Annotated in this window: 46 protein-coding genes; 31 read left to right on the forward strand and 15 right to left on the reverse strand. The window is 69.7% G+C overall.

Features of this window, described 5'->3' with window-relative positions:
* Window positions 1–331 precede the first annotated feature (331 nt).
* Complete coding sequence (locus tag QR77_RS37350; protein WP_040029322.1) at window positions 332–820, forward strand: nucleotidase; 489 nt, start codon at window positions 332–334, stop codon at window positions 818–820.
* Between the two features lie 69 nt (window positions 821–889).
* On the opposite strand, the gene QR77_RS37355 is transcribed toward QR77_RS37350, so the two are convergent.
* Window positions 890–1,108: a dodecin gene (locus tag QR77_RS37355; protein WP_040026421.1), complete on the reverse strand. Its 219-nt coding sequence runs from the start codon at window positions 1,106–1,108 to the stop codon at window positions 890–892.
* A 213-nt stretch (window positions 1,109–1,321) separates the two neighbouring features.
* Between QR77_RS37355 and QR77_RS37360 the strand changes: the two genes are divergently transcribed.
* The 15 genes from QR77_RS37360 to QR77_RS37430 all read left to right on the forward strand — a co-directional run bounded on the left by QR77_RS37360 (window position 1,322) and on the right by QR77_RS37430 (window position 11,550).
* Window positions 1,322–1,591: a glutaredoxin domain-containing protein gene (locus tag QR77_RS37360; RefSeq protein WP_040026423.1), complete on the forward strand. Its 270-nt coding sequence runs from the start codon at window positions 1,322–1,324 to the stop codon at window positions 1,589–1,591.
* Window positions 1,592–1,722: 131 nt separating this feature from the next.
* Entirely contained in the window at window positions 1,723–2,976 is a 1,254-nt protein-coding gene (locus QR77_RS37365; protein WP_040029323.1) for an extracellular solute-binding protein, read from the forward strand.
* A gap of 442 nt (window positions 2,977–3,418) precedes the next feature.
* Window positions 3,419–3,751 (forward strand): gas vesicle protein, encoded by a 333-nt coding sequence (locus QR77_RS37370; RefSeq protein ID WP_078877938.1) that lies wholly within the window; start codon window positions 3,419–3,421, stop codon window positions 3,749–3,751.
* Between the two features lie 71 nt (window positions 3,752–3,822).
* A complete protein-coding gene (locus QR77_RS37375) occupies window positions 3,823–4,269 on the forward strand; it encodes a gas vesicle structural protein GvpA (protein WP_040026425.1) in 447 nt (148 codons plus the stop codon).
* A 3-nt stretch (window positions 4,270–4,272) separates the two neighbouring features.
* On the forward strand, window positions 4,273–4,986 hold the full coding sequence (locus tag QR77_RS37380) for a GvpL/GvpF family gas vesicle protein (protein WP_040026426.1): 714 nt from the start codon (window positions 4,273–4,275) through the stop codon (window positions 4,984–4,986).
* A gap of 47 nt (window positions 4,987–5,033) precedes the next feature.
* Entirely contained in the window at window positions 5,034–5,291 is a 258-nt protein-coding gene (locus QR77_RS37385) for a gas vesicle protein GvpG (protein WP_040029324.1), read from the forward strand.
* Between the two features lie 28 nt (window positions 5,292–5,319).
* Window positions 5,320–5,901: a hypothetical protein gene (locus tag QR77_RS47170; protein WP_052489814.1), complete on the forward strand. Its 582-nt coding sequence runs from the start codon at window positions 5,320–5,322 to the stop codon at window positions 5,899–5,901.
* Window positions 5,894–7,045: an SRPBCC family protein gene (locus QR77_RS37395; RefSeq protein WP_040026427.1), complete on the forward strand. Its 1,152-nt coding sequence runs from the start codon at window positions 5,894–5,896 to the stop codon at window positions 7,043–7,045. The genes QR77_RS47170 and QR77_RS37395 overlap by 8 nt, the downstream gene beginning before the upstream one ends.
* Window positions 7,046–7,077: 32 nt before the next feature.
* A complete protein-coding gene (locus tag QR77_RS37400; RefSeq protein ID WP_040026429.1) occupies window positions 7,078–7,545 on the forward strand; it encodes a gas vesicle protein in 468 nt (155 codons plus the stop codon).
* Window positions 7,542–8,375 carry a GvpL/GvpF family gas vesicle protein gene (locus tag QR77_RS37405; protein ID WP_052489353.1) on the forward strand — a complete coding sequence of 278 codons (834 nt, stop codon included), beginning with the start codon at window positions 7,542–7,544 and terminating at the stop codon, window positions 8,373–8,375. The genes QR77_RS37400 and QR77_RS37405 overlap by 4 nt, the downstream gene beginning before the upstream one ends.
* Window positions 8,372–8,584, forward strand: a complete 213-nt coding sequence (locus tag QR77_RS37410; protein WP_040026430.1) for a gas vesicle protein — start codon at window positions 8,372–8,374, stop codon at window positions 8,582–8,584. Before QR77_RS37405 ends, QR77_RS37410 begins: the two co-directional genes overlap by 4 nt.
* Before the next feature lie 7 nt (window positions 8,585–8,591).
* Window positions 8,592–8,996: a gas vesicle protein K gene (locus QR77_RS37415; RefSeq protein WP_107069030.1), complete on the forward strand. Its 405-nt coding sequence runs from the start codon at window positions 8,592–8,594 to the stop codon at window positions 8,994–8,996.
* Between the two features lie 48 nt (window positions 8,997–9,044).
* Complete coding sequence (locus QR77_RS37420; RefSeq protein WP_052489354.1) at window positions 9,045–9,539, forward strand: hypothetical protein; 495 nt, start codon at window positions 9,045–9,047, stop codon at window positions 9,537–9,539.
* Window positions 9,540–9,874: 335 nt separating this feature from the next.
* Complete coding sequence (locus QR77_RS37425) at window positions 9,875–10,675, forward strand: GNAT family N-acyltransferase (protein WP_052489355.1); 801 nt, start codon at window positions 9,875–9,877, stop codon at window positions 10,673–10,675.
* Window positions 10,672–11,550 (forward strand): lysophospholipid acyltransferase family protein, encoded by an 879-nt coding sequence (locus tag QR77_RS37430; protein ID WP_040026431.1) that lies wholly within the window; start codon window positions 10,672–10,674, stop codon window positions 11,548–11,550. The genes QR77_RS37425 and QR77_RS37430 overlap by 4 nt, the downstream gene beginning before the upstream one ends.
* On the opposite strand, the gene egtD is transcribed toward QR77_RS37430, so the two are convergent.
* The 4 genes from egtD to egtA are packed head-to-tail and all read right to left on the reverse strand — an operon-like array spanning window position 11,445 to window position 15,812.
* Entirely contained in the window at window positions 11,445–12,407 is a 963-nt protein-coding gene (egtD, locus tag QR77_RS37435; protein ID WP_040026432.1) for an L-histidine N(alpha)-methyltransferase, read from the reverse strand. The genes QR77_RS37430 and egtD overlap by 106 nt on opposite strands.
* On the reverse strand, window positions 12,404–13,159 hold the full coding sequence (gene egtC, locus QR77_RS37440; RefSeq protein ID WP_040026434.1) for an ergothioneine biosynthesis protein EgtC: 756 nt from the start codon (window positions 13,157–13,159) through the stop codon (window positions 12,404–12,406). The genes egtD and egtC overlap by 4 nt, the downstream gene beginning before the upstream one ends.
* Window positions 13,159–14,538, reverse strand: coding sequence for an ergothioneine biosynthesis protein EgtB (egtB, locus tag QR77_RS37445; protein ID WP_078877629.1), 1,380 nt, complete (start codon window positions 14,536–14,538; stop codon window positions 13,159–13,161). The genes egtC and egtB overlap by 1 nt, the downstream gene beginning before the upstream one ends.
* A complete protein-coding gene (gene egtA, locus QR77_RS37450; RefSeq protein WP_040026436.1) occupies window positions 14,535–15,812 on the reverse strand; it encodes an ergothioneine biosynthesis glutamate--cysteine ligase EgtA in 1,278 nt (425 codons plus the stop codon). The genes egtB and egtA overlap by 4 nt, the downstream gene beginning before the upstream one ends.
* Window positions 15,813–16,296: 484 nt before the next feature.
* On the opposite strand from egtA, the gene QR77_RS37455 reads away from it, so the two are divergent.
* Window positions 16,297–19,218 carry a glycosyl hydrolase gene (locus tag QR77_RS37455; RefSeq protein ID WP_040026437.1) on the forward strand — a complete coding sequence of 974 codons (2,922 nt, stop codon included), beginning with the start codon at window positions 16,297–16,299 and terminating at the stop codon, window positions 19,216–19,218.
* A gap of 145 nt (window positions 19,219–19,363) precedes the next feature.
* Here QR77_RS37455 and QR77_RS37460 read toward each other — a convergent pair whose 3' ends face one another.
* A complete protein-coding gene (locus tag QR77_RS37460; RefSeq protein WP_052489356.1) occupies window positions 19,364–19,828 on the reverse strand; it encodes a type II toxin-antitoxin system PemK/MazF family toxin in 465 nt (154 codons plus the stop codon).
* A gap of 141 nt (window positions 19,829–19,969) precedes the next feature.
* On the opposite strand from QR77_RS37460, the gene QR77_RS37465 reads away from it, so the two are divergent.
* On the forward strand, window positions 19,970–20,242 hold the full coding sequence (locus QR77_RS37465; RefSeq protein ID WP_052489357.1) for a hypothetical protein: 273 nt from the start codon (window positions 19,970–19,972) through the stop codon (window positions 20,240–20,242).
* 208 nt (window positions 20,243–20,450) lie between these two features.
* Window positions 20,451–21,887 carry an aldehyde dehydrogenase family protein gene (locus QR77_RS37470; RefSeq protein ID WP_040029333.1) on the forward strand — a complete coding sequence of 479 codons (1,437 nt, stop codon included), beginning with the start codon at window positions 20,451–20,453 and terminating at the stop codon, window positions 21,885–21,887.
* 41 nt (window positions 21,888–21,928) lie between these two features.
* On the opposite strand, the gene trxA is transcribed toward QR77_RS37470, so the two are convergent.
* Window positions 21,929–22,318 carry a thioredoxin gene (trxA, locus tag QR77_RS37475; RefSeq protein WP_040026439.1) on the reverse strand — a complete coding sequence of 130 codons (390 nt, stop codon included), beginning with the start codon at window positions 22,316–22,318 and terminating at the stop codon, window positions 21,929–21,931.
* 142 nt (window positions 22,319–22,460) lie between these two features.
* On the opposite strand from trxA, the gene QR77_RS37480 reads away from it, so the two are divergent.
* Both QR77_RS37480 and QR77_RS37485 read left to right on the forward strand, forming a co-directional pair.
* On the forward strand, window positions 22,461–23,891 hold the full coding sequence (locus QR77_RS37480; RefSeq protein ID WP_173476403.1) for an NAD(P)/FAD-dependent oxidoreductase: 1,431 nt from the start codon (window positions 22,461–22,463) through the stop codon (window positions 23,889–23,891).
* Window positions 23,892–24,112: 221 nt separating this feature from the next.
* Window positions 24,113–26,932, forward strand: coding sequence for a BTAD domain-containing putative transcriptional regulator (locus QR77_RS37485; RefSeq protein WP_236710967.1), 2,820 nt, complete (start codon window positions 24,113–24,115; stop codon window positions 26,930–26,932).
* 505 nt (window positions 26,933–27,437) lie between these two features.
* On the opposite strand, the gene QR77_RS37490 is transcribed toward QR77_RS37485, so the two are convergent.
* Together QR77_RS37490 and QR77_RS37495 are read right to left on the reverse strand one after the other, a co-directional pair.
* Complete coding sequence (locus QR77_RS37490) at window positions 27,438–27,686, reverse strand: hypothetical protein (protein WP_040026441.1); 249 nt, start codon at window positions 27,684–27,686, stop codon at window positions 27,438–27,440.
* 123 nt (window positions 27,687–27,809) lie between these two features.
* Entirely contained in the window at window positions 27,810–28,025 is a 216-nt protein-coding gene (locus tag QR77_RS37495; RefSeq protein WP_040026443.1) for a hypothetical protein, read from the reverse strand.
* Window positions 28,026–28,336: 311 nt separating this feature from the next.
* On the opposite strand from QR77_RS37495, the gene QR77_RS37500 reads away from it, so the two are divergent.
* The 6 genes from QR77_RS37500 to QR77_RS44420 all read left to right on the forward strand — a co-directional run bounded on the left by QR77_RS37500 (window position 28,337) and on the right by QR77_RS44420 (window position 38,574).
* Entirely contained in the window at window positions 28,337–29,305 is a 969-nt protein-coding gene (locus QR77_RS37500; protein ID WP_040026444.1) for a threonine/serine dehydratase, read from the forward strand.
* Between the two features lie 71 nt (window positions 29,306–29,376).
* Complete coding sequence (locus QR77_RS37505; RefSeq protein ID WP_040026445.1) at window positions 29,377–30,351, forward strand: ornithine cyclodeaminase family protein; 975 nt, start codon at window positions 29,377–29,379, stop codon at window positions 30,349–30,351.
* 579 nt (window positions 30,352–30,930) lie between these two features.
* A complete protein-coding gene (locus tag QR77_RS37510) occupies window positions 30,931–32,517 on the forward strand; it encodes a gamma-glutamyltransferase (protein ID WP_063798127.1) in 1,587 nt (528 codons plus the stop codon).
* A gap of 205 nt (window positions 32,518–32,722) precedes the next feature.
* Window positions 32,723–35,428: an aconitate hydratase AcnA gene (acnA, locus tag QR77_RS37515; RefSeq protein ID WP_040029336.1), complete on the forward strand. Its 2,706-nt coding sequence runs from the start codon at window positions 32,723–32,725 to the stop codon at window positions 35,426–35,428.
* The gene (locus tag QR77_RS37520) at window positions 35,421–36,209 is read left to right on the forward strand and encodes an MBL fold metallo-hydrolase (RefSeq protein ID WP_160310995.1); all 789 of its coding nucleotides are present in this window, start codon (window positions 35,421–35,423) and stop codon (window positions 36,207–36,209) included. The genes acnA and QR77_RS37520 overlap by 8 nt, the downstream gene beginning before the upstream one ends.
* A gap of 40 nt (window positions 36,210–36,249) precedes the next feature.
* The gene (locus tag QR77_RS44420) at window positions 36,250–38,574 is read left to right on the forward strand and encodes an aminotransferase class III-fold pyridoxal phosphate-dependent enzyme (RefSeq protein WP_052489358.1); all 2,325 of its coding nucleotides are present in this window, start codon (window positions 36,250–36,252) and stop codon (window positions 38,572–38,574) included.
* Between the two features lie 183 nt (window positions 38,575–38,757).
* Here QR77_RS44420 and QR77_RS37530 read toward each other — a convergent pair whose 3' ends face one another.
* Together QR77_RS37530 and QR77_RS37535 are read right to left on the reverse strand one after the other, a co-directional pair.
* Window positions 38,758–39,546, reverse strand: a complete 789-nt coding sequence (locus QR77_RS37530) for an amino acid ABC transporter ATP-binding protein (RefSeq protein ID WP_052489359.1) — start codon at window positions 39,544–39,546, stop codon at window positions 38,758–38,760.
* A 2-nt stretch (window positions 39,547–39,548) separates the two neighbouring features.
* Window positions 39,549–40,319, reverse strand: coding sequence for an amino acid ABC transporter permease (locus QR77_RS37535; protein ID WP_040026447.1), 771 nt, complete (start codon window positions 40,317–40,319; stop codon window positions 39,549–39,551).
* A gap of 468 nt (window positions 40,320–40,787) precedes the next feature.
* On the opposite strand from QR77_RS37535, the gene QR77_RS37540 reads away from it, so the two are divergent.
* Entirely contained in the window at window positions 40,788–41,456 is a 669-nt protein-coding gene (locus QR77_RS37540) for a GntR family transcriptional regulator (protein WP_040026448.1), read from the forward strand.
* 11 nt (window positions 41,457–41,467) lie between these two features.
* On the opposite strand, the gene QR77_RS37545 is transcribed toward QR77_RS37540, so the two are convergent.
* Genes QR77_RS37545 through QR77_RS37560 form a run of 4 tightly spaced genes read right to left on the reverse strand, consistent with a single transcriptional unit; the run spans window position 41,468 to window position 45,645 of the window.
* Complete coding sequence (locus QR77_RS37545; RefSeq protein WP_040026450.1) at window positions 41,468–42,391, reverse strand: cyclase family protein; 924 nt, start codon at window positions 42,389–42,391, stop codon at window positions 41,468–41,470.
* Between the two features lie 23 nt (window positions 42,392–42,414).
* Complete coding sequence (locus tag QR77_RS49540) at window positions 42,415–43,149, reverse strand: cupin domain-containing protein (protein WP_063798128.1); 735 nt, start codon at window positions 43,147–43,149, stop codon at window positions 42,415–42,417.
* On the reverse strand, window positions 43,146–44,522 hold the full coding sequence (locus QR77_RS37555) for an NAD-dependent succinate-semialdehyde dehydrogenase (RefSeq protein WP_040026451.1): 1,377 nt from the start codon (window positions 44,520–44,522) through the stop codon (window positions 43,146–43,148). The genes QR77_RS49540 and QR77_RS37555 overlap by 4 nt, the downstream gene beginning before the upstream one ends.
* Before the next feature lie 34 nt (window positions 44,523–44,556).
* Entirely contained in the window at window positions 44,557–45,645 is a 1,089-nt protein-coding gene (locus QR77_RS37560) for an isocitrate/isopropylmalate family dehydrogenase (protein ID WP_040026452.1), read from the reverse strand.
* Window positions 45,646–46,083: 438 nt separating this feature from the next.
* Here QR77_RS37560 and QR77_RS37565 point away from each other — a divergent pair, with 438 nt between their 5' ends.
* The 3 genes from QR77_RS37565 to QR77_RS37575 form a co-directional block, all read left to right on the forward strand.
* A complete protein-coding gene (locus QR77_RS37565) occupies window positions 46,084–46,626 on the forward strand; it encodes an SGNH/GDSL hydrolase family protein (RefSeq protein ID WP_040026454.1) in 543 nt (180 codons plus the stop codon).
* A 139-nt stretch (window positions 46,627–46,765) separates the two neighbouring features.
* Entirely contained in the window at window positions 46,766–47,632 is an 867-nt protein-coding gene (locus QR77_RS37570; protein WP_040026455.1) for an ABC transporter substrate-binding protein, read from the forward strand.
* Window positions 47,633–48,192: 560 nt separating this feature from the next.
* On the forward strand, window positions 48,193–48,932 hold a 740-nt coding region (locus QR77_RS37575), incomplete at its 3' end, for an aminotransferase class III-fold pyridoxal phosphate-dependent enzyme (RefSeq protein ID WP_040029340.1).

Here is a 48,932-nt window from a genome sequence, read left to right on the forward strand (position 1 = left end):
GCCCGAACCCCCGAAGGCCGGGGCGCCGGGGAGTGCCAGTGCGGCGAGCGTGGTGTTCGCGAGCCATCTCGGCCGCGACGACCGGCGGTTCGGGGTGAGAGTCTCGTGCGGTCCGCTGTTTTCGGAGCAGTCAGTTTTTCTCTGATAGGGACCGGCACGCACGCGCGCCGACATCCGACCGGCAGGTGGGTGGCCACGCCAATCTACCGACGCCCGCCTCCCAGTTGTACGGCTGGACCGGCCGCGCGCCAAGCGGTATTCCGCACGCACAACCTAGGCTGATGGTGTGACGGACAAGGGCGGGACCAACAAGCGCGGGGCCGACAAAGGCGTGCCGGGCGGCAGCAGGCCGCTGGCAATTTTCGACCTCGACGGGACTCTCGCCGAGACGGGGCACCGGCAGCACTTCCTGGAGCGCAAGCCCCGCGACTGGAACGGCTTCTTCGGCGCCGCCCACCGTGACACACCGCTCGCCGAGGGCGTACGGATGGCCGTCGAGGCCGCCGAGGAGTGCGAGGTCCTCTACCTCACGGGCCGCCCGGAACGCTGCCGCAACGACACGCTGGCCTGGCTGTCCGCGCACGGGCTGCCCGAGGGGCGGCTGCGGATGCGCGCCGACAGCGACCGGCGTCCCGCGCGCACCACCAAGCTGGAGGTCCTGCGGGAGCTGGCGGCCACGCGTGAGGTGCGGATGCTCGTCGATGACGACGAACTGGTCTGCGACGCGGCCCGGCGGGCCGGTTTCCGGGTCGTACGGGCCCACTGGGCCAGTACGTCGGCGGCTCTCAAGGACGCCCAGGAGCGCGAGGGCCGCACCTGAGCCCTACCTGAGGGCCCGGGGGCTTGGAGGGCCCGTCCGTTCACGCCTGGGCCCCGGAGGGCCCGTCGTTCACGCCTCGGCGGTGTCCAGGCGGAATCCGACCTTCAGCCCGACCTGGAAGTGCTCGATGTCGCCGTCCTCGATATGCCCCCTGACCTCCGTCACCTCGAACCAGTCGAGGCCCCGCAGCGTCTCCCCGGCGCGCGCCACGCCGTTGCGGATGGCATCGTCGACGCCCACGTGTGACGTGCCGACGATCTCGGTGACCCGGTACGTGTGATTCGTCATCGGACGGCTCTCCTTCTCCGGTGTGCTTGGACGGTCCCGCGTACCCACTCCACGGTGCCCTACGCCCCGCCGGCGCGCGACAGATCGGCCCGCGTACGAGCGCGACGGGCCCGGGGACGCCCGGAGACCTGTCGTCTACGCTCAGTCGCACACGTACGCGCACAGCGGACGCGCGGACGCATGGACGCAGCACGGACAACAGGGGGAAGAACCATGAGCGAGAACCAGGACGGTGTGGTCGTCTACTGGCGGCCCGGCTGCGTGTACTGCATGAAGCTTCGGCTGCGGCTGCTCTTCACACGACTGCCCCGCACCAAGATCAACATCTGGCGGGACCCGGCGGCCGCCGCGTTCGTACGGACGGTCGCCGACGGGAACGAGACGGTGCCGACCGTCACCGTGGCCGGCCGGCCGATGGTGAATCCGTCGAAGCGTCAAGTGCTGGAAGCGGTCCGGTCGTACGCCCCGCATCTGCTGTCCTGAACAGAAGGTATGGGCCAAGGGGTTGACCGACTCATTGGTACATACCAAACTTCCAGGCACCCGTGCGAACGAACTGTTCGCGTCCCCCACGTCGGGCCTTCTCGTGTCCCCCGCACCAGAAAGTGACCTACGTGAAGAACCGTCACCTTGTCTGCATCGTGGCCCTCGCGTCCTCCTTCGCGCTCACAGGCTGCGGCATGCTGCCAGGCGGGGACGAGGGCAAGCAGACGATCACCGTCTGGCTGATGAAGGACAGTGTGTCGGACGACTTCCTGCACAGATTCGTCAGCACGTACGAGAAGCAGAACCCCTCGGTCACGCTCGACGTCAAGATCCAGGAGTGGACCGGCATCGGCGAGAAGGTGACGGCCGCGCTCGCCGGCGACAACGCGCCGGACATCATCGAGGTCGGCAACACCCAGGTCGCGCAGTACGCGGAGAGCGGGAACCTGCGCGATCTGACCCTGGAGTCGGTACGGGACCTCGGCAGCGAGGAGTGGCTGCCCGGCCTCGCCCAGCCGGGCAGTGTCGACGGCGCGCAGTTCGGCATCCCCTGGTACGCGGCCAACCGGGTCGTGATCTACAACAAGGACCTGTTCGCGCTCCAGGGGATCAAGCAGACACCGAAGAACCGCGAGCAGTGGCTCGCCGACACCGAAGCCCTCAACCACGGTGATAACCAAGGCATTTATCTCTCCGGTCAGGACTGGTACAGCCTCGCGGGCTTCATCTGGGACGAGGGCGGCGACCTGGCCGTCGAGAACGGCGCCGACTGGCAGGGCGAACTCGACTCACCCGCCGCGCTCAGGGGCATGGCCTTCTACAAGCAGCTCCAGTCACTCGGCAATGGCCCGAAGGACTCCGACGAGGCCAAGCCGCCGCAGGCCGACGTCTTCGCCAAGGGCGATGTCGCCCAGATCATCTCCACCCCCAGCTCGGCGAAGATCATCGAGCAGGAGAACCCCGATCTGAAGGGCCGGCTCGGCTTCTTCCCGGTGCCCGGCAAGACCGCCGACAAGCCTGGTGCGGTCTTCACCGGCGGCTCCGACCTCATCGTCCCTGAGAACTCCGACCACCACTCGGCGGCGGTGGCTGTGGTCGAGGCGCTGGCCGGCAAGAAATGGCAGACGGACCTCGCCAGGACCATGAGTTACGTGCCCAACAAGGCATCCCTCGCCGGAGTCGTCGAGCGCGAGGCGAGCACGGCGGCGATGGCGAAGGGCGCGGCGCGGGGCCGTGCCACCCCCAACTCCCCACAGTGGGCCGAGGTCGAGGCGAAGAACCCGATCAAGCCCTACATGACGGCTGTCCTTGAGGGACAGGACCCGAAGCCGGCCGCCAAGGCGGCTTCCGAGAGCATCACTGCCGCGCTGACCGACGGCTGACACCGGCCGGCCTGACCCGGCCCGCCTGCCCGACCCGACCTCACCCCCTCACCGGGAAGCCGACCCCCGCGCGGTCCCCGGGGCGCCATCGGCGCGCCCGCTGCCAGGACGCACTCGCTCCTTACGTATCCCCTCCTCGCGCATCCCGTGCGGCCGCGACATCGCGCGGCCGCACCGTGGTGTGCCCGCGACGTGATGCACCCGGGCCGTGATGTGACGGAGCTGACAGAAGCCGCCCTCCCAGGTCGCTGATACAGCCGCGACCTGGCTATGCGCCGTGCCCCGGAGTTGTCCGCCAATAGGGCTTCCGGCATCCGGCATAAGAGCTGCCAAGAGCGTGATGCATACGTTCGCATCCGAGGGGAACGCGCCCTTCAGCCGCGAACGAGCGGCTGAACAGACTTCGCCCGACATGTACTTACGACGCGCGACAGGCGGGATCATGGCAGCGACCAACAGCGGTAACAGCGACGGCAGTACGAGCGGTAACAGTGGCGAGAGCACAAAGAGCGGCCACAAGCGTATTGACGCCCCTACGGCAATGCGCCGCGCGGCCGGTCAGTTGGCGGAACTGCTGCGCCTGGAGCCCAGTTCCGTATCGGCCCTGAAGGCGACGGGCGAAGGCTGGTCCGCGCACGTGGAAGTCGTGGAGGTCGAGAAAGTCCCGGACACCGCGAGCGTCATGGCTTCGTACAGCGTCTCGCTCGACGGACAGGGCCAACTCATCGGGTACGAGCGGATTCGCCGATACGCGAGGGGGCAGATCGACAGCTGACCGAAAAGAAATCGGTATCTGCGAGCAGACACCGATCACGAAAAATCTCCCATCGGAGAGGAAGCTAGATCATGAGTGTTGTCCAGCAGACCAGTTCTTCCGGCAACGGAAGCGGCTCGGGAAACCTCTACGACGTTCTGGAGCTCATTCTGGATCGAGGCCTCGTCATCGACGCCTTCGTCCGGGTCTCCCTTGTCGGTATCGAGATACTCAAGATCGACGTTCGTGTCGTGGTGGCCAGCGTCGACACCTATCTGCGATTCGCCGAAGCCTGCAACCGACTGGACCTGGAGTCCGGCCGCAAGGCTCCGAGCAAGCTCACCGACCTCGTCGGTGAGATGACCGAGAACGGCTCCAAGGGAAAGTCGAAAGGAGCGCTGACGGGTGCCGTCGAGGCGTTCAGCGATTCCTTCCAGCGAGGCCGTGAGGAGCCGGAGGAGAAGGAGAAGGAGGAGCGCCCCGCGCGCAAGTCCACCTCCAGCAGCAGCCGTCGTAGCTCCAGCCGCCGAGAGGACTAGCCCATGTCCACGTACATCTACGCCATCACAGCGGCCGACCACCCGCTCCGCCTGGACGGCATCAGCGGGATCGGCGACCCGGCCTCGAAACTCCGCGTCGTCAAGACCAAGACGCTCAGCGCCGTCGTCAGTGACGCGCCGCCGGACCTCAGGGCCAAACGCCGGGACCTGGTGGCTCACCAGAGTGTGCTGGAGGGGCTGTTGACGGACGGCGCGGCACTGCCGATGCGGTTCGGCCTGGTGGGTCCGGACGACGACCAGGTGGTCGCCGTACTGGAACAGCAGCACGACACCTACCTCGACCGCCTCCAGGAGATCGACGGGTGTCTGGAGTACAACCTCAAGGTCGCCCGCGACGAGCAGGACCTCCTGATGGAGATCGTCACCGAGTCCGACCAGGTACGGGAGCTGAACGAGCGCACCCGCCAGGACTCGGGCGCCCACGACCAGAAGGTGGCGCTCGGCGAGCTGATCTCGAACGAGGTGCGGGCCCGTCAGGAGAACGACAGCAGGGACCTGGTGGCCACGCTCACGCCGGCCGCTGTCCGCGTCGCGGTCGGTGAGCCGACCAAGACGCACTTCCTGAACGTTTCCTTCCTGGTGGAGCGCGACAAGACAGCGGCCTTCTCACAGGCCGTCGACGAAGAGGCCGAGCGACGGGGCGACACCTACACGCTGGCACTCAACGGGCCGCTGCCGCCCTACAGCTTCGTCTGAGCCCACCGACGGATCTGAGCCCACCCGACGGAGTGGAGGACCCGGTCATGGGTCTCATCACAGGCATCCTGACCGTCCCGCTGGCCCCGCTGCGCGGCACGGCCTGGGTCATCGAGCAGGTGCTGGACACGGCGGAGCGGGAGTACTACGACCCGGAGCCCGTACGCGCGGAGCTGGCCGAGTTGGAGAAAGACCTCCTCGGCGGCCGTATCGGCGAAGAGGAATTCGACCGCCGTGAGAACGATCTGCTGGACAGGCTGGAATGGCTTGAGGCACATCAGCGGCGGTTGCGGAACAATTCATGATTCTCAAGGAGATTGAGGTGTGCTGGAGATGACGGACAACGGAAAGATAGCAGCGGCCGTGGTAGGCGGCTATCTGTTGGGACGTACGAAGAAAGCGAAAATGGCGATCGGCCTCGGTATGTTCCTGGCCGGCAAGAAACTGAGTCTGGACCCGGCGAAGCTGGGCAAGCTCGTCGCCAATTCGCCGGTCATCGGCTCCCTCAACACGCAGGTGCGCAAGGAACTGGTGGAGGCCACGAAGTCCGCCGCCACCTCGGCGCTGAGCAAGCGGGCGAGCGGCCTGGCCGACTCCCTGCATGAGCGCAGCGCGTTCCTCGACGACCCGGACAGCCGCGGCACACGCGACGAGGACGTGGACGACGAGGACGCGGAGGACGACGACCGGGACGCCGAGGACCGGGACGCCGAGGACAGCGAGAGTACGGACGAGGAGCCGCAGCGGCGCCGTAAGCCGGCTGCGAAGAAGTCCGGCGGCACCGGACGCCCCGCTGCCCGCCGGAGCGCTTCGGGCACTGCCCGTAAGACGACCTCCGCGGCGCGCAAGACCACCTCCGGCGCGCGCAAGAACACCACGCGCGGCACCAAGAACAGCGGAGGCAGCGATGCCTGACTCCACTTTCGGCAAGCTGAAGGACGAGGTCGTGAACAATCCGGCCACCGACCGGCTCAAGGAAGAGCTGCAGAACTACCTCCGGGCCCGTGCCCAGCACACCGTCTCCAGCCTGGGACAGAAGCTGGGCGAAGGCGTCACCAAGCTCGGCGACCCCGGCCAGGCCGGCGGCCTCGCGAAGAGCCTCGCCAAGGGCGGCCAGGCACTGGGAGAAGGCAAGTCGCCCGCGCAGGCCGCGCTCTCCGCGGGTACCTCGCATCTCAAGGACACCCTCAAGGAGAAGGTCAAGGGCATGTTCGGCAAGGGCCGTAAGGGCGGCGGGGGCAAGTCCAAGAGCGTGACCATCGTCGAGGACATCGACGTGGGTGTCCCGGTGCGTGAGGCGTACGACCAGTGGACGCAGTTCCAGGAGTTCAGCACCTTCGCCAAGGGCGTCGTCAGCGTCGACAAGGCGGACGACACCAGCAGCAACTGGAAGGTGAAGGTGGCCAAGTCCACCCGGAGCTGGAAGGCGAACGTCACCGAGCAGGTGCCCGACGAGCGGATCACCTGGACCACGGAGGGCGCGAAGGGCACGGTCAAGGGTGTGGTGACGTTCCACCGCATCACCGACAACTTGACGCGGGTGCTGCTGGTACTCGAGTACTTCCCCAAGGGGCTGTTCGAGAAGACCGGCAACATCTGGCGCGCACAGGGTCGCAGGGCCCGGCTCGACCTCAAGCTGTACCGCAAATTCATCATGATGCGCGGTGAGGCGACCGACGGGTGGCGCGGCGAGATCCGGGACGGCGAGGTCGTGGTGGAACACGACGACGCGGTCGCCGAGGAGGAAGAGGCGCAGGCCGACGACGGGCCGGAAGGCTCGGACTCGGAGGACTCCGAGGACGACCCGGAGGCGCAGGCCGACGACCCCGACGACCTCGAAGAGGACGTCGAGGACGACGAACCCCGGGACGAGGACGAAGAGCTCGAAGACGCCGAGGACACCGAAGCGCCCGCCGACGAGTGGGACGAGGAGGACGCGGAGCCCGAGCCCGCCGACGACGAGGACGTCCGCTACGAGGACGACGTCGACGGCGAGGAAGAGGAAGAAGAGCAGCCGGCCCGCCGTTCGCGGCGCCGTACCGCCTCGGCCAGTCACTGACGCAGGCCGACAGCACAGACAAGGCTGAACACGTGTCCGATTCACTCGCCGGCCGTATGGGCGGCTCCGCAGCGGCGTCCCCGTACGGCCAGCAAGGGTCCTCCGCCAACCTGGCCGACATCCTTGAACGCGTCCTGGACAAGGGCATCGTCATCGCGGGCGACATCAAGATCAACCTTCTTGACATCGAGCTGCTGACGATCAAGCTGCGGCTGCTGGTCGCCTCTGTGGACAAGGCGAAGGAAATGGGCATCGACTGGTGGGAGCACGACCCCTCCCTCTCCTCCCGGGCCCGGACACCCCAACAGGGCGCCTCCGGGGCACATGTCCCGCACCAGGTGGACGGCGATGACCGGCTGGCCGTGGAGAACGCCCAGTTGCGCGCCGAACTGGCCGAACTGCGGGCGGCGGCGGGTCTCCCCGTGGGGTCCGCCCAGGAGGACGCCGACGGCCAGGCGACGACCGGCCAGAAAAAGACCGGCGAGGGGAAGGCACGGTGATCGCCCATCCGCCCGCCGCCGCGCCCGGCATCTCGTACGTCTACGCCATCGGCAGCGCAGGTACGCCGCTCGAAGCGGCGGCGCCCGGGCTGACGGGCCTCGAAGAGGGGCCGCTGCGCACGGTCAGCGGCGACGGTCTGCTCGCCCTGGTGTCCTCGGTGTCGCACGACGCCTTCAGCTCCGAGGGGATGAAGGCGCAGATGGAGGACATCGAGCGGCTGGAAACGCTCGCTCGCACGCACCACTCGGTGGTCGAAGCCGCCTATGGCAGCGCCACAGTCCTGCCGATGCGGCTGGCGACGGTCTATCTGGACGACGCCCGCGTGCGGGACATGCTGCGTGAACGCCGGCGGGACTTCGGCGAACTGCTCTCGTGGCTCGAAGGCCATGTGGAGCTGGGCGTCAAGGTGTACGCCGACCCGCGCGAGGTGACGCAGCCGGAGCGGCAGGGCACGGAGGCCGAAGCGACCCCGGTCAGCCCGGGCCGCGCCTACCTGCGGCAGCGGCGGACCCAGCGGCGCAGCCATCAGGACGCCTACCGGGCTGCCGGGGCCGTCGCCGCGCAGGTGCCGGACCGGGTGGCCGCGCTGGCCCGTGCGCGAGTGGCGCACCGGCCGCAACAGGGTGAACTGGCCGCGTCGGCCGGTGAGAACATCGCCAACGAGGCCTATCTGGTGCCCGCCGCCCGGGTCGCTGATTTCCACGCGGCGGTGGGCGCGCTGGCCGACGACGTGCCGGGTGTACGTATCGAGCTGACCGGCCCCTGGGCGCCGTACTCCTTCGCGACGCCGCAGGCCGAGCCGGCCGAGCCGGGCGGGGAGGCACGGTGAACGGGGCGGGCCCGGCCGAAGAGCCCGACGGCGGCGGCGCCCTGGCCGGACGACAGGTCGCCCTCATCGACCTGCTCGACCGGCTGCTGAACGGTGGCGCGGTGCTCACCGGGGACCTTGTTCTCTCCGTGGCCGATGTGGACCTGGTGCACATCAATCTGCGGGCCGTCATCCGCTCGATCACATCCGACGAACCGGCGCCGTGGTGAGGAGGTCATGATGCTGTCCGAAGAATCCGGGAATACCTCTGGCGAAGGCGGCCTCGACGCGGTGGCACAGGCGGCGGCACGGGCTTTTGACCTCGTGCCGGCCGGAATCAGCGAGGGCGGTCCGCGTGATACCGCACAGCGCCTCGTGACAGATCCGGAAACCGTGGAGCGGGACCTGATCAAATTGGTCCTGACGATTGTCGAGTTGCTGCGTCAGCTCATGGAACGCACCGCGCTGCACCGGGTGGACCAAGGAGATCTGAGTGAGGATCAGGAGGAGCGCATAGGACTCACCCTCATGATTCTCCAGGACCGTATGTCCGAACTCTGCGACCGCTACGGACTGACCATGGACGATCTCAACCTGGATCTCGGTCCGTTGGGTTCTCTGCTGCCCAGGAACGACGGCTGACGAATGAATGCGGGGTTTCGTGAAGCGGGGAGCGGAAACACGAACCGCATGACTGAAGAGAGCAAGAAATCCGAATCGTCCGAGGGCAGTGGAAAGCCGCGTCGGAACGTCAAGTCGACGGCCTCCAAGGCGCGGCAGCCGGCCAAACGTGCCGCTGGCGCCGCCCAGAAGAAGACCGCGGGGACCGGCGACAAGGCGCGGAGCGCCACGTCGGGCGCGGCGGCGAAGGCGGCATCGTCCGTACCCGCGGTACGGGACAAGGCGGATGCCGCGACCGGAGCCGCGGCGGGAGCCGCCAGAAAGGCGGGCACCCGGACGGCGAGCGCTGCCGCGCACGGCGTCGACAGCGGCCGACAGGTCCTGAGTTCCACCGCGGACAAGGCCGTCTCCACCGCAGGCAGCGCCGCGACGGCCGCCACCACCACGTGGAACGTCATCAAGCACCGGAAGGCCATCGCCGCCGGCGCGACAGCGGGAGTGGTGAGCGTCGCGGGAGCGGCGTTCGCGCTGGGCCGGCGCACCGTCCGGCCGAAGGGTCACTGATATCCTGCGCCGTCCGCTTACGGCACCCGCGTACGCCTGACGCACGTAGGCCTGATCCGCGTACGCCGGGCCCCGCCGGACCGGAGCACGCCGGGCGGCCGTTCGCACTACGGGCGCCGGCTGTCCAGCGTGGTGCGGGGGAGTGCGAAGCGGGTCCCCGGGAGCCGTCCGCGCCGGGCCTCCGGGCACCGGCCCCGGGCATTCAGCCGTCCCACATCCACTCTCCGCGCTGTGGTCATGTCAAATCCAGCCGGCCACGGAAGAAACAAGGTGCCGAGCCGCCGCTTCAGCGTCGGGCCGGTCGCCTGCCTTCCCTACCGGCACTGGAGACAGTCATGTCCACCGTCGTCCCCGCCCCGCTCCCCATAACTCTCCCGGCCCCTCTCCCGGTTCCCGCTCCCAGCTATGTGATCTCCCTCGCCGCCTGCGAGACGGACGTACGAGCCGCCCAGCGGCTGCGCCACCAGGTGTTCGCCGGTGAACTCGGCGCCAGGCTTCCGGGTTTCGAAGGGTCCGAGCCCGGCCTCGACGTGGACGCCTTCGACGCGTACTGCGACCACCTGCTGGTACGGGAGGAGAGCTCCGGCGAGGTCGTCGGCACCTACCGGCTGCTGCCGCCCGAGCGCGCCCGGGCCATCGGACGGCTCTACTCCGACAGCGAGTTCGACCTCTCCCGCCTCGCTCCGATCAGGGACGACCTCGTCGAGGTCGGCCGCTCCTGCGTCCACCCCCGGCACCGTACGGGCGCCGTCATCAGTCTGATCTGGGCCGGGCTCGCCCGCTACATGGCCGACGGCGGCTACAACTGGCTGGCCGGCTGCTGCTCGGTCCAGCTCTCCGACGGCGGCGCGCTGGCCGGCTCGACCTGGCGGACCGTGAAGGACAAGCACCTGGCGCCCGAGGAGTACTGGGTCACCCCGCACCGGCTCTGGACCCCCGACAACAACGCCGTCGCCGCCAGCAGGTCCGAACTCCCCCCGCTGCTGCGCGGCTATCTGCGGCTCGGCGCCTGGGTCTGTGGCGCGCCCGCGCACGACCCGGACTTCGACTGCGCCGACCTCTACGTCCTGCTGTCGATGCGCCGCGCCAACCCCCGCTACCTCCGCCACTTCCTCTCCCTCGCACCGGCACGATGAGCATCTGGCTGCCCATCGCGCCCTGCACACCACGCAATTGCGGCACCCACGCCGGACCGGTGGCGGGAGCGGCCGCCGCCTGGGCGCGGCTGCTCGCGGGAATCGGCGTGCTGCTGGCGGGAGTTGTGCTCTCGCCGATCGTCTCGCTCCTGGGCGGCGGCCTCAGGGACCGGCTGACCCGCCGCTGGGCGCGCACCCTGCTGCGCGCCTTCGGCCTGCGTGTACGGGTCGTGGGAGCTCCCGTCCCCCGGCGGAGGAGCGGGGTGCTGGTCGTCGCCAACCACGTCTCGTGGCTCGACATTCCGCTGATCGCCGCCGTCTTTCCGGGCCGGGTGCTCGCCAAGAGCGAGATTCGGAACTGGCCGGTGCTGGGCGGCGTGGCCGCTCGGGGCGGCACACTGTTCGTGGAGCGCGAGCGGCTGCGCGCGCTGCCGGAGACGGTACGTACCCTCGCCTCGGCGCTCACCGAGGGCTCCCGGGTGGTCGTCTTCCCGGAGGGCTGCACCTGGTGCGGGCGCGAGCAGGGCCGCTTCACCTCGGCCGTGTTCCAGGCGGCGCTGAACGCGGAGGCCGACGTCAGGCCCGTACGGATCACCTACCGCACGGCGGCCGGTGTGCTCTCGGGCGCTCCGGCGTTCGTGGGGGAGGACACACTGCGCACATCCCTGTGGCGGGTCGCGACGGCCGGCGGGCTCACGGCGGAGATCACGGTACTGCCGCTGATCCCAGGCGGGCGCCACACCGACCGTCGCTCCCTTGCTCTCGAAGCTCAGACCGCCGTCGCGAGGGAGAGGGCGAACCGGTTGGCCTCATCGGTCCACCAGTGCGTCAACTCCATCCCGGCGGCTGCCAGTTCGGACCGTACGCCGTCCTGACGGAACTTCGCCGAGACTTCCGTACGCACCTCTTCACCGGCCGCGAAGTGCACCACCAGATCGAGTTCGGGGATCTTCGCGGTGAGGGCCCTGCGGGCCCGCAGCCGCATCTCGATCCATTCCTGTTCCGCGTTCCAGAGCGCCACATGCCCGAAGTCGGCGGGGTCGAAGTCGGCGCCGAGTTCCCTGTTGATGACCGACAGAACGTTCTTGTTGAACTCGGCCGTCACACCGGCCTCGTCGTCGTACGCCCTGACCAGGACGGCTTCGTCCTTCACCAGGTCCGTGCCGAGCAGCAGCGCGTCCCCGGGCGCCAGCAGCGCCCGTACCGAAGTGAGGAAGGCCGACCGCTCATCGGGCAGCAGATTGCCGACGGTGCCGCCCAGAAAGACCACCAGGCGAGGGCCCGGTGTGTCGGGCAGCACGAGACCTGCGGTGAAGTCGGCGATCAGCGCGTGGATCCGCAGGTCCGGGCGTTCACCGAGCAGCGCTTCGGCGGCGCCGGTCAGCGCGCTCCCGCTGACGTCGACCGGCACGTAACTGTGCAGCCCCGGCAGCGCGTCGAGCAGATGACGGGTCTTGTCCGAGGAGCCCGAACCAAGTTCGACCAGGGTCGAGGCCCGGGTGGCGGCCGCGATCATCGGGGCACGTGCGATCAGGATCTCCCGCTCGGCTCGGGTGGGGTAGTACTCGTCCAGTCTGGTGATCTCCTCGAACAACTCGCTGCCGCGCGCGTCGTAGAACCACTTCGGCGGCAGGATCTTGGGCGTTCGGGTGAGCCCGTGGAGCACATCGGCGCGCAGCGCGGCGCCGGTGGCGTCCTCGGGCAGGGTACGGGTCAGCTCGAACTGGCTCACGCGAGTGGCTCCTTGAGGGGGGTGAGCGATACGCCCGCGCGATCCGCCACGACCAGGGTGTGGTCGGGCACCTCGCGCCAGCGTGGATCGTCGTCGTACGGTTCCGAGGCCAGCACGGCGTGCAGGCCCGGTTCCGCGAGGTACCAGAACGTGTCCCCCCAAGCGGTCCCCGCGATGCTCCCCCCGTCGGTCAGCAGCAGATTGAGCCTGGACCCGGGAGCGGCGGCTGCGACCTCGGTGACGGTGTCGGCCAGCGCCTGCCCGAGCCCGTCGCCGTCCCGCAGCCGGTGCAGCACCAGGGCCCACACCAGAGCGGAATCGTTGCGGGCCGACAGCGAGAGCAGCTCTTCGGCGGGAAGTGACTGGGCCAGCGGGGCGAGAGTGCCGGGCCAGCCCTTGACGGCGCCGTTGTGACTGAACAGCCAGGGCCCGTCGGCGAACGGCGCCGCCGCCGCCTCCCCGTCGGCCCCCGGCTCCGTCGCGTCGCGTACGGCGGCGAGCAGCGCCTCCGTACGGATCACCCGCGCCAGATCGGTGAAGCCGAGGTCACCCCAGATGGGCCCGGCCCGCCGGTAGCGCGCCGGCACGGGGTCGCCGTCCGCGTACCAACCCACCCCGAAACCATCGGCGTTGACGGTGCCGTAGCGCTGCCGGCGCGGTTCCCACGACTGCCGGAAGAGCGAGTGCTCCGGAGCCGACAGAGCCTCGCCGAGGGCCAACGGCGGTCCCACACGGGCGATATGACGGCACATCAGGCATCCCTGGCCGTACGGAACCCGGAGAAGATCTGGCGCCTGACCGGCAGGTCCCAGTTCCGGAACGTGCCGCGGCAGGCCACCGCGTCCACCGCGAAGGAACCACCCCGCAGCACCTTGTGCGCGCTCCCGAAGAACACCTCTGAGTACTCGCGGTACGGGAAGGCGACAAAGCCCGGGTAGGGCAGGAAGTCGCTCGACGTCCACTCCCAGACGTCCCCGATCAACTGCCGTACGCCCAGCGGCGAGGCGCCGCGCGGATAGCTGCCGACGGGCGCCGGACGCAGATGGCGCTGGCCGAGGTTCGCGTGGACCGGGGTGGGGTCCTCGTCGCCCCACGGGTGGCGCAGCGAGCGCCCCGACACCGGGTCGTGCCGGGCGGTCTTCTCCCACTCCTCCTCGGTCGGCAGCCGCCGTCCCGCCCAGCGGGCGTACGCGTCCGCCTCGTACCAGCTCACATGGAGCACCGGCTCGTCGGCGGGGACGGCCTCGACCGTTCCGAAGCGCCGGCGCAGCCACTGGCCGCCCTCGCGCCGCCAGAACAGCGGGGCCTCGATCCCGTGCTCGCGGATCTGGGCCCAGCCCTCCGGGGCCCACCACCGCTCGTCCGTGTAGCCGCCGTCCTCGATGAACCGCTGGTAGGCGCCGTTGGTCACCGGCACGGTGTCGATGTGGAACGCGGGCAGGATCCGCTGGTGCGCCGGGCGTTCGTTGTCCAGCGACCAGGGCTCGGCCGAGGTGCCCATCGTGAAACGGCCCGCCGGTATCAGGGTCTCGGCGGGGAGCCCCGTCATGTCCCCGGCGGGCGGCTCGGGAGCGGTCAGCGCGGCGGGGCCCCGCCGCAACTGGTGTGTGATGAGCATCGTCTCGTCGTGCTGCTGCTCATGCTGGGCGATCATCCCGAAGGCGAAGCCCGCGTCGAGCAGCGGCCCGCCGCCGTCCAGCGGGGTCCGCTCGATGATGTCGAGCACCCGGCCCCGTACGTCGGCGGCGTACGTACGCGCCTCGGCGGGCGGGAGCAGCGGCAGCGTGGGCCGCGCCGACCTGGGGTGTTCGAAGGCGTCGTAGATCGAGTCGATCTCGGGCCTGATCGCGTCGCGGCCCCCGACGGCGCGCAGCAGCCACTGCTCCTCCTGATTGCCTATGTGGGCCAGGTCCCAGACCAGCGGGGACATCAGGGGGGAGTGCTGCGCCGTCAGGTCGTGGTCGTCGACACAGGAGGTGAGCAGGGCGGTGCGATCGCGCGCTGTCGTCAGTGTCTCGACGGCCCGGCGCCGGAGATCCTCGGTGCCGGACTCCTGAATTGATGGAAGCGATTGAATCGATATGTCGACACTGTCGCCGTTGTCGGCAGTCTCGGTGGGGCGGTCGGTCATGACTGGAGATCCTTCTCAGGTTCCGGGACACACATGTCGTCGGCGGGACATCGGCCTCGCAGGACGTAGCGGTCGTTGAAGGCGGCGACGGCGTCCTGGACGGCGTCGGTCGCGCCGATACGCGGGAGCGCCTCCAGAGCGGTGGCGAAACAGGCCTCCGCCGCCGAGCGGAGCTCGGGGTCGGCCAGGCCGTACCGCGCGGCGTTGTCCCACAGGGGGTTGCCGGGTGCCGGCAGCGCGCCCGCCGTCTCGGCGAGCGGCTTGACCGCTCGGTAGACGGTCTCGGCGGCCTCCGGATCGTCGAACAGCGCGGTGGTGACAGCGAGCGGTACCACCCAGCCGTCGTCCCCGGACTGTGCGTCGATCATCCGGAATTCCAGATGGCCGCGCGGCCGTACGGGTGGGAAGAGGGTCGTCAGGTGGTAGTCGAGGTCGGCCCTGACCGGTGGTCTCGGCAGCCCCGTGCGGATCCAGTCGCGGAAGCTGAACCCCTCGGCCGGAATGGCCCAGGGCCCTTCCGGAGCCCGTACGCACATCACCGGCGCGTCCAGGGCGTGCGTGGCCCAGGCCGCGCGCGGGTCACCACCGCCCGCCGGCGCGCTCGTACGGGCCGGGTCGAGCGCGGCCCACACCGCCTGGCGGTGCGAGCGCCAGCCGGTGTCGCGGCGGCCCTCCATGGGCGAGTTGGCGAACGCGGCGACGAGCACGGCGCCGAGCAGGTGGGCGAGCTGCCAGCGCCTGCCGTAGCCGAGCGGCCCGGGTTCCTCGTGGCCGGCGTCCAGGCAGACCTGCACGGAGGCCGTCGTCCGCATCATCGCCCGGCCCGCAGGCCCGATCCGGTCGAGGTAGGTCTCCATGGCGTCGTAGCGCGGCGCGCGCAGCATGCGCCGGGGAGAGTGCCACGGGTCCTGCCCGATGCCGGAGAGGGCGAGTCCGGCCGTACGCAGGGCCGGGCGGACGACGTCCAGATCGGCGGAGGCGGAGGTGACGCACTCCATCAGGGACGCGGCCGGCTGGGAGCTGAGCTCCAACTGGCCGCCGGGTTCGAAGGTGAGTGCCGACCGCAGCGGCAATGAGCGCAGACCGTCGAAGGCTTCCTCGAGACGGCGGGTCGGAACGGGATGTTCGGGGTCGTGCAGATCGTGCACAAGCCATTCGAGTTCGACACCCACCGTGCGCGGCGGGCCTGTCTTGAACGCTATACCGCGTAGCAGATCCTCGGCGTCGTCCTCCTTGAGCGCTGAACCGTCGTCGGTGACATCGTCTGTTGGCATGGCCGGATCCTCCTGTCGAAGACCGTGACCGGACTCCGTCCCGGGATCGGGGCGAAGCGTTTCGATCCAACCTAAAGCCACTCCCGCCGCTTCGCACAAGAGTGCCCCTGAGGTCACAAATTCGTCAGAAATCCGGTTGCCCCGCGTGTGATCCTTCACGCCCGCCTTTTTGCGGGGAGTACGGGACGGCGGGCGGCCGTCGGGCGGGTTGCGGTGACGGAGCGTGACCGTCGTAGCGCGTCAGCGGCGCTCGTACTGGACCGGCGGCGTCTGCCGACCGGGTGGCCCGGTGGCTTCGGCGAAGGTGCTCGCACGACTCTTGTAACGTTTCATTTCCTGTGCTCGACTGTCGACCGACGATCTTCTTCAATCGCGGTCTCGCCCGGATCCCCCCGTAGTTGGCGGATCGGCGGCGCACTTCGGCATGCCGTCATGCCGTCGTCCGCCGCCCGGCCGGACTGCCTTGCCACTGAGGAGTTGGGCCATGATCCGCCGCCGAGACGTCCTGCGAGGATCGGTCGTACTGACCGCCTCCGTACTCGCCCCCGGGGCGGTGGTCGCCGCCGCGACCTCGGCGGAAGCCGTGGCGCCGGCGTCCGCCGCCGGCCCAGGGGGCCTCGGCTGGGGTGCGATCAGCCATGAGATGCGTCCCTGGACCCGCTGGTGGTGGCTCGGCAGCGCCGTCACCGAGCAGGGGCTGCGCAGCCACCTCCAGCGGTTCGCCGAGGCAGGGCTCGGCGGGGTGGAGATTCAGCCGATCTACGAATCCCAGGGCGACGAGGACGCGATCCTCCCGTATCTGAGCGCCGGATGGCTCGACGCGCTCGACGCCACCACACGACACGCGGGCGACCTCGGACTCGGCGTCGATCTGACGACCGGCTCCGGCTGGACCTTCGGCGGCCCCTGGATCACCCCGGAGATCAGCGCCGGGCGCGCCCTGACCGAGCAGTGGGACCTCGCCGGGGGCGGACGGCTCGACGTACCCGTACGCACGGTCCAGCCGCCCCATCCCGGACTCGTCGACGAGGAGAAGCTGTCCCGCCCGGACCTGCGCCCGCCGATGCAGCCGCTGCCCGAGCCGCCGCTGGCCGCGCTGGTCGCCCGGGAGACCGGCAGCGGCGAGACGGTCGACCTCACCGGGCGGGTGGGCGCCGACGGGACCCTGGACTGGACGGCGCCGGCCGGCCAGTGGCGGCTTACGGGCGTCTTCAGCGGTCTGGTGCTCAAGCGGGTCGAGCGGGCGGGCCCCGGCGGCAAGGGGCTGATGGTCGACTACTTCGACGCGGACTCCGTACAGCACCACCTCGACCACTTCGGCAGCGCGGTCGGTGAAGGCCCCCGGGGGATACGTTCGCTGTTCCACGACTCGTTCGAACTCGAACGGACCGACTGGACGCACGCCGCCGTCGCCGAGTTCGCGCGGATGCGCGGCTACGACCTCGTACCCCACCTGCCGGAGGTCTTCGACGGCGCGGGTACGGCAGAGGTGCGCGGGCGGGTGCTGTCCGATGTGCGGGAGACGTTCTCCGACCTGTTCCTGGAGCGGTTCGCCCAGCCGTTCACCGACTGGAGCGCGGAGCGGGGATGGCTCGTCCGCAACCAGGCCCACGGGTCACCGGCGAACCTGCTCGACATCTACGGGGCCGCCGACATCCCCGAGACCGAGTACCTCGGCGGCGAGGTCATCCCGATCCCCGGACTCCGGGAGGGCGCCGGGCCCGCCGAACCGCCGAAGTCGCTGGTGTGGCGGCTCGCCTCGTCACCGGCGCACCACCAGGGCAAGCCGCTCGTCGGCGCCGAGACCCTGACCTGGCGCGACGAGCACTACCACGTGTCGCTGTCGCAGGCGAAGCCCACGGTGGACGTGCTGTTCGCCGCGGGCATCAACCACCTCGTGTTCCACGGATCGGCCTACCAGCCGGACAACGCGCCCTGGCCGGGATACTCCTTCTACGCGGGCACAGAGCTGAAGCACACCAATCCGCTCTGGCACGACCTGCCCGAACTCACCGGATACATCACCCGCTGCCAGTCGGTGCTCCAGAGCGGCACGCACGGCAACGACGTGCTGGTCTACTGGCCGCAGCACGACCTGTGGGCACAGCCCGACGGCGGTCTCGGGGACAGCGCCGAGGACATCGAGCTGACACCGGACTACAAGTGGCAGGGCCTGCCCTGGATGTACGAGCACCCGTCAGGCGCGGGTGACGTCGCCACCGGACTGGAGGAGCGGGGCTGGCAGTTCGACTGGGTGTCGGACCGGCAGCTCGCCGGATTCCGCGGCAGCGCCTCCGGCGTGACGAACAGCCACGGCCGCTACGCGGTCGTCGTGGTCCCGGGCGCGCGGCTCATGCCCCTCGACACCGTCCAGAAACTGCACGACCTGGCGGCGGCGGGCGCGACGGTCGTCTTCGTCGGTGACGTGCCCGCCGATGTGCCCGGTCTCGCCGACCTCGACCGGCGCAGGTCCCGGCTGTCGGCGCTGCTCGACGCGTTCCGGGCGCACCCGGTGGCCGGCCACGCGGGCGTCCACCGGGTGGGCGCCGGACGGGTGGTGGTGAGCGCGAGCGCGGACGGTCCCGACGGTGCGCTGGCCGACGCCTCGGCCGTACGCGAGCCGATCGCCGACTCCGGGCTGCGGGTGCTGCGGCGGCGCCACGACGGCGGACTGCACTACTTCCTCGCCAACGTCACCGCGAAGCGGATCGACGGCTGGTGGAGCCTCGGCTCGGCCCCGGCCTCGGTCGGCGTCCTCGACCCGCTGCGGGACGTACAGGGCCTCGCCGAGACCCGTACCCGGCACGGCGCCGTCCAGGTGCGGCTGCGCCTCGACCCCGGCGAGTCGCTGATCCTGCGGACCTTCGACCGCGAACGGCCGCACGCCCCCGCGTACCCCGCGCACGTCCCCACCGGCAGGGAACAGACCCTCAACGGGCCCTGGACGCTGGCCTTTCTCGACGGCGGCCCCGAACTGCCCCCGTCGCGCCGGCTGACCTCTCTCGCCTCGTGGACCGACCTGGGCGAGCGGGAAGCGGCCTTCTCGGGCACGGCCCGTTACACGCTGAAGTTCACGGCGCCCAAGGACGCCGGGCACGGGGCGAGTTGGGTGCTCGACCTCGGTGACGTACGGGAGAGCGCCCGGGTCCGGCTCAACGGCCGTGCGGTGGGGACCGTTTGGGCCCTGCCCTTCCGTATCCCGCTGGGGAACGCGCTGCGGGACGGGGAGAACGTGCTCGAACTGGAGGTGACGAACCTCGCGGCGAACCGGGTGCGCGACCTCGCCCTGAAGGGGCAGTACGACCCCAACTTCTACATGAGCTGGCGCACGACCCCTCCCGAGAAGTGGGATCCCATGCCCTCGGGGCTGCTCGGTCCGGTACGTCTGGTCGAGGTGGCCAACTGACCTGACCGGCCGGCGTGTGAAGCCGGACACCCCCGTATCCACAGCGGAGACGGGGGTGTTCGGCGAGTACAGCCGGGATGAGATCCCGAGCCTGGCCGGCCCAGGAGCCGGTTCCCAGGAGCCGGCTCAGGGCCCAACAGCCGGTTCAGGCCCAGCCGTAACGCTCCTTGAGGCGGTTCACGACCAGGTTGAAACGCCCCCGGTCGAGCGCGCACGCCTCGCGCCGCATGCCCTCCTCGTGGAGCCTCATCACCCGGTCGATGGCCACCCACGAGTCGCGGCCCGCGCGGTCCCAGGGCCCGACGCCGATCGGCACCCAGTCGCGGTCCTGGTTGTGCTCCTTGCTGGAGAGCTGGACGGCGAGCAGCGTGCCGGCGGGCTCACGGGCGACCACGAGGACCGGGCGGTCCTTGCCACGCCCGTCGTTCTCCTCATAGGGCACCCACGTCCAGACGATCTCGCCGGGGTCGGGATCGCCGTCGTGGGCGGGTGCGTACGACGTGTGGACCTTGCCCACTTCGCGGGGCTCGGCCTCGGTGGTGGCGGTGGGGCCGTTGCGTCCGGGGAAGTCTTCGCCGGCGTGGTCAGGGGCTATGGGTGAGTGGGTCATCCGCAAGACGTTAGAACGTCCGTCGGAAGGCCCGTGGGGCGGGTCTCCCGACATGCCGTCAGGCCGTTTTCCCGGGCAGCCGGAGTACGCGGGGAGCGGGGCGGCGTGCGCGCCGGGCGCGGGATGGTTAGCGTCACCCGTATGACTAGTGTTCCGCAGAGTTTTGAGATCCTTCTTGTGGCCGAGTTCGCCGAGGGCCGCGACGCAGGACCGCCCCCGCCGGCGAACGCGCTGCGCTCGGCCGTTGTCGAGTTCACCGGCAAGCTCGGCGCCTCCGGTTACCCCCGCTACGCGGGCAACGGCATGGAGGCGGACATCGACCCCGAGACGCGCACGGTGGAGGCGGTGCTGATCGACGGGGACGAGCTGGACTACGGCCTGTCCGTACGGGTCGTGGAGCCACAGGCCGGCTGACCCCGGCAGGAAGCGGGGCGGGGCGGTACGGCGGCGATCGCCGTACCGTCCAGGACCGTTGACACCGGACGGCGCCGGGCAGAGACTCGGGGCCGCCCGGCTGTGGGTCGCGGCGGCCGCAGGCCGTACGTACGAACTCTCCGATACCGCACGGGACATGGTCCAGGCCGGGCGCCAACTCGCCAGCGCCGAACGACCGGAGAACCCGTTGTCCCTGATCGATCCGAAGACATGGCAGCCCGGGGGGCTCTCCGGGGGCGGGTACGAGGTCGTGGAGCCCGCCACCGGCGACCGGCTCGGCACCGTCACACTCGCCTCGCCCGACGACGTCGAGGCCGCCGCTGAGGCGGCCGACGCGGCGTGGCGGGACTGGTCGCGCGCCCCGCACTTCGTACGCGCCGCTGTCCTGCGCCGCGCCGGCGACCTGTTCGCCGCGCACGCGGACGAGCTGCGGGAATGGCTGGTACGCGAGTCGGGATCGATACCCGGCAAGGCCGACTTCGAACTCCATGTGGCGGCCCAGGAGTGCTACGAGGCCGCCGCCCTCGCCTCCCGCCCCACCGGACAGACGCTGCCCACCGAGGAGCAGCGGCTCTCGTACACGCGGCGCGTCCCGGTCGGTGTCGTCGGGGTCGTCGCGCCGTTCAACGCGCCGCTGATCCTCTCCATCAGGTCCGTCGCCCCGGCGCTGGCCCTCGGCAACGCCGTCCTCCTCAAGCCCGATCCGCGTACGGCGGTCTGCGGCGGCCTCGCGCTCGCGGCGCTCTTCGCGGAAGCGGGCCTGCCCGAGCGGCTGCTGCACGTACTGCCCGGGGGCGCGGAGACCGGACAGGCGCTCGTCGCCGACGCCCGGGTGCCGGTGATCTCCTTCACCGGCTCGACGGCGGCGGGGCGCGCGGTCGGCGAGGCGGCAGGCCGGGCCCTCAAGCGGGCCCATCTGGAACTGGGCGGCAACTCCGCGCTGATCGTCCTGGCGGACGCCGACATCGAGGGCGCCGTCGCACAGGCCTCATGGGGATCGTTCTTCCACCAGGGCCAGATCTGCATGGCCACCGGACGCCATCTCGTGCATGCCTCGCTCTTCGAGGAGTACGTCGAACGGCTCGCGGCCAAGGCGGAGGCGATGGCCGTCGGCGACCCGTTCAGGGAGCAGGTCCACCTCGGACCCCTCATCGACTCCGGCCAGCTCTCCAAGGTGCACGCACTGGTGGAGGCGAGCACGGCACAGGGCGCGGTGATCGCCGCCGGCGGCACGTACAGCGACCTCTTCTACCGTCCCACCGTGCTCACGGGCGTCGACGACGACACACCCGCCTACGCGCAGGAGGTCTTCGGCCCTGTCGCGCCCGTCCGGTCGTTCGACACGCTCGACGAGGCCGCCGCTCTCGCGTCCCACGGCCCGTACGGGCTCTCCCTGGGCATCGTCACCAGGGACACGGCCCTCGGGCTCGAACTCGCCGACCGTATCCCCACCGGTGTCGCCCACATCAACGACCAGACGGTCAACGACGAGGCTGTTGCCCCCTTCGGCGGCATCGCCGCCTCGGGAACCGGAGCGCGGTTCGGCGGCGACGCCAACCTGGAGGCGTTCACGGAGCTGCGGTGGACGACCGTACGGCGCGAACCCGCGGGCCACGCCTTCTGAGCCGTCCCTACCCGCACAGCGGGATCCGCCGGGGCGGGCGCTCAGGCCTCGGCGGCACCCGAGGCGTTGTTGGCGTCCGCCTCGGCGACCGACTTCCGTACCTCGTCCATGTCCAGCGCGCGCGCCTGGCCGATCACGTCCTCCAGGGCGGTCTCCGGCAGCGCACCCGGCTGGGAGAAAACAGCGACATTGTCGCGGACGATCATCAGCGTCGGGATCGACCGGATCTCGAAGGCGGCGGCCAGCTCCTGCTGCGCCTCCGTGTCGACCTTGGCGAAGACCAGGTCGTCGTGGCGCTCCGAAGCCGCGTCGTAGACCGGGGCGAACTGGCGGCACGGACCGCACCAGGAAGCCCAGAAGTCGATCAGAATGAAGTCGTTCTCCGACACCGTCTGGTCGAAGTTCTCCTTGGTGAGTTCCACAGTGGCCATTGCCTGCTACCTCTTCCTGCTCTCAGGTGGTGAAGCCGCCTGGCACAACGGCACACACCGCCGCCGTATTCCAGACCCGTATCCCACGCCCATTCCCGAAGATCGTGTAGCCATGCGGCGTGACGCGGACAAGACTGTGACCATGACGCAAGCGATGGAGTACGACGTTGTGGTGCTGGGTGCCGGACCGGTGGGGGAGAACGTCGCCGACCGGACCAGAGCGGCCGGTCTGAGCACCGCGGTGGTGGAGAGTGAGCTGGTCGGCGGTGAGTGCTCGTACTGGGCCTGCATGCCCAGCAAGGCGCTGCTGCGCCCGGTGATCGCACGCGCGGAGGCCCGCCGCGTTCCCGGGCTGCGGGCGGCGGTGCAGGGCCCGCTGGACACGGCGGCCGTTCTCGCCAACCGTGATTACTTCACCTCGCACTGGAAGGACGACGGCCAGGTCCAGTGGATCGAGGGTATCGGAGCCGACATCCACCGGGGCCGTGGCCGGCTCTCGGGGCCCAAGCAGGTCACCGTGACCGGCGCCGACGGCGAGGAAACCGTCCTCACCGCGCGCCACGCCGTCGCCGTGTGCACGGGCAGCCGGGCCGTCGTGCCCGACCTGCCGGGGCTGGCCGAAGCCAAGCCGTGGACGAGCCGCGAGGCGACCAGCTCCCAGGAGGTCCCCGGGCGGCTGCTGGTCGTCGGCGGGGGAGTGGTCGGCGTTGAGATGGCCACGGCCTGGCGCGCGCTGGGCTCGGAGGTCACCCTGCTGATCCGGGGCGGCGGCCTGCTGCCCAAGATGGAGCCCTTCGCCGGCGAACTCGTGGCGGACGCGCTGAGGGAGGCGGGCGCCACGATCCGTACGGGCGTCTCCGTCGCCTCGGTCGAGCGCCCGGGCGGTACGGGGCCGCTCACCGCCGTCCTGGAGGGCGGCGAGCGCCTGGAGGCGGACGAGATCCTCTTCGCCACCGGCCGCGCCCCGCGCACCGACGACCTCGGCATGGAGACGGTGGGCCTCAAGAACGGCGCCTGGCTGGAGGTGGACGACACCTGCCGCGTCCCGGACAGCGACTGGCTGTACGCGGTCGGGGACGTCAACCACCGCGCCCTCCTCACCCACCAGGGCAAGTACCAGGCGAGGATGGCCGGAGCGGCGATCGCGGCCAGGGCCCAGGGCGTTCCGCTGCTGGAGACCGACCGCTGGGGCGCCCACGTGGCGACCGCGGACCACGCGGCAGTCCCGCAGGTCGTCTTCACGGACCCCGAGGTCGCCTCGGTGGGCCTCACCCTCCACGAGGCCCAGGCGGCGGGCCACAACGTACGGGCGGTCGACTACGACCTCGCCGGTGTGGCGGGCTCGTCCCTGTACGCGGACGGCTACACCGGCCGCGCCCGCATGATCGTCGACCTGGACAGCGAAACGCTGCGCGGGGTCACCTTCGTAGGATCGGGCGTCGGCGAGATGCTGCACTCGGCCACGATCGCGGTGGTGGGCGAGGTCCCGATCGACCGCCTGTGGCACGCGGTGCCCTCGTACCCGACGATCAGCGAGATCTGGCTGCGGCTGCTGGAGACGTACCGCGGCTGAGGACTCCTGAACGTCTCTCTGATGCGGTGCGGGGGTCTCAACCGACCTGTTTTTCCGGGGTGTTCGCGCTGTCCCGGGAACCGTCGGTCCTGGAAGGGTTCCAGGACCGGATGGGCAGAACACGTTCCGTTCCCACCACGCACGGACTAGTTTGAGCTTCACACTGGGGGTGGGGCGGCGTGGTTGTGGGATTCCGATTACTCGGCACGATAGAGGCCTGCGTGAACGGCCTACCGGCGGATATGGGCCACACTCGGCAGCGTTGTGTGCTGGCGGCACTGCTCGTGGATGCCAATCGCACCGTGCCGGTCGACCAGCTCGTCGACCGTGTGTGGGGAGAGCGTGCGAGCGGGGGCACCAAGGGAACGCTGTACGGCTATCTGTCCCGTCTGCGCGGGGCGCTGGCCGCCGCCGGAGGCGTCCGGATCGTGCGACGGTCCGGCGGCTACGTCCTGGAGACCGATCCGGAAACGGTGGATCTGCACCAGTTCCGCGCTCTGGTCGTCCGGGCCCGTGCCGACGGTGACGAGCGGGCGGCAGTGCTGCTGAAACAGGCGCTGGGGCTGTGGCGGGGGGAAGCGTTCGCCACCGTCGACAGCCCGTGGTTCCGTGACCTGGGCCAGACTCTGGAGCGCGAGCGGTTCTCGGCCGAGCTGGACAGCAACGACATAGCGCTGCGGTGCGGGCGGCAGGCGGGGCTGCTGCCCGGCCTCGTCGCCCGCACCGAGGAACATCCGCTGGACGAGCGGCTGGCCGGTCAGCTCATGCTCACCCTGTACCGGGAGGGGCGTTCCGCCGACGCGCTGTCCCACTACGGGCGGACGCGGCGGATCCTGGCCGGTCAGCTCGGTATCGATCCAGGGGCACCGCTGCTCCGGCTTCACCAGCAGATCCTCACCGGTGACCCGGCGCTGGCCGTACCCGGACGCGGCGCGACGGCCGGGCCCCGGCCCATCCCGCCGGCCGGTCCACCGACGGGTCCGTCCGTCCTGGTGCCTCGCCAGCTCCCCGCCTCGCCGCGGTGGTTCACCGGCCGGGATCAACAACTCGCTGAACTCACGAAAACCCTTGACCTCCCCGGTGAGCTGGGCGGCGGGATGACCATTTCCGCGATAGGCGGCAGCGGCGGAATCGGCAAGACCTGGCTGGCCGTGCACTGGGCGTACGAGAACCTCGATCGATTCCCGGACGGACAGCTCTACGTCGACCTGCGCGGTTTCGATCCCTCCAACGAGCCCGTCGCGCCCGCCGTGGCCGTACGGGGCTTCCTCGACGCCCTGGGGGTGGAACCCGGCGCCATGCCGGTGGATCCGCAGGCGCAGACCGGGCTCTACCGCAGTCTGGTCGCCAACCGGCGGATGCTGATCGTGCTCGACAACGCGGCCGACGCCGACCAGGCGGCCACCCTGCTGCCGGGCAGCGCCACATGCGCGGTGCTGGTCACCAGCCGCCGACGGCTCACAGGTCTGGCGACCGCACACGGAGCCGGGATCATGACGCTCGACGGACTGACCGGTCCCAAGGCCCGCGAGCTGCTGGGCCTTCATGTGGGCGAGGAGCGCGCGGCTGCCGAGCCCGAGGCCGTCACCGCCCTGCTGGACCACTGCGCGGGGCTGCCTCTGGCGATCAGCGTCGTGGGAGCCCGCGCGGCAGCCCACCCGCGTTTCCCGCTGGCCGTGCTGGCCGAAGAACTCGCGGACCAGTCGGCGCGGCTGGACGCGCTGGACGCGGGCGATCTCGCGGCCAACGTACGCGCGGTCTTCACCGTCTCGTACCGCGCTCTCGCCGCGGAGAGCGCGGAGGTGTTCAGGCTGCTGGGGCTGGCCCCGGGCCCCGAGATCGGGCTGGCGGCGGCCGGCAGCCTCATCGCGAGACCGGCCGGAGCCACCCGCGCGGTACTGCGAGAGCTGGAGACCGTGCACCTGGTGCGGCAACCGGTACCGGGCCGCTATCAACTGCACGATCTCGTCCGCCTGTTCGCCGCCGAACGCGCCGGGGAGGACCAGCCGGAGGAGTCCCGCCGTCAGGCTCTGCGGCGCGTCACGGACTTCTACCTGCACACGGCGTACAGCGGTGACCGCGTCCTGGGCCCGTTCAGCCATCACTCCCTGGAGCTCGGCCGGCCGGCCGACGGCTCGGCGGCCCTGACACTGCCCGACCAGAGCGCGGTCATGGCCTGGTTCCGTACGGAGCACGTCTGCCTGCTCGCCGCACAACGGCTCGCCGTCGACCAGGAGTGGGACGTCCCCGCGTGGCAACTCGCCCGGGTCCTCGACGGCTTCATGTGGCGGCAGGGCCGCCTGCACGACCACATGGCGCTGTGGCGCACGGGCCTCGCCGCGGCCGAGCGGCTCCACGACGTATCCGTACGGGCATGGGCGCACCGGCGTCTGGCCCATGCCTGCGCCAGAGCCGGGGAGCACGACAACGCACTCGAACACGCCCGCCTGGCCCTGCGCTCGGCGGAGGAGGCCGGCGACGCCGGCGAACAGGCACGCGTCCACGACGTCGTCGCCTGGGCCTGGGCCCGTCAGGGCGACGACCGGCAGGCTCTGTCGCACGTCCGGCACGCGCTGCGTCTGCACCGCATGGGCGACGACCCGCTCATGGTGGCGAACGCCGTCAACGGGGTGGGGTGGTACGAGGCCCGTCTGGGCGACTACGAACAAGCTCTGGCCCACTGCGAGGAAGGCCTCGCCATCCACCGCCGGCGCGGCTTCCGCGACGGAGAGGCCTGCACCCTCGACAGCCTCGGCTACATCGCCCACGCCGCCGGCCGCCACGTCGAGGCGCTTGTCCACTACGGGCACGCCCGTGAGCTGTTCCACGACCTCGGCAACACCTACGAGGAAGCCAACACCCTGGCCAACCTGGGCGACGTCCACCTCGGCCTCGGCCGGCACGACGAGGCCCGCGAGAGCTGGGAGCGGGCCACCGGCCTCTACCGGGCCCAGCACCGTGAGAAGGACGTCGAACGGCTCAGGACCAAGCTGGAGGCGAGGACGACGACGGAGGTGACCGGGCGACCCGGCGACGGCTGAGGTCCGCCCCCGGGACGGCCCGGTCCGTCACCGCGCCGCACGCGTCCACGTCCGTGGCGGCCGCGGTGCGAGGCGCTCCGCGGCCGGAGCCCCGGCGCGCGGCAGACCGCCCCCCGTCGGCCTGCCGCGCTCATCCGCGACATCGGTATCGGCATCGGCATCGGACGAAACCGGCATCGGACGAAACCGCGACCGCGGTCGAAGTCCACGACAGCGCGGCCCACCGCCGATGCCAGACCTGCCTCCCCGCTGGGCGCGCTCCCCCATACGCCCAGCCCGCGTCCACGGACAACTCCAGGACCGTCCCCCGACAGCCCGCCCCTCCCCCTCATCACCGTCCAGAACGGACAGCGACTCCACCTCACCGCAACCGGAATCCGCCCCACACCGAGCCCCACACGGCAGAAGAAACACCAACTGCGGGATCCGGCTTGCGACCGTCACGACGGGCCCTGTTCAGCCCGCGGACGGGTGTGCTTCGCGAGCCGGGCCGGAGACGAAGGGGTTACTCAACCCACACTATGAGCGCGTACCCGCCGAAGACCGAGGTGCAGTAGGCGGGGCCGGCGTAGGACGCCACCAGGTCGTAGCAAGCCGACTCGGAGTAGGTGCCGAGATTCTCCCAGTGCCCGGCCGCGGCCACTGCCGTGTTCGTCCGGGCGGGCGCCGCGGGGGCCGCCTGTGCGGTGGCTGCGCCACCCACCAGAATGGTGGCCCCGAGGGTTATGCCGGTGAGCAACATCCGTGCGCGCATGTGTGTCTCTCCTTGTCACTTCGACCAAGGCCGGGGGGATGGACGGTTGTCCGATCCCGGTTGCATCCGGCTGATGCCCACCATGCCGGGAGGGTCTTGGGGAAACCTTGGGAAAAGCTGCGATCAGGGCACTTGACGAGCTCCGGACGGCGTTCGGAGGATGACCAACCGCCGCTTGCCGGGCAGCACGGAGCTGAGCGAGCCGGCGAGGCTGGGGACGATCAGCGAGGCGGCCTCGGTGCCGGGCACGACGACGCTCTGCTCGTCGAGGGCTTCGGAGATGTCCTCGACCAGGGCCTCGACCAGCCGCGGGGTCTTGGGCCGCAGCAGGGCCACCACGGCTGCAGGCGTCTGCTGCCGTGGCGTAACGCATCCTTACTGAAGGTCCACTTGGCCTGTACGCTATAGGCTATATTCCTGCTAGCGTCGATGTGGTGATGCTCTCCGAGGGGCACCGCAGCCTCCGCGTGACTGACGGCCTCGCGGGTGGCACACAGGTCGAGTCCGGGGGAGGAGCACAGGTGGCGCGCAAGAGGAGGGCCGTCGATGTCCGTAGCCGCATGTAGGCCGAGGATTCCGGAAGATTCCTCCTCTTGATTTCCCTTTCCGAGAAACTCGTTCAGCGGGGCACCGAGCGCGGGAGTTCAAGCATGGTCAGCCTTTTCGAGAGAATATTGGAAGCTCACGAAGGAATTCGCCCTGATGTTCCGGTAACCACGCTTGAACGCAGCACCCTTCTCTCCCGTGAGCTGCGGAGCGATGTCTGGCTGAAGACCGAGCACTTGATGCCGACAGGTTCCTTCAAGGTGCGCGGTTCGGCGAACAAGATCCGCACCCTCGGCTCGGCCGCGAAGCGTACGGGCGTGATCACGGCGTCCACCGGCAACCACGGGCAGGGGGTGGCCCGCGCCGGCAAGCTGGCCGGCGTCGGAGTCACCGTGTATGTCAGTCACTCGACCACGAAGTCGAAGATGGCGGCGATCGAGGCCTTGGGCGCGGAACTCGTGGTGATCCAGGGGAGCGCGCTCGACGCGGAGAAGGAGGCGCGCCGCCAGTCGGAGCTGCGGGGGAAGCCGTACGTCGCCCCCTACAACGATCTCGACACGGTCGCAGGGCAAGGCACTCTGGGCGTCGAGCTCTTCGAGCAGGCGAGTGATCTCGACGCGGTGTTCGTCTGCGTCGGCGGAGGCGGTCTCATCGGCGGAGTCGGCACGGCGCTCAAGGCGTTGAGTCCCAGGACCCGCGTCGTCGGCGTCTGGCCCAAGGCGTCCACATGCATGCTCGACTCGCTGAACGCGGGTCGCATCGTCGAGACGCCGGAGTGCGAAACGCTCTCCGACGGCTCGACCGGAGCGGTGGAACCGGGTTCTGTCACCTTCCCGATCTGCAAGGAAGTGATCGACGAAACCCTGACCGTGAGCGAGGAGGAGATCGCGCACGCGATGCGCCTCGTGGCCGAAGGTGAACGGTGGATGATTGAGGGGGCTGCCGGCGTCGCCGTCGCCGGGCTGATACAGACGGCCGCGCGTTATCGCGGGAAGAAGGTGGCGGTCGTCCTCTGTGGTCGAAACATCGCGGTCGAGACGTTTCTCGACGCCATGAAGCGCGCGGGGGAGTGAACACCCATGGCCCTTCTTGCCGACGACAAGAACCGGCACCCCTTTCTTGCCCGGTGGATGCGAGGCTGCCGATGACCCTGCCCGTCTTCGACGCCGACACCATCCAGGACGCCGCCACACCGCAACTGGTTCTGGACACCGTCCGCGACGCGCTGATCGCTCACGCCGAGGGCAGGACCAACGTGCCACCACCGTTGGCCATGAAGTTTCCCGACGCGGACGGGGACTGCCACGTCAAGGCGGGGCAGATGGCCGGGGCCCCCGACTTCTCCATCAAGATCGCCACCAGTTTCTACCGCAACCCCTCGCTCGGCCTCCCCTCCGACCACGGGCTGATCTGCGTCGTCAGTGCGAAGACCGGCCAGATCCGAGCGATCCTCGACGACCACGGGCTGCTCACCGCCGTCCGCACAGCCGCCTGCGGAGCGCTGGTCACCCATGCGATGGCCCGGCCCGATGCCGGCACGCTCGGGGTCTTCGGTACGGGCCAACAGGCCCGTCTCCAGGCCCTCTGGCTCTCCCGGCTCCGTCCGCTCAGTGACGTACTCGTGCACGGCAGGACCTTGGAGACCTCCCGGACGGCCTGCGACTGGCTGATCGCACATCATCATCTGCCCGCCCGACCCGCCACCGCGCGGGAGGCGGCGGGCGCGGACATCGTCGTCACCACGACTCCCGCGACCCGTCCGGTTCTGGACGCCGCCCATGTGCGCGAGGGCGCGCACGTGACGGGGATCGGTACGGACATGTCGCACAAGAACGAGCTCCCGGCGGCCTTGTTCGGCCGTGCGGGCCTGATCGCCACGGACGATCATGCCCAGTGTCTCGACCACGGCGACTTCGGCCACGCCGTACGGTCCGGCACCACCACGGCGGACAGCGACATCCCGGCAGGCCTCCTGCTGAAGAGGCCCGCAGCGCGGCCGGACGCCGGGATCACGGTCGCCGACCTCACCGGCGTCGGAGCACTCGACGCCGCACTCGCCTCGGCTGTCCTGGACCTGATTCTGCGGGAGGGCGAGGAACCAGCGGGAAGGACGGGATGACTCCGCCGGCGCCTTGAGGGATCACACCGTACCCGGGCCCGACATCGTTCGTGTCCTTCTCGGACCCGGGCACCCGCACCGTACACACCGCGGAACAACAGGCCGATCACGAGGCGAAAAGCGTCGCTGACCCGCGCCTGACCGCCTCCTGGTATCGCGCCGTGAAGCCTGTCGCACTGCGCGGCACTGGCTTCCTTCACCGCGGATGCCACCAGGGCGGCGCCACCCCCTCTCGACCGACGAGCTCCGAGAGCCGTCCTCCCGTGCGCAGACCCAGCCGAGGCTGTGGCGCTCAAGTCGCTCCAGTCGGTCTGAGTTGCCGAGGAGCCGAAGCGGCCGGCGTGCAACGCATTGGCGATCTCGACCGGTCCGGTTGTCCTCGCGCATCCCTGGACGTACAGGTCCCGATCAGCAACGACCCTGTTAAGATAGCCTGTAACCTATAAGGAGAGTCGGAGGAAATCGGAGCGGACCACATCCCCGATGCGGTGCCGCCTGCGATCCCGTGGGGTCGTTATCGGTCTGCCTCCGCAGTCTGTTCCTCCTGCCCCGCCTCCACTACGAAGGACAGGTGCCTCGTTGGCCGAGACCATGGGCGCGATCGCCTCCCCGCACCACCTGGCGACGGAAGCGGGCGAGGCCGCGTATCGGGCGGGGGGTAACGCGATCGACGCCGCGCTGGCCGCGGCGATCGCGCTCACCGTCGTGTACCCGCACAACACCGCTGTCGGGGGAGACCTCGTGGCGCTCGTCCGGGACCCGAAAGGCTCCCTTGTCTGCGTCAACGCCACGGGAACGGCCCCCGCTGCCCGGAGCCTGGACGAGCTGCGCGAGCGCCACGGTGACCAACTGCCGACGAGGGGTCCCAGCACGATCACCGTGCCGGGCGCGGTACGCGGCTGGGAGGCGATCAGGAGCCGCGGCGCCGTGCTGGCCTGGGCCGAACACTTCCGGCTGGCCATCGAATACGCCGGCGACGGCGTGCCGGTCGCACGTTCGCTCGGTGCGGCGCTCGTCCACGACCGGGATGCCCTCGTGGAGGACCCCGGGGCCATGGAGGTGTTCGCACCCGGCGGCGAGCTCCTCCGGGAGGGCGCGCCGCTCATTCAGACACGTCTCGCGGAGTCGCTCAAGAAGATCGCGGCGAACGGTCCCGACGAGCTGTACGGCGGCTCGGTGGGCGCCGCGCTCGCCGCGGGCCTGCAGGCCAGGGGCTGCCCGCTGACGACGGACGACCTCGCGCGGTACGCGGCTCATGTCACTCCGGCGATCTCCGCGTCGCTGGGAGGCTTTGACGTACACACCAGTCCGCCCAACACGCAGGGGTTCGCGCTTCTGCGAACGCTGCGAGCCCTTACCGAGCTGGGCCTGGGCTCCTTCCCCGGGAGCGTTCCGGCCGACGTGCTGGGCCGCTTGTTCCTCGACGGCACCCGTGTGCGCGACACCCTCCTGGCCGACCCGTTGTTCTCTCCGGCCGACGTCGACAACGACGGCTTCGCCGAGATCGTCACGCAGCTCCGGTCCCGGAGCGTGCGTGCCCCGGGACCGGTCGCCACACCGTCCGTGCCACGTGGCGACACCGTCGGCATCGCCGCCGTTGATTCGAGCGGCTACGCGATCTCGATCATCCAGAGCGTGTTCGACAGCTTCGGTGCGGCCGTCCTCGAAGCGGACACGGGCATCCTCCTGCAGAACCGCGGCACGAGTTTCTCCCTGGACTCGCGGTCGCCCAACGTCATCCAGCCGGGCAAGCGGCCGAAGCACACGCTGATGCCCGTCATGGTCACGCGTGGCCGACGCGTCCGGTGGGTCAGTTCCACCATGGGCGGTCACGGCCAGCCGCAGATCCACGCCCAGGTGCTCATCCAGTTGCTCAACGGCAAGTCGCCGCGCGACGCGGTGAGCGCGCCGCGATGGGTGGTCGGCCCGCGGAGCCCCGGTGACACGTCCGACACCGTCCACTACGAGTCCGACGTGCCCGGGAGTACCGTCGCGCACCTGGTCGCGGACGGGTTTCCCGTACGTGAGGTGCCGGCCCGTACCGAATTCCTCGGCCATACGAATGTCGTCTCGGTCGAAGCGGACGGCACGCTGACCGCCGGAAGTGATCCCCGGTCCGACGGCTCGGCCGCCGTGCTGCCGGTCCCGGCTTCCGGAACGGTGTGAAGCCGCCGTGGACCTACCGGCCGCCCCGGAACTCTGTGCCTCGCGTGGCTGTCCTGTCCCGCAGCCGTCCTCGGCAGGCGTCCGGCCCTGACGCGGAGCTCAGACGCATGGGGCCGGCGGCCGGGGCGGAGGGCTGCTCGGCGTTCCTGTCGGCCGTTGTGCATATAGCCTATAAGATGGACACGGAGGGACCAATGTGAGCGCGATGCAGAAAGCGCCGTTGAACAGCTATCGGAGCCTCGCCCGCCTCGACCTGGCGGGCAGTGGCTTCCGTGTGCACCGCCTCGATGCCGTGGCCGGGGCCGAGCAGTTGCCGATGAGCCTCAAGATCCTGCTGGAGAACCTCCTCCGTCACGAGGACGGCCGCACGGTGACGGCGGATCACATCGCGGCGCTCGTGGCCGGCCGGACCGGCGCCGCCCAGGACGTCGTCTCCTTCTCGCCCTCGCGGGTGTTCCTGCATGACACCAACGGTGTCCCGGTGCTTACGGACATCGCCGCGCTGCGCGACGCGGTCGCCGCGGCGGGTGGCGACCCGCGGCGGGTGAGCCCTCACATCCCCAGTGATCTGACCGTCGACCACTCCATCTCCACCGAGGTGTCGGGGCGTCCGGACTCTCTGCGCGTCAACGTCGAGTTCGAGTACACGCGCAACGCGGAGCGGTACCGCTTCCTGAAATGGGGAGGACGGCTCAACGGCGTGCACGTCGTTCCGCCGGGCACCGGGATCATGCACCAGATCAACCTGGAGTACCTCGCGCAGGTCGTCCAGCGACGCGACGGATGGGCCTTCCCTGACACCTGTGTCGGCACGGACTCCCATACGACGATGGTGAACGCCCTCGGCGTGCTCGCCTGGGGCGTAGGCGGTGTCGAAGCCGAAGTCGCCCTGCTCGGGCAGCCCTTGAGCATGGCCGTGCCGGCTGTGGTCGGTGTCGAACTTGTGGGTGAGCTGTCGCCAGGCGTGACCGCGACCGATCTGGTGCTCACCATCGCCGAGACCTTGCGGGCCCACGGAGTGGTGGGGAAGTTCATCGAGTTCACCGGCACCGCGATCAGCGGGATCCCGCTGGCCCATCGTGCGACGATCTCGAACATGTGTCCGGAATTTGGTGCCACCGCCGCCATGTTCCCGATCGACCGCGCGACGCTGGACTACCTGCGGCTGACCGGTCGCCGGGAGGATCACCTCACGGCGGTGGAGACGTACGCGAAGGAACAGGGGCTGTGGCACGAGCCCGGCCTCCTCCCGCGTTACGACGAGCGGCTGACCGTCGACCTCTCCTCGGTCACCGCGTCGCTCGCCGGCCCGCGGCGTCCGCAGGACCGCGTCGCGCTGGGCGCGGTCGCCGCCAACGCCTCGGCCGCGATCGCACAGATCAAGTCGAACAGGGCCACCGGAGCCGCGAGCGCCTCCGGCCTGCCGTCCGACACGGTCCGCAGCACGCCCGCGCTGACGGCGGGAGGCGACGGGATCCGTGACGGCGCGGTCGCCATCGCCGCGATCACATCGTGCACCAACACGTCCAATCCGCACGTCATGATCGCGGCCGGCCTGCTCGCGCGCAACGCCCGTGCACGCGGACTGACCTCCAAGCCGTGGGTGAAGACGAGCCTGGCACCCGGTTCGAAGACCGTCACGGACTACCTGGCGCGCGCGGGGCTCTCCGAGCCGCTCGACGCACTCGGCTTCCACCTCGTCGGCTACGGCTGCATGACCTGCATAGGCAACTCGGGCCCGCTTCTGCCGAGCGCCGCGGAGGCGATCGCCGAACGGGACGTCGTCGTCGCCTCCGTGCTCTCGGGCAACCGGAACTTCGACGGACGGATCAATAACGACGTCTCGGTCAACTACCTGGCATCACCCCCGCTGGTCGTGGCCTACGCGCTCGCCGGATCGATCACCCACGACGTGATGACCGAGCCTCTGGGCGTGGACGCGGACGGTGTGCCCGTGATGCTCGCCGACCTGTGGCCGAGCGACGCCGAAATCGACGCGGTGGTGAGCGCCAACCTCACGCCCGAACTGTTCAGTGACGCCTACGCCGGCATCTTCGAGGGCGACGAGCGCTGGCGGGCGGTGCCCACGGCGAGCGGTGACCTGTTCGACTGGCCCGACGAGTCGACCTACTTGCGCCGCCCGCCGTTCCTCGACGGCGTCTCCGTCGAGACGACTCCACGGGGGGACATCCTCGGTGCCCGGACACTCATGCTGCTCGGGGACTCGGTCACCACCGACCACATCAGCCCGGCAGGGCGCATACCCGCGGGAAGCAGCGCGGGACGTTATCTCTCGGGGCTCGGCGAGCGCGATCTGAACACCTATGCCTCCCGCCGAGGCAATTTCGAGGTCATGGTGCGCGGCGGCTTCGCCAACCCACGGTTGCGAAACCTGCTGACGACGACCCACGGGGGCGGAGTCACCCCGGACTTCACCCGGGACGGCGCTGTCGTCCCCGTGTTCGAGGCCGCACAGTCCTACGCGGCTGCGGGAACCCGCCTGCTGGTCATCGCGGGCAAGGAGTACGGAACCGGATCGTCACGGGACTGGGCGGCGAAGGCGACCGCACTGCTGAAGGTCGACGCGGTCCTCGCGCGGTCCTTCGAGCGTATCCATCGGTCCAACCTGGTCCAACTCGGTGTGCTGCCACTGCAGTTCTTCGACGGCCAGAGCGCCGAGTCCCTCGGACTCGACGGTACGGAGACCTTCGACATCGTCGGGACGGGAGAATCGCTGCAGACCCCCTCGTCGACGGTGACCGTACGGGTCCGGCCGCGGACAGGCGAGCGTGCCGGATTCGAGTTCGAGGTCAGGGCGCGCCTGGACACCCCCCAGGAAGTCGTCTATTACGCCAACGGCGGTGTCCTGCCCTATGTCTACCGCCGATTCCTGCGAGGAGACATTGTCTGAGAAGCGGGGCCACGGGAGCCCGGCCGAACCCGCCGTCGGTGCGACACCCGCCGTGGGCGCCACACCCGCCGTCGACACTCTTCTCCTCGGCTTCGGACTCTCCTCCGAGCAGGGGAGCATCGGGTTCTGCGGCGTCTACCTCGTCAGCTCCGGGGCGCGGCGGATTCTCTTCGACTGCGCCCACGCGGGCCGCAGACGCGCGCTGTACCGCGCCCTCGCCCGCCGCGGGCTGACCCTCCGGGACATCGACACCCTGGTGCTCTCCCACGCACACTACGACCACATCCAGAACGCCGACCTCTTTCCCCACGCCGACGTCCTGCTGCATCCGGCGGAGGCCGACCATCTCGCCCGCGCACCCCTCGACGACCCGGTGACTCCTCCCTGGTCGGGGGCCATTCTGCGGTCGTTGTCCGTCCGAGCGGCCGGCGACGGCCTCGCCCTTGCCCCCGGTGTCACCGTCACGGCTCTGCCCGGGCACACCGCGGGTTCGATCGGACTCACCGTCGAGACCGCCGCCGGTACCGCCCTGCTGACAGGCGACGCGGTCTCCTCGGCACGTGCGCTGCGCTCGGGACGCTGCACCGTCATCTCCGCGGGCGAGGACGCAGCCGCGCGTTCGATGGAGCACGTGCGGGCACACGCGGATCTTGTGTACCCGGGCCACGACCGGCCCTTCACCGTCGTGGCCCGGGCCCCCGGAAGCTATCTGCTCCCTCGCGCGGACCTGGTCACGGCCGCGCCGGACCCCCTGACCGACAGATCCTCCGCCTCGCCCTGACGGGCGGCGCGCACCGACCGAGGAGAGGAAACCCGCCACCATGACTTTCAGGACGGACGGCACGAATGACCCAGCGACGGGGGTCTTCGTGGAGCCGGCACCCACGTTCTCGCCGGCGAGTCTCAGGGAGGTGCTCAGCGAGCACTGGAACCTGACGAACCCGCGGTTGAGCCCGCTGGACGCCGAGCGCGACCTCAACCTCCTCGTCGACGAACGGCTCGTCCTCAAGATCGCGAATCCCGCGGAGCACCCGGACGTCGTCGACATGGAGGTCCGTGCACGCGAGCATGTTCTTGCCTCGGACCCCTCGCTGCCCGTACCGGCCTCCGTCGCGACGCGCGACGGCACCTGGATCGCGGAGCTGCGGGACGACACCGGCCGGAGCTGCCTGGCCCGGCTGATCACGTTCCTCCCCGGCACCCCGCTGGAAGGCAAGACACTCGGCCTCGGACTCGCCGAGCAGGTCGGCGCCGTCGCGGGGCGCATGTCGGTCGCCCTGCAGGGTTTCTTCCACCCGGCGGCGGGACGCACCCTGATGTGGGACATCAGGCGCATGCCGACCGTGGTGGCCGAATCGGGCCTCGTGGAGGGCCGTTTGCGTGACCTCGCGGCCAGAGTCGCCCCGGCACTGGAAGCGACCGACAAGCTGCCGTCCGGTGTCCAGCACGCCGACGTCACCCTCACCAATGTGCTGGCCGAGTCGGGCACGGTCAGCGCGGTGATCGACTTCGGGGACATGCACCACACGGCCGCCGTCTGCGACCTGGCCGTCACGCTCACCTCCGTACTGCGCGGCACGGTCGGTGACGACATGACGCAGATCTGGCGGCTGACCGACGCGGTACTGCGCGGTTACCAGCGGCACCGCGCCCTGACCTCGGCGGAGGCGTCGCTACTCGGCGAACTCGTCATCGCCCGTCTGCTCACCACCCTGGCGGTGTCCTCGGTGCGGAGCGGACGCCACAGTGACAACTACCGCTACATCACGCAGTACGACCAGAACAGCGAGCACGTCCTCGGTCTCTTGAGCGCACTCGGACCCGACGAGCTCGCGGACCGGATCCAACGACTCGCGGGGACCCGGCAGGCCGGGAACTACGCACGGGACCCGAGCCTGCCCGGCAGGCGGGCTCGCTCCATGGGCGGTCCGCTGTCACCCCTCTTCTACCGCGAGCCGCTCGAACTGGTCCGCGGCGAGGGGCCATGGCTGTACGCCACCGATGGCACCCGTTACCTGGACGCGTACAACAACGTCGCCGTTGTCGGACACGCGCACCCCGCGGTCACCAACGCCGTGAGCAGCCAGATGGCCACGCTGAACACGCACTCCCGCTATCTGCACTCCGGGATAGTCGGCCTCGCTGAGCGCATCCTGGAGACGATGCCGCCCGGGCTCGACACCTGTCTGTTCACCACATCGGGCACCGAGGCGAACGAGCTCGCCTGGCGCCTGGCCACCGAGTACACGGGGGGCGACGCGGCGATCGTCGCGGAGCACGCGTTCCACGGTTCATCGAAGTTGATGGCTGACCTGAGCTCGAACGAGTGGCCCGACGGATACCGGCCGCGGCGCGTGGCGACCTTCGAGGCGGCGCACGGACCCGCGGCAGGACTGACCAGGGCCGTCGCCGTACGACGCGTCGAGCAGGCCGCTGCCACGCTGCGGGCGGCGGACGAGAGCCCGGCGCTGGTACTGGCCGACTCGCAGTTCACGTCCGAGGGGATCATCGATGTCCCCGACGAGTTCCTCGGCGGGCTCATCGACGGCGCCCACGCCGCCCACGCCCTGTACCTCGCGGACGAGGTGCAGTCGGGATACGGCCGCAGCGGCCCGCAGTTGTGGCGTTTCGCGCGCGCCCGCGTCACACCCGACATCGTGACGCTCGGCAAGCCGATGGGCGCCGGGTACCCGATCGGCGCGGTCGTCACCCGGCGCGAGATCGCCGACGCGCTCGCCGGGAAGTACGAGTACTTCTCCACATTCGCCGCGACGCCGGCCGCCGCGGCCGCGGGCCACGCCGTCCTCGACGTGCTCCAGATGACCGGCCTGCCGGAGCAGGCGGTGGAGGTCGGCATACGGCTCCGCGAGCGGCTTCGCGAACTCGCCGCCGACGAGCCGTTGCTCGGCGAGGTCCGCGGTACCGGGCTGCTCGCCGGCGTCGACGTGGCCTCCCACGGCGGAGCGACCTCGCGCGAAGTGGCGCGGTCCGTGCTGGAGAGCCTCGTCGGACGGGGGGTGCTCGCGGGTCTCACCGGCCCCCGCGGCGACGTGCTGAAGGTGCGCCCGCCGCTCGTCTGGGAGGCCGCCCACGCTGACCTGTTCACCGATCAGCTTCACCGCTCCCTCTCGGAGTTGCGGGCCTGAGTCCCGACGGAGAAGCCGCAGGGGCGCCGATTCCAAGGTGAGGGAATCGGCGCCCCTGCGGCTCTGTGGGCTCTTGGCTGTGCGAAGTCCGCCCAGCACACGGGTCATTCCCCCTGTGGCCGGCGGGTCACGCCGACCACAGGGGGCAGTGCCCTCTTGGTGCTGGGATTTGTCAGACAGGGCCTAGAGGACCTGGGAGAGGAAGGACTGCAACCGCGGCGTCCGGGGGTCGGACAGCAGTTGCCGTGCCTGGCCCTCCTCGGCGATGACGCCGCGGTCCATGAACAGGACCCGGTCCGCCACCTCGCGGGCGAAGTTCATCTCGTGCGTGACGATCAGCATCGTCATTCCGGAGGACGTGGCGAGGTCGCGGATGACATCGAGCACTCCCTTGACCAGCTCGGGGTCGAGGGCGGAAGTGGCCTCGTCGAACAGCATGATGTCGGGTTCCATCGCCAGCGACCTGGCGATGGCCACCCGCTGCTGCTGTCCGCCGGACAGGTTTCCCGGCCGGGCCGAAGCCAACGCGCGCAGTCCCACCTTGTCGAGCTGCTCCATCGCGCGTTGCTCGGCCTCCTCCCGGGACATCTTGCGGACCCGGCGGAGGGCCACGGCGATGTTGCCCAGCGCGGTCATGTGCTGGAAGAGGTTGAAGTGCTGAAAGACCATACCCGTGCGCGACCGGACGAGGTTGAGGTCGACCTTCGGATCGGTGATCGTCTGCCCGTGCAGGCGGATGGCCCCGGACGTCGGCGGCGCGAGCAGGTTGACGCAGCGAAGCAGCGTGGACTTGCCGGAGCCGGAGGCGCCGATGAGACACACGGTCTCACCTGAACCCACGCTCGCCGAGACTCCCTTGAGCACCTCGACCCTGCCGAAAGATTTACAGATGTCCTGAAGCTCGATGGCGGGAGTACCGCTCTCCCGCCCCCGCGGATCGGCTTTCACATAGGACTGGGCGACCTTTTCCATGGTCAGACTCCTGCTTCGAATCCCGCGCCGGCAGGCGTCAGTGGATCGGGCATGGCCGGTTCGTCGTCCGCCGTGGGGCGCTTGCCCTCGCGGAGGCGCCGGTCGAACCAGTTGACGAGGTGGGTGAGTGGCACGGTGAACACGATGTAGACGAGGCCCGCGGCCACGAATGAGGAGGAGTTGTACGTGATCGACTGGGCCTGCTGGGCGATGAAGTACAGCTCGCGTTCGCCGACGGCGAGCCCGAGCAGGTAGACGAGGGAGCTCTCCTTGACGGCGATGATGAACTGGTTGGCCAGCGCCGGCAGCACGTTGCGGATGCCCTGCGGCACCACGATCAGCAGGAGGGTCGTCATGTGGCTCATGCCGAGGCTGCGCCCGGCCTCCGCCTGACCGACCGGCACGCTCTGGATCCCGGAGCGGAAGATCTCGGCGATGTAGGCCGCGTTGATGAGGCCGACAGCGAGAACCGCGTAGCCCAAGGGCGACTGGCCGAACGGTTTGATCCCCGCGGAGGGCAGGCCGATGCCGATCAGGCTCACGGTGACGATCGCGGGCAGGCCGCGGAACACGTCCACGTAGATCCGGGCGGGTGCCCTCAGCCACCAGCGCGCGGCGATGAGCAGCATCGACAGGACGAGTCCGACAACGAGGCCGAGGAGCAGCGAGAGGGACGCGATGACGAGCATGTTGCGCAGGCCCTCACCGAGGAGGTCCGGCATGACCGCGAGTATCTGGTGCAGATCAAAGAATGAATGGATGAAATCGCCCATAGAACAAGGTGTCCTTACCTTTTTGTGGCCGCGTACCGTCGGCAGCTCACCGAACCCGGCTTCCAGGATCGGCGCCGCCGCGAAACGTCCACCCGCTGCAGCCTATAGGCCATAACCCTGTTAGGTGAGGACTGTAGCAGGCTCGACTTAATAATCAATGAGTGAAGTGTGAGCTTCTTGCCGGAGTCCCGGGTGCGGCTCCGGTCCGGTGCATGGCTCGATCCTGGACCGTTGCCCGGTGTCGGCGGCGGCGGATGCTACCAGGGGTTCGATGAAATGGTATAGCCTATAAGGTAAAGAGGAAATGGCCAGGCCGATGTTGTCTGGCCCTCGTCCCGGCCGACCAGGGGTCACCTGATCGGCGACGCCATAGGATGTAACCCGTAGTGGACAGCTTGCCTTCGCTTGCCCGACAGGCTCTGTATCCTGACCTTCACTACATCCGCCGGAGAAGAGAATGCCAGGTCGATGAGCGCCAACCCTCGTCCCGCCCTTACGAAGAACGCTTACGTCTACGAGGAGTTGCGGCAACGTATCCTCGCCGGCGAGCTGGAACAGGGGCAGTCCATCTCCCAGGAGCAGCTCGCTGTCGAGCTCGGTGTGAGTACGACCCCGCTGCGTGAGGCGCTCCGGCGGCTGGATGCCGAGGGGCTGGTCACGATCGACGCGCACCGGGACGCGCGGGTCACGAGGCTCAACGCCGAAGAGGCGCGCAGCCTGTTCGAGGTCAGGGAGCAGCTCGACCCGCTGGCCGCCAAGCTCGCGGCGAACCGGCTGACGGAAGCGGACAGCGTGGCCATACAGGCGGCTCTCAAGGGGCTCGCGCCGCTCAGCACGTCGACCGACTTCCAGAGCCTGCTCGTGCACCGGGCCTTCCACCGCAGCATCTACACGGCATCCCACAACCCGCTGCTGATGTCCCTGCTCGAAGGCCTCTGGGACAAAGCCGACCGTTACCGCCAGTTGAGGCTTCGCTCGAAGCCCGATTCCGTCAAGGACCAGGAGCGGGTCAGGCAGGAGCACATCGCGATCGCCGAAGCGGTGATCGCCGGTGATGCCAGGACCGCCGAGAGGGTTATGAAGAAGCACGTGCGCGGCAGTCTCGGCGCCCACGCGATCACCGCCCTGGAGTCCTGACCGGCCGCCGGTCACAGCACCGCGAGCGGGTTGGCGGGCGAACCTGTCCCGCCCTCGACGACCAGGGGCGACAGGACGAACATGAACTCGTACCTGGCCTCGGCAAGGCACGCGGCGGCGAGTTGCCGGAGTTCGCAGTTGTCCACGACAGCCAGCCCGTACGCGAAGATCGCGCCGTGGACCGTCCAGGGAATCCCCCAGTCGTTCGGGGCGTGGTCGAGCATGTCCCAGGCGAGTGCCGCGCAGTCGTGGTCGCGCAGGAAGGCGAGACAGGAAGCGTGCAGCCCGGGTCGGCGGGGCTCGCCGAGTTCCGTGTGCTCGGTGCCCCAGGCGGGATGCTCACGGTCCCACCGATCGCGTCCTGAGTAGACGATCACCGCGTCCCCGGCTCCGACGGTGACTCCCTGGGCCTTCGCGATTTCGTCGAGCTCGTCGCCGTGGACCGGCCGGTCGTGTGTCACGTACGGCTCACCGCGGAAGGCCGGCACGTCGAGCAGCACCCCGCGGGTGACGATCCCGCGGCGCCAGTGCTCGATCGAACCCCACCGGCTGCCGCGGGACGTGAACTCCACATCGGGGTCACGGCCCTGCCACATGCCCCGTTCGTCCCAGACGTGGCAGAGCGCGTCGACATGGGTGGACGCGACGCCGTGGTACTCGATTCCGTAGTAGTCGCCGGCGATGCCGCCCGAACCCCGGGGCGTCTTCGTCGTGTAGTGGGCGGCCGGGCGCGGATTGCCTGCCTGTGGGCGGGTCGGGAACGGCCGGCTCAACGAGACCGTGCGGCCCGTCCGCACCAGACGCGCCGCCTCGACACGCTTCCGGTCGGTGATCAGGTTGACGGCACCGATCTGGTCGTCATCGCCCCAGCGGCGCCAGTTGCTTCGCCCGTGCAGCAGATCCTGGACCGCGTCCAGGTCCCAGTCACTCGTCACGTCATGCCCTTCTCCGCCAGTGGTCAGAACGCGGTCAACACGTTCCTGAAGTGTGTGACCTCGGGGAGCCCGGCGATGGAGCCGGCGATGAGCCGACGCCATTCCTGGAATCGCGGGGAGTCCCGGAAGCCCGAGAGATGGTCGTCCACCGACTCCCAGCCCACGACGAGGCGGTACTCCAGCGGGTTCTCGTACGCCCGGTCCAGGACGAGTGTGCGTGCCCCCCTTGTCTGCTGGAACAGCGTGGCCGCCGCCGCGACCGCGGCCTCGAACTCGGCCTCCTTTCCCGGCCGTACGGTGATGCGGGCGACCTCGTACGCCACGGTCCCGGACTCCGCCGCCGAGCCCTGGTGCTCGGCGTCGATGCGGGAGTGCTCACGGGAGTCGACGAGGGTCCTGGTCGCCTCGACGGAGGCGTAGGTCCAGAAGATCTTCATGGGCGCCGAGTCCGAGGCGTTCTCGAAATGGTGCGGGATGTTCGCCGGCACGAAGGTGGTGTCGAACACCCTCAGAGGTGTCCGCACTCCGTCGATGTCCACGACGGCGTCACCCTGGACGACGACCACCGATTCCGCCACGTTGTGGACATGGTGCCCGATCGCCGCACCGGGCTCGAAGCTCGTGATGCCGTTGAGGAACGCGGTCGCGCCCCGGGCGTTCGTCACCAGCGGCACCGTGCGCGCGCCGGAGCCGCGGTCCTTCGCCGGGAGGTCATCGGGGCGGAGGACCGACGGCCGCTGGTGGATCTCTGTGCTCATGCCGTCACCGCCGGTCCGAACCAGACCGTCTTCACGTTGACGAACTCCCTTATCCCGTAGCCGCCGAGCTCGCGGCCGTACCCCGACTTCTTGATCCCGCCGAACGGCAGGCGGGGGTCGGAGCCCACCTGGCCGTTGACGAAGACGGCGCCGGCGTCGATGAGGGGGACCAGTCGGCGGGCTTCGTCGAGATCCGACGTCCACAGCGCGGCGCCCAGCCCGAACTCGGTCCTGTTGGCCAGCTCGATCGCCTCCTCCGTGCCGCTGACCCTGGTCACGCTTGCCACCGGGCCGAACGTCTCCTCGGTGAACGCGGCCATCTCCGGGGTGACGTGGTCGATGACCGTGGGCGGATAGAAGAACCCCGGGCCTTCGACGGGCTTCCCGCCCAGCCGGAGGACCCCGCCCGCAGCCACGGTGCGCAGCACCTGGTCGTGCAGCACCTCGCGGAGATCGGCCCGTGCCAGCGGCCCGACGGCGGTGGCTTCGTCGAGCGGGTCGCCGACGACCAGCGCACCGGCCTTGGCCACGACGAGTTCCACGAACTCGTCCGCCACGCTCTCGTCCACGATGAAGCGTTTGGCGTTGACGCAGCTCTGCCCGACGGTGTTGAAGCGGGACCGGACCGCGACCGTGGAGGCCTCGTCCAGGTCGGCGTCAGCGAGGACGATGAGCGGATCCGAGCCGCCCAGTTCGAGGACGTGCTTCTTCAACTGGGCACCGGACTGCGCGGCCACGATCGCCCCCACCTGGGTGGAGCCGGTGAGGGTGACCGCCGCGACGCGGTCGTCGGCGATCAGGCCGGCCACCGCTTCGGTCTCCACCAGCACAGTGGCGCACAGACCTTCCGGCGCTCCCGCCCGCCGTACGATCTCCTCCAGCAGCGTCGCGCAGGCCGGCACGTTACTCGCGTGCTTGAGGATCGCTCCGTTTCCCGCGGCCAGGGCCGGGGCGAGAAAGCGGAAGAACTGCCAGAAGGGATAGTTCCACGGCATGATCGCGAGCAGGACGCCCAGGGGCTCGAAGACGACGGTGCTCTCCGTCGCACCGGAGGCGACCGGCTCAGCCGCGAGATAGCGCTCAGTGTGTTCGGCGTAGTGGTCGAGCGTCCATGCCGACTTCTCGATCTCGGCACGTGCCTCGGAGATCGGCTTGCCCATCTCTTGCGTGATCAACCGGGCGAACTCCTCCTGACCGGAACGGAGTTCGCGGGCGATCGCGCTCAGCAGCGGCAGCCGGCCCGCGATCGGTGTGGCGCGCCACCCCCGCTGCGCGGTGGCTGCGGCCGCCAGAGCGGCCTCGACCTCCGCGGGTGTGTGCGTGGCGTACTCGGCCACCCGGACCTCGGTCGCCGGGTTGAGGGACAGGGGCATGCGTGGTCCTTTCGACGGTGCTGGTCTCGGTGTTTCAGTTCTGGCCGGCGGTGATCCGGCTCTCGCCTCGCAGGCTCGCGACCACCCGTGCGGTGAACTCGGCGGTGCCGAGACTTCCGCCGAGGTCCCGCGTGCGGGTCGCTGGGTCGTCGAGCACCCGCTCCACGGCGGAGTCGATGCCGGCTGCCGCCGCGATCATCGCGTCGTTCCCGTCGCGACGGCCCCGCCAGTCGAGCAGCATCGCCGCGGAGAGGATGAGCGACGTGGGATTGGCGACGTCCCGGCCCGCGATGTCGGGCGCGGACCCGTGCTGCGCCTGTGCGACAGCGATGTCGTGACCGACGTTGAGCGAGCCGCCGAGTCCGAGGCTGCCCGAGAGCTCGGCGGCCTCGTCGGAGAGGATGTCGCCGAACATGTTCGTGGTCACGATCACGTCGAACGCGTCAGGGCGCCGGATCAACGCGGCGGCGGTGGCGTCGACGATCAGCTCGTCGAGCTCGACGTCGGGAAACTCGGCGGCGACCTTGCGCACCTCGCGGAGGAAGAGCCCGTCCGACAACTTGAGGACGTTCGCCTTGTGCACCGCCGTGACCTTCCGGCGCCGGCCGCGCGCGATCTCGAACGCGGTGCGGGCCACCCGCTCGCAGCCCCGCGCGCTGATCTTCCGGATGCTGAACGCGTTGTCCGCGTCCGGCATGAACTCGCCGCTTCCCGCGTACATGTTGCGGTCGGAGTAGAAGCCCTCCGTGTTCTCGCGGACGAGGATGATGTCCATCGGCGCGCGCAGGTAGTGCAGGCCCTCCCTTGACCGGGACGGCCGGATGTTCGCGAACAGTTCGAAGCGCACGCGAAGCTCCGCGGAGGGATTGAACCCGCCCTGCGTGCGCGGCGGGTACTCGTAGTGCGACACAGGACCGAGGATCACCCCGTCGACCTCGGGGATCCGGTCGATCACTGCCTGGGGGAGCGTCGTGCCCTGCCGGGCGAGGGCGGCCAGGCCGATCTCGGTCGTTTCGAAGGCAAGGCCGAGTCGGAACGCCCCGTCAGCCGCTTCGAGTACCTCCATCGTCGGCGGGACGATCTCCGGGCCGATCCCGTCTCCGGGCAGAACGAGAACTTTCATGGCGACGGCACAGCCTCTTTCCGAGTCTTCGGTCCCGAGCGGTCGAGCGAAGGCCGGCGCTTGGCGGCGGGCTCAGACGGCAACGGGCGAACTGTTGGTATTTTGTAGGCTGCTAGTACCAGAATGTCAACCTCCTGTCGGCCGCTCCCGGGTGGGCGAAGCCGTCGTGAGAGGTGCGCCGTGACGGCTTCGTCGGCGGGGGAAGGGCCGGTGGCGGACGAGGCGGATCGGCCCCGGTGGTCGAACCCGCGCGTATTCTCGGACCCGCCTCCGCCCGGGTCCGGGCGTGACGGAGCGGCGACATCCGCGCGGCGGCGGCTCGCTGATGGGAGACCACGCGCAGGGCGGCGTCCACCGGAAGGCCTCAGCCGGATGAACCGCCCGTCGGGGCGGTGACAGTTCCGGCCGAGGCCGGTACGACAGCAAGGGAGACGTCTGTTGAAGACCATCGTTCTGTTCGGCGACAGCATGCTGGGGCGATTCACGAAGAGCCGGATCGATCATCTGGAGGGTGAGACTGTGACGGGCGCGGTCGTCATCAACTGCGCGGCCGGCGGCTGGACCAGCCGCGACGGGGCGCGCCGGGCCGAGGCGGTTGCCAGGATCGCTCCTGACGTCGTTGTGCTCTCCTTCGGTGCGAACGACTGCGCTCCTGAGCGGCTCGTCGACCTCGACTCCTTCGGCGCGTACCTCCGCGCGATCGCCGGGGCCTTCCCGCGCGCCACCGTGCTCGGCTTCCTGCCGCCATCGGTCGTGGAGCAGGACGGCGTGGGGCCGAGGGGACGGACGAACGCGGTGCTGGCCTCGTACCGGGACGTGCTGCGCGACATCGTTTCCGCGGACCGCGCGGTGGAGACCGATGCGGTACTGGCCCCGTTGGCGGCATCCGGCGTGCCGACGCACGTGGACGGCATCCACCTCACCGACGAGGCCTACCGGCTTGTGATCACGGCACTCGCGGAACTCGTCAACGCCTCCTGAGCTGCGCGACACCGGTCAGTTCCGGGGCGGCGAACTCCCTCACGAAGACCGGACTTGAGGTCATTGACTGGTCAATTCCCTATAGCTTATAGTCACGCACCATCGTCGGTCGCTCATTCAGGCAGTCCAAAGGAGAACCATGAACCGACTCACCACGCGACGAGGTGTCAGTGCGCTTGCCGTCGCCGCTGCTTTCAGCACCGCCGTCACGGCCTGCGGCAGCGACTCGGGTTCGGCCTCGGCTTCGAGCGGAGGCCCCGACTACGGGCTCGTCCAGCCGGGGACCATCACCGCCGCCATCACCGCCGGCGACTACCCCTTCGTGTCCCCCGACGCGAGCGGCAAGCCGGTAGGCATGCTCGTCGATCTCAACAACGAGATCTCCAAGCGGATGGGTCTCAAGATCGTCTACAAGACGACCACGGTCCAGGCCGGTCTCCCCGCTCTGACCAGTGGCCAGTACGACATGATGTCGGTGGGTCTGGTCGCGACCGCGGAGCGCAGGAAGAGTGTCGCTTTCACCAAGCCGATATTCTGGGGACAGAACGTCGTCGTCGTGCCCGCGGACTCAAAGGCGAAGGCCCTCGGGGACTTCAAGGGCAAGCGCGTCGGGAGTGGCGCCAACAGCAATCAGGCCGACTTCGCCAAGAAGAACATGACGACCTCGGAGCTCGTGTCGGAGGCAACCGACAGCGCCGGCGTCAGCCAGTTGCTCGCCGGCAACGTCGATGCGATCGTCCTGGGCTCCACACACGTGGGCAAGATCCTCAAAGAGCACCCCGGCAAGCTGAAGGTGGCTGTGACCAGCCCTCAGGACGACCCGGGAGCCATGGCGGTGAGCAAGAAGCTGCCCAAGTTCCTTGCGGCCTACGACAAGGAGCTGGCCACTCTCGCCAACAACGGAACGTTCCTGAAGCTGTACCAGAAGTACTTCCCGGACCTGCCGTACCCGAAGCAGATGTACAAGTACTGGCCCTCGATCCAGCAGCAGATCGAGAAGGGCTGATCCAGGCCCGCACATTCGGTCCCGACGACATGACGGCAGCGACTCCGCGACAAGCGTCCGCGAGCGGTCACCGCCGGGACTGCTCTCCTCCCGCACGAAGCTCCGCCGGGCTTCGTGGGGCGGACCCCTCGCATTCACACCTCCGCCGCGGCCGACAGCTCCCGCAGGGGACGCCGGGCGAACTCCGCACCGGAGCGGCGCCCCGGCCACCGAGGCAGGCCGCGCGGCGGGCGGCATCTGATCGCTGATCCCCCTCGTATCCCTCCCGTCGCATCGCGGACCCACCCGGTCGCGACGATGTCACGCGCTTCGTCCCGCCGCCGGGAGTGATGCGCCGGTACAGGGCAGGACCGGCAGACCCCGACGCCGCCCCGACATGGTGCTCGGCCACGGCGGCCACCACCTCGTACGCACCACCGGGCCATTCGCGCCGTGGCGTGCGGTGGCCGTGAGTATCGACCGCGGCCCCGGGCCGGCCGCAGTGGTCGCGCTCAGCGTGCACCCGACCTCCGCGCCGAATGCCCGTGCTCGGTCGTGCAAACCCAACGAACGGAGAACCAGTGTCGACAACGGAGAGTGCCATCGCCTCGGCGGAGGCGCACAGTGCGCACAATTACCATCCGCTGCCCATTGTTGTGGCTTCGGCCGAGGGCGCGTGGATGACGGATGTCGAGGGACGGCGCTTCCTCGACATGCTCGCCGGGTATTCGGCGCTCAACTTCGGCCATGGCAACAGGAGGCTCGTCGAGGCCGCGAAGGCGCAACTGGAGCGGGTGACGCTGACCTCGCGGGCGTTCCACCACGACCGGTTCGCGGAGTTCTGCGGGCAACTGGCCGAACTGTGCGGCATGGAGATGGTCCTGCCGATGAACACCGGGGCCGAGGCGGTCGAGACGGCGGTGAAGACGGCACGCAAATGGGGCTATCGGGTCAAGGGTGTGCCGGACGGCATGGCCAAGATCGTGGTGGCGGGCAACAACTTCCACGGCCGTACGACCACGATCGTCAGCTTTTCGACGGACCCGGAGGCACGGGCCGACTACGGTCCCTACACCCCCGGGTTCGAGATCGTCCCGTACGGGGATCTCACCGCGCTCGACGCGGCGGTGACCGAGAACACCGTGGCGGTGCTGCTCGAACCCATCCAGGGTGAGGCGGGCGTGCTGGTGCCGCCGGCCGGCTATCTGGCCGGCGTACGGGAGCTGACCCGCGCGCGCGACGTGCTCTTCATCGCCGACGAGATCCAGTCGGGTCTGGGGCGTACGGGCAGGACGTTCGCTTGCGAGCACGAGGGCGTGGT

It is taken from the genome of Streptomyces sp. 150FB, assembly GCF_000818195.1.
Taxonomy (GTDB): Bacteria; Actinomycetota; Actinomycetes; order Streptomycetales; family Streptomycetaceae; genus Streptomyces.

Coding starts and splice junctions, on each gene's coding strand:
- QR77_RS37355 (WP_040026421.1), bottom strand. CDS start 1,108: ATGACGAATCACACGTACCGGGTCACCGAGATCGTCGGCACGTCACAC.
- QR77_RS37360 (WP_040026423.1), top strand. CDS start 1,322: ATGAGCGAGAACCAGGACGGTGTGGTCGTCTACTGGCGGCCCGGCTGC.
- QR77_RS37370 (WP_078877938.1), top strand. CDS start 3,419: ATGGCAGCGACCAACAGCGGTAACAGCGACGGCAGTACGAGCGGTAAC.
- QR77_RS37375 (WP_040026425.1), top strand. CDS start 3,823: ATGAGTGTTGTCCAGCAGACCAGTTCTTCCGGCAACGGAAGCGGCTCG.
- QR77_RS37380 (WP_040026426.1), top strand. CDS start 4,273: ATGTCCACGTACATCTACGCCATCACAGCGGCCGACCACCCGCTCCGC.
- QR77_RS37385 (WP_040029324.1), top strand. CDS start 5,034: ATGGGTCTCATCACAGGCATCCTGACCGTCCCGCTGGCCCCGCTGCGC.
- QR77_RS47170 (WP_052489814.1), top strand. CDS start 5,320: ATGACGGACAACGGAAAGATAGCAGCGGCCGTGGTAGGCGGCTATCTG.
- QR77_RS37395 (WP_040026427.1), top strand. CDS start 5,894: ATGCCTGACTCCACTTTCGGCAAGCTGAAGGACGAGGTCGTGAACAAT.
- QR77_RS37415 (WP_107069030.1), top strand. CDS start 8,592: ATGATGCTGTCCGAAGAATCCGGGAATACCTCTGGCGAAGGCGGCCTC.
- QR77_RS37420 (WP_052489354.1), top strand. CDS start 9,045: ATGACTGAAGAGAGCAAGAAATCCGAATCGTCCGAGGGCAGTGGAAAG.
- QR77_RS37425 (WP_052489355.1), top strand. CDS start 9,875: ATGTCCACCGTCGTCCCCGCCCCGCTCCCCATAACTCTCCCGGCCCCT.
- QR77_RS37430 (WP_040026431.1), top strand. CDS start 10,672: ATGAGCATCTGGCTGCCCATCGCGCCCTGCACACCACGCAATTGCGGC.
- egtC (WP_040026434.1), bottom strand. CDS start 13,159: ATGTGCCGTCATATCGCCCGTGTGGGACCGCCGTTGGCCCTCGGCGAG.
- egtB (WP_078877629.1), bottom strand. CDS start 14,538: ATGACCGACCGCCCCACCGAGACTGCCGACAACGGCGACAGTGTCGAC.
- egtA (WP_040026436.1), bottom strand. CDS start 15,812: ATGCCAACAGACGATGTCACCGACGACGGTTCAGCGCTCAAGGAGGAC.
- QR77_RS37455 (WP_040026437.1), top strand. CDS start 16,297: ATGATCCGCCGCCGAGACGTCCTGCGAGGATCGGTCGTACTGACCGCC.
- QR77_RS37460 (WP_052489356.1), bottom strand. CDS start 19,828: ATGACCCACTCACCCATAGCCCCTGACCACGCCGGCGAAGACTTCCCC.
- QR77_RS37465 (WP_052489357.1), top strand. CDS start 19,970: ATGACTAGTGTTCCGCAGAGTTTTGAGATCCTTCTTGTGGCCGAGTTC.
- trxA (WP_040026439.1), bottom strand. CDS start 22,318: ATGGCCACTGTGGAACTCACCAAGGAGAACTTCGACCAGACGGTGTCG.
- QR77_RS37480 (WP_173476403.1), top strand. CDS start 22,461: ATGACGCAAGCGATGGAGTACGACGTTGTGGTGCTGGGTGCCGGACCG.
- QR77_RS37490 (WP_040026441.1), bottom strand. CDS start 27,686: ATGCGCGCACGGATGTTGCTCACCGGCATAACCCTCGGGGCCACCATT.
- QR77_RS37500 (WP_040026444.1), top strand. CDS start 28,337: ATGGTCAGCCTTTTCGAGAGAATATTGGAAGCTCACGAAGGAATTCGC.
- QR77_RS37505 (WP_040026445.1), top strand. CDS start 29,377: ATGACCCTGCCCGTCTTCGACGCCGACACCATCCAGGACGCCGCCACA.
- acnA (WP_040029336.1), top strand. CDS start 32,723: ATGCAGAAAGCGCCGTTGAACAGCTATCGGAGCCTCGCCCGCCTCGAC.
- QR77_RS44420 (WP_052489358.1), top strand. CDS start 36,250: ATGACTTTCAGGACGGACGGCACGAATGACCCAGCGACGGGGGTCTTC.
- QR77_RS37530 (WP_052489359.1), bottom strand. CDS start 39,546: ATGGAAAAGGTCGCCCAGTCCTATGTGAAAGCCGATCCGCGGGGGCGG.
- QR77_RS37535 (WP_040026447.1), bottom strand. CDS start 40,319: ATGGGCGATTTCATCCATTCATTCTTTGATCTGCACCAGATACTCGCG.
- QR77_RS37540 (WP_040026448.1), top strand. CDS start 40,788: ATGAGCGCCAACCCTCGTCCCGCCCTTACGAAGAACGCTTACGTCTAC.
- QR77_RS49540 (WP_063798128.1), bottom strand. CDS start 43,149: ATGAGCACAGAGATCCACCAGCGGCCGTCGGTCCTCCGCCCCGATGAC.
- QR77_RS37555 (WP_040026451.1), bottom strand. CDS start 44,522: ATGCCCCTGTCCCTCAACCCGGCGACCGAGGTCCGGGTGGCCGAGTAC.
- QR77_RS37560 (WP_040026452.1), bottom strand. CDS start 45,645: ATGAAAGTTCTCGTTCTGCCCGGAGACGGGATCGGCCCGGAGATCGTC.
- QR77_RS37570 (WP_040026455.1), top strand. CDS start 46,766: ATGAACCGACTCACCACGCGACGAGGTGTCAGTGCGCTTGCCGTCGCC.